This window comes from Rossellomorea sp. LJF3, from assembly GCF_037046045.1.
Taxonomy (GTDB): Bacteria; Bacillota; Bacilli; order Bacillales; family Bacillaceae_B; genus Rossellomorea.
In genome coordinates, this window is sequence record NZ_JBANLY010000027.1 from 1 (window position 1) to 41,785 (window position 41,785).

Here is a 41,785-nt window from a genome sequence, read left to right on the forward strand (position 1 = left end):
AGGGAGACCCTTCCAGTCTCTTAACGCAACGCGTAAGCATGAATTCCTTTATTTTGAACAAATAAGAAAAAAAGGGAATGCATTTGGCTAATATGATACTTAAAAAATTTTACCGGTTGTAAGCCCTGATATAATAACCTTTCCCGAGGGAGTCGAGCACCTTCCACTCCAATCAACTTATTTAGTTTCAATTTCCCTATCTAATTGGGGCTAATATTCCCATACTGTTTTATTTCACTATCAAATTTACAATATCTCTATCCTATTCAATTTAACAGCACAAATAATTATTATAACAAGGATGTGAGGTCTCATGGTTAAGGTTGATGGGCATGTGCATACGCCGTTTTGTCCGCATGGCAGTGGGGATTCTTTTGAGATGTATGTGGAGAGGGCGATTGGTCTTGATTATAGTGCTATAACGTTTACGGAGCATGCTCCGCTGCCGGCCGGGTTCAGGGATACGACGCCTGATCAGGATAGTGGGATGGATCCGTTACGTGTTCAGGATTATTTTGATGCCCTGGACATCTTGAAGGAGAAATATAGGGACAAGATTACCATCCGCTCCGGGCTCGAGGTGGATTATATTGAAGGGTTTGAGAAAGAGACGAAAGACTTTCTTTCGATCTATGGACCACGGATGGATGACAGCATTCTGTCTGTTCATTTCCTGCATCACCATGGGAAATGGGATTGTCTGGATTTCAGCCCGGATGTGTTCGAATCCATGATCGGTTATTATGGATCGGTTGATGAGATCTATAAGCGTTATTATAAGACGGTCCTTCAATCGATCCGGGCCGACCTGGGCACATACAAACCCAAACGTATCGGTCACATCACCCTCGTTAAGAAATTCCAGAAGCTGTTTCCTGCTTCGCGGTCGTTTTCCGATGAGATTTCCCTCATCCTTCAGGAAATGGCCGGAAAGGATTTGGAGCTTGATTATAACGGTGCGGGATTCGTGAAACCTCATTGCGGGGAATCCTATCCGCCTCAGGATGTCATCAGACAGGCCCGCGCCCTGGGGATCAAAATCGTCTATGGATCTGATGCCCACACGGCTTGCGGCCTTGATCAGGGAAGAGACTTGATGAAATAAAAGGAAAGAACTCTTCTTCAATCGGAGAAGAGTTCTTTCTTTCAAATGATCAGCTCTTTCTTCATGACCTCTTTCGCTTCAGAAACGAGTAAGAGGTCGATCCATTGATCAATGTTTTTATAATATTGATCAATGAAATAGTATTCCTGAGGGAACATCTGCCACACTTCCCTTAGCTGCTGGCTGTGAAGGAACGGCATCGTCAGCATGGACTTGAGCTGGATGACGAGGAAGCTGACGGGCTGCTTTTTCAAGGCATGGTCCTTCATTCCCTGTTCGAATAATCGTTTCATATAATGCCTTTCCTTCATTAAATACGAAGAAATGATTTCCCGGACCACCTGGGAATCGATGGATACTTCCCTCCAGATGAATCGGGATAGTTGATGATTCTCACTTTGGAATTTCAATATTTTATAGACGGCCCGCTTCAGGCACAGATCGGCACTAACATAATTCAGCGCCTCCACCTCTTCCTGAAGGAAACGCAGGTATGGTTCAAAGAAATGGGTGAAGCACGCTTCCAATACTCCCTGCTTGCCTTTGAAGTAATAGGAGATCGTAGCTGGATTCACGTCCGCCCTCTTTGCAATATCCCTTACGGACGTACCATCGAACCCATGATCATAAAACAGATAGACAGCCGCTTTAAAAATGGACTCTTTCGTCGACTTGGAGGTATCTAGTTTTTTCATATTTCCCCTTCTTTCATGTATATTAGGCGAATGAAAAAAACAGTGGCGAGAATCAATGTATAAAAACATTTCAGAAATAAACAAAATCATTGAAGACGATGAAGAAATATGCTAAAAATGGTTCAATAGATGTTTCTATTATAATTTGTTTACACTAAGAATTCGTGTTTTCGTATGGATTTCCTTTAAGTATTTCTCGACAGGATTTGTCGCTTGGAATTCCTGCGGTAACGCTCAGACATGAAATAGCGCAGAATATGTAGAATTGGGGGAGTTTATGATGTTTCAAGTAGAAAAATATCAAGGTACAAAGGAACAGGGCTTTGGTCTTGTCACGAAACAGTTGAAGGCTTTACTGGAAGGTGAACCGAATCAGATTGCGAATTTAAGCAATGCTTCCGCTTTACTTAACCAATTCATGGACCGCATCAACTGGGTTGGCTTTTATTTAGTTGAAGAAGAAAGCAATCAACTGGTACTCGGACCCTTCCAGGGACTGCCTGCGTGTGTAAGGATCCCTTTAGGAAGAGGCGTTTGCGGTACGGCTGCAAGTGAACAGAAGACCTTGCGGATCGAGGATGTCCATCAATTCCCAGGGCACATCGCATGCGACGCTGCCTCCCAATCAGAAATTGTCATCCCTCTCGTCAAAGATGGAAAACTGATCGGAGTCCTCGACATCGACAGCCCTGAAAAAGCACGATTTGACGAAGAAGATCAGAAGTATTTGGAAATCTTCACTGATGAACTTTTAAAACATTTATAATACGGATTGCTTGAATAAGCCCCTGCCGGGAATAGGTCACTTCCGGCAGGTTTTTTTTGTGTTGGAAGAAATTCGGCGACTTGTAAAAAAGTTCACGTTTTCATTTCCTCTTGATAGGGAAAAGAGTACCGAACATGAGAACTTTACATTGTGATATCCCATACAATATCCAGAATGGAGTAAAGCTAAAGAGGTGTAATATGCGAGCTAAGAAAAAAGACTTACCCTATTTATTATGTTTGCTGGTGATGCCGGCATTAGGTTTTATATACACGCTATTAAACACGGATACCCGTGAAGCAGTCATTTTATCTACCAAACTCGATGAATGGATCCCATTCGTTCCGGTTTTCATTGTGCCGTATATATTGTGGTACGCCTTTATTTTAGGATACCTTTTTTACTTCTGGTATAAAGATGTCCCTACATTCCTGAAAACCCTCGGCATCATTGTCATCGGTGAATTGGTTTGTTTTGTGATCTACTTTTACTTTCAAACGACCGTACCCCGTCCGGAACTTACGGGTGATGGATTGTTTATCGACCTGGTCGGGATGATCTACAGTCATGACCAGCCGTACAATGCTTTCCCAAGCATCCATGTTTTAACGACATTTGCCATCATTCTCGGAAATTTCAACATCAAGGATAAACATCTGTTCCACACGGTCTTTGTGCCGGTAATGGGGTCATTGATCATCCTTTCAACTCTTTTTGTAAAACAGCATTTCATCCTCGACATGACCAGCTCGATCTTTCTATCGGTCTTCCTTTATGGGATCATGTTTGAGCTTTATGGAGTCAGCACAAAGAAATCAAAGCAAGCCTATGTGGAAAAATAACAGACAAAAACAGGAAGGAACCGCTGGACGGCTCCTTCCTGTTTTTCTTATGCTTTATCCAATGCCTGAAGTAAATCATCCCAAATATCTTCCGGTGCTTCGAGTCCTACAGAGAGCCTGAGAAGTGAATCATTGATTCCCATGCTCTTTCTCGACTCTTCCGGCACGACGGCATGGGTCATGGTGGCGGGATGCTGGATCAATGTCTCGGCATCACCAAGGCTGACGGCGATTTTGATCATGTCGAGATCATCCATGAACTTCTGCGCTTCCTCCTTGGATCCTTTCAGAGTGAAGGAAATCATTCCACCCGGTTTCTTCATTTGTTTCTTCATGACCCCGTGCTGAGGGTGATTCTCATGACCGGGATAGATGACCGTTTCCACGGCGGGATGCCCGGCTAACAGATCGGCAATCTTTTCAGCACTGTCACAGTGACGGTCCATCCGTACAGCCAGTGTCTTCAACCCTCTCAGCAATAACCATGCATCGAATGGGGAGATGATTCCTCCGATATCCTTTTGGGTCGTCATGCGGATCTCGGCCATTTTCTCCTTTGTACCGACGACAAGGCCGGCAACGACGTCTCCATGTCCGCCAATATATTTCGTTGCACTGTGGATGACAATGTCACACCCAAGCTCAAGCGGACGCTGCAGATACGGTGAACAGAACGTATTATCCACCACGACAGGGATCCCTTTTTCCTGGGCAACCTTCACAACCAGTTCCAGGTCAATGAGCTGCATGGTCGGATTGATCGGGGTTTCCACATAAATGCAGCTGGTGTTTTCCGTGATTTTCCCGCGGATCTCCTCTTCAGAATCCATGGAGGAAAAATCATGTCCGATCGCAAATTTCTCCTGTAGGAGCTCAAGTAAACCGAACGTACAGCCATATACCCCTTGGGAGCATAGGATGTGATCGCCTGATTTTGTCAGGGAAAACAGCACCGCGCTTACGGCCGCCATTCCTGAACCGAAGGCAAGGGCAGCTTCTCCCCCTTCCAACGATGCCATCCGTTCTTCCAAGATCGCCACCGTCGGATTTCCCAGTCTTGAATATATATATCCTTCTTCTTCACCGGCGAATCGATTTTCGCCTTGTTTCGCATTTGCGAAGGTATAAGTAGAAGTTTGGTATAAAGGGGGTGCTAAACTATCAAAATGCTGAGACGATTGATACCCCTCGTGAATCACTCTTGTTTCAAAACGCTTCTCTTCTTTCATCCAGTATTCCTCCCAGTATTCCCTTTAATTCTAAGTAACTACTATTCTAGAATATGATAATTCAGGTGAAAAAGAAAGCGTTTACACTAAAGTGGTAAAGGAAGGGGTGCCTATTTGTGACGTTTTCCAACAAAAAACAGGAGGAACCACTGTCGGCTCTTCCTGTTGGTTTGATATTGTTTACTGACAATCTTTCACGACCTGGTTTTTTCCGTTGTTTTTGGCCAGGTAGAGTGCTTCGTCGGCTCTTTTGACTAGTTCTTTGACGGATTTGGGACAGTGGTCGTCATGTGCTTTCCAGATGGATAATCCGCATGATAGGGTGACGGAAGGTTCGGTTTTCAATGGGACGTCCTTGATGATGCGTTCCGCGATTTCCAGTCCTTCTTCACGACCTGAGGAAGGCAGGTAGACGGCCAGTTCTTCCCCTCCCCATCTTGCGACGAATCCATGATGGCTCACGATTCCCTTGATGAGATTCGACACTTCTATGATGACTTCATCCCCGATTTGATGACCGTAGTTGTCGTTGATGGATTTGAAGTCATCGATATCGATCAGGAGCAGCGTACCCAGATCATCCTTATTCATGGAGGATTCCATTTCATCATCCAAATAATTCCGTGCGAACAGCTTAGTCATGTGATCGGTGATGACCATATGCTCCAATTTTTCACGGAGGGTGGCATTGGTGATGGCCAGGGTGGAATGATGGATGAACGACTGCAGCAGCTTGTACATATCAAACGAAAACATATATGGTTCCTTATGTAACACCACACAGAATCCGATCAGTGCTTCATTTTGAACCATGGGAGCAGCCATGATCGAGGGAAAGGCGCCCGCCCCTTCAAATCGATCGCTGACATCCCCTAAAAAGATGGAGTCCTTCTCTTCTTCAATACGCTTCTTAACGTACGAAATATAACTCCTGCCGATCTCTTCAGAAAAGACAGGGGAGCTTTCCTCCAGAATGGTATACTCCCCTTTTTGAAGGAGGACGAACCCGATGGCCGATGCCTGAAAAGAGCGCTTGATCTGTTTCTTTAAAAACAGGACCGTTTCAGATAAACGCAAATTCAAGTTTAATTGATGGGACGTTTCATTGATGAGCTGAAGGTCGGTAATGAGCCTCTTCGACTGTTCATAAAGCTTGGCGTTCTCCAGGGCACTCCCCGCTGTATAGGCTAAGAGGCGGATGAACTCGATTTTCTGATCCGTAAAATCACGGGAAACTGATTTCACCTCAAGGACCCCGTAGATCCCCTGCTTCCCTTTTAAGGGGGCGTAGAGGATATCTTCTTCCCCGGACTCAATGCTTCCGTTCACAAATGCCTGCATGGCCGATTCATTGGCACGTTCAAAATCGAAATTCTTAATGGGCAGTTCGCCGAAGTCATACCGGTCATTGGACAATAACAAACGGAATTCATCAATCGGGAATACCTGCTTCAACGTCTCGATGATCTGTACGAGGAGTGTATGAACGTCCCTCGTTGAATGGAAGATCTCTGTCACTTTGAATAATTCCCTATATCTTCTCTCGTCTTCAAGGACGGTCTGGATGCTGCCTGTATGCTGTAAAAACTGATTGCTTGCCATCCAAAAGGAATGGAGCCAGCTTTCATCGGCCCAGCCTTTCGAATCCCCCGTCTTCACTTGGAGGATCGCCAAAGGACTTCCATCAGTCTTCGTAAAGTGAAACTTAATGGAAGAAAGGTCTTCTTTTTCTATTAAGATAGGACTGAGGATATACTCCTCTGTCGCTTCAGCAAGTGTGAGGGGAACACCACCATTATGATGGGGTTGATACAGGAAATAGGTAGAATCGGTATAAAAATATAAAAATGCCTGATCGATTTCCAGGCAATCCTTTACAACCGTCAGCCACTTTTGCAATTGAACAGAATGATCTGCCCCTGCTGACATTTCTTCATAGATTAAATCGAATAGCTTTGACTTATATTCATGCAAAGCATGTTGAATAACGTACATTTTTCTCACCCACACCTGAAAGGTTTGTGAAACGAATTACCTCACCGGCTCCTGGCCAGCACCATATCCTTTTGAAAGACAACCAGCCATACTGAATCGTCTCCGGATAAGGAATGGATTTCTTTCGGTTCCCCGCTTTTATCTGTAAGATCCAGCTGGACATCACGAGATCCCCGGGAAATGCTGATCAATCCGGTGTCTTTTTGAATTTGAAAGGCCTCTCCGCTTGACGTGACGGTAGAAGGATCACTTTCCCGCTCCTGCAATACCTCTAACCCTTCGGAAAACAGTATCCATTTCTTCTCTTCCATTTGGACCCAGATCCCATTATGTTCCTTTGTAACACGAAGCGTTTTCACTGGTTTGTGTAACGACACACTATGTAATACCTTAAAGTAATATTGGTTTTTTTGATCAATTTCATATATGACAAGGACCGGCTGCTCTTCTAGCATCTTTGCCACTGCGATGACCGGGTTGCGACTTTCGTCTCCCCTGGACAATACTTCGGCATGGATGGATGGTTTGATCTCCTCGACTTTATCCGATGAGGAGGAATAAAGGAAACCTCCCAATACGACCAGCAGACAGATACCGATCAATAGAAACCGAAGAAACTTCTCTCTCTTTGATTCCTGCAAATAGGCTCACCTTTTTAACATAATTTTCAACTTTTATTATATCACAACAAATGACTTATGAACTATTTTGTTTGTGCAATCCAAATCGCTCTTTTCATGAATCTATAAAATACTTCCTTGACTTCTAATCTCTCGCATCATATAATATTCTTTGTGTAAAATAATGCAGCTTCAGTGAAGTCCTTTATGCTCGTATTTTGTTCCTCTGTGTTGAGGTGTATCTTGTAACCCTCTGCTGCTAGGGCGAAGGTACATGAAAACAAAATGCACATAATTGTTTATTCACAGGTGTTTTTATTTTACAACAAAATAAAAACAATAAAGGAGGAGTCATTCATGGCTCGATATACTGGCCCAAGCTGGAAATTATCTCGTCGTCTTGGAATCTCTCTAAGCGGAACGGGTAAAGAATTAGAAAAGCGTCCTTACGCTCCTGGACAACATGGTCCTAACCAACGTAAAAAAATCTCTGAGTACGGTTTACAACTTCAAGAGAAGCAAAAACTTCGTCACATGTACGGAGTAACTGAGCGTCAATTCCGTAACCTATTTGACCAAGCTGGCAAATTACAAGGTAAACACGGTGAAAACTTCATGGCGCTACTTGAGTGCCGCCTGGATAACGTTGTTTATCGTTTAGGTCTTGCTCGTACTCGCCGTCAAGCACGTCAACTTGTTAACCACGGTCACGTTACAGTGAACGGATCTCGCGTAGACATCCCTTCATTCCGCGTTCTTCCTGGTCAAACAATCTCAGTTCGTGAAAAATCACGTAACCTTGACATCATCAAAGAAGCGATGGAAGTGAACAGCTTTGTTCCTGAATTCCTAACTTTCGATGCTGACAAATTAGAAGGTACATTCACACGCGTTCCTGAACGTTCTGAATTACCGGCTGAAATTAACGAAGCTCTTATCGTTGAGTTCTACTCTCGTTAATCTTTGTACGAAAACACTGTCCACTATGTGGGCAGTGTTTTTTTGTATGTTAAAAACTTGAGAGATATTCGTTTTCAACTAAAAAAGCACGGCACCCGCTCCAAAATAAGAGAAACGGATACCGCGCTGATAGATTCTATATTCTATTATACGTACTGAACTCTGAAATATTTCTTTTTTCCTCGGCGGATGATCGTAAATTGTCCTTCGATCTTGTCCCCTTCGCCCATCACATGCTGAAGATCCGTGATACGCTCACCGTTGATGTAGATCGCACCGTTTCCGACGTCTTCACGTGCCTGACGCTTGGAAGGTGAGATTTTCGCATTGACGAGGAGATCGATCAATCCGATTTCTTCTCCTTTTGCCTGTTCGAAAGAAGGAACATCTTTGAATCCTTCCAGTACTTCAGAAGCTGATAATGACTTGATGTCACCACTGAATAACGCTTGAGTGATACGGATCGCCTGATCAAGGGCTTCTTCTCCGTGGATCAGCTTCGTCATTTCTTCCGCAAGCGTCTTTTGTGCTTTGCGAAGATGAGGTTCTGTTTCAACGGAAGCAGCAAGAGCCTCGATTTCTTCATGAGAAAGGAAGGTGAAGTATTTCAAGTATTTCACGACATCCGCATCGGCTGCGTTGATCCAGAACTGGTAGAACTCGTAAGGAGACGTCTTCTTCGGATCGAGCCATACCGCCCCGCTTTCCGTTTTACCGAATTTCGTTCCGTCCGCTTTCGTGACAAGTGGAATCGTGAAACCGAATGCCTTCGTTTCCTCTTCATGCGTACGTCTGATCAATTCAAGGCCGGTCGTGATATTCCCCCACTGATCGCTTCCACCGATCTGCAGCTTACAATTGTAGTTGTCGTATAGATGATTGAAATCCATCGCCTGCAGTATCGTATACGTAAATTCAGTGAATGAAATACCCGATTCCAGACGGGACGAGATCGTATCTTTCGCCAGCATGTAATTCACACCAACATGCTTTCCGAAATCACGAAGGAATGTGACAACGTCCATCGCTCCGATCCAGTCATAGTTATTCACCATCACGGCCCCGTTTTCCCCGTCGAAGTCAAAAATGCTTTGAAGCTGTCCTTTAATGCTCTCTACATTTCCCTGGATCGCTTCAACCGTCTGCAGTTTACGCTCTTCGTTTTTACCGCTCGGGTCACCGATCAAACCTGTTGCCCCTCCAACCAGTACAAGTGGACGATGCCCTTGATTCTGGAATCTGCGAAGCGTCAGGAATGGAAGCAGATGCCCGATATGCATACTGTCCGCTGTCGGATCGATCCCGCAATATATGGAAATGCTTTCTTTATTCAATAAGTCCTTCAAGCCTTCAGCATCTGTTTGCTGATACGTGATCCCACGCCATTCCAAGTCTTTTAATAAATCCATCTCTCTTCCTCCTTTTAATTCAACGTGCAAACAACAAAAAAGTCCCTGCATATATGCAGGGACGCTGTCGCGCGGTACCACCCAAATTAAGGAATAACATCCTTCACTCATAGAGATAACGGCTCTCACCGTTTGCCGCTACTGAGGTTCACGGCAAAAGCTCCAGGATGTAATTCATCGGCCATTTGTGTCAGTTCACAGCACCCACTGACTCTCTTTTTTAACAGGGAAGGCAGACTACTTATTCCTCTCATTGCATGTCTATTTTTTACAGAAATCCATTCAAATGATGGTTTATCATTACGATCACTATATTAGGTTTTTACCACATTCCAAAATAATAGTCAACTAAAGGCATGATAATAGTCCATTTTATTTGACTTTTTACGACAGCCTTCCTGTAATTATGCTATAATGGGAATGTTCTGGGGGGAATGATATATGAAGGAAAAATGGAACATTTTACGTGAAAAATTAGACCCTGCAATCAGGTTCTTTTCAAATACTAGACTACAAAAACGAGCAAGAATTACATACGGTGTATTCTGGAACCTGTCTTTGATCCTGATCGTCCTCTTTGTATTGGGATTCGCATTTGCAGGAGGAGTCGGAGCGGGTTATTTCGCCTCACTCGTCAAGGAAGAACCGATCCGTCCTTATGACCAAATGAAAAAGGACATCTACAACTACGAAGAAACCTCTCGACTTTACTTCGCCGATGATGTCTATCTCGGGAAACTCCGGACCGACCTGGAACGGGAAGAAGTGGAGCTTAAAGATATTTCGAAAGATCTGCAGCATGCCGTCATTGCCACGGAAGATGAGTACTTCAACGAACATAACGGTGTCGTGCCGAAAGCCATCATGCGCGCCGTCCTGCAGGAGTTCACGAATTCCGCTACCCAATCGGGCGGGAGTACACTCACTCAACAGCTGATCAAAAATCAGATCCTCACGAATGAAGTGTCATTTGAAAGAAAAGCGAAAGAAATCCTTCTCGCTCTTCGCCTGGAAAGATTCTTTGATAAAGATGAGATATTGGAAGCGTATCTGAATGTAGCGACTCTTGGACGGAATTCTTCCGGTCAAAACATCGCGGGTGTCCAATCGGCGGCCAAAGGGATTTTCGGAGTGGATGCAAAGGATTTGTCCCTGCCACAGTCAGCCTTCATCGCAGGACTTCCACAGGCTCCCTTCTCTTACACGCCATTCAAGAATAATGGGGAAATCAAAGAGAATCTTGATGCGGGGATGAGCCGGAAAAACACGGTCCTCTACCGGATGCACCGGGAAGGATACATCACGAAAAAGCAATATGACGATGCCGTTGCCTATGACATCTCAAAGGATTTCGTGAAACCAAAGCCATCACCTCGGGAGCAATACCCATGGCTCACTGCCGAACTTGAGAGCAGGGCAGTGGAAATCATGAAAAATGTGCTTGCCAAGAAAGACGGATATTCTGAACAGGATCTCGAAAATAATGATGAACTTGAAGACAAGTACCAGACGCTTGCTGACCGCAATGTACGTCAAAGCGGGTATGAAATTCATTCGACCATCAACAAGAAGATCTATGATCAAATGCAAAAAACAAAGGATGCGTATGAGATGTACGGTCCTACCAAAACCAGAACGGTAAAAGACCCTGACACAGGGAAAGAAGTAGAAATCGAAGAGCCGGTTCAGGTCGGCGCCGTTATGATCGAGAACAAAACGGGCCGCATCATCAGCTTCATCGGCGGCCGGGATTTCAAATTGGAACAAATCAACCATGCCACTCAATCACACAGATCAAACGGATCTACCATGAAGCCTTTGCTCGCTTACGCACCTGCCCTGGAATACGGGTACATCTCACCGGGATCACCGATTCCTGATGTAGGCGTCAACATCAATGGCTGGGAACCGGAAAACTATTCGTTCAGGGAGCGCGGGCTTTTCCCTGCAAGGTTCGCCCTGGCAGAATCATTGAATCTTCCAGCGGTCAGAACGTATGCGAATATTTACAACCGGAATCCATTTAAAGAGTTTCTGTTGAAAATGGGCTTCGACTCCCTTTCAAGCAGATATGACAACAACCTGTCCCTTACTCTGGGGGCAACGACTACGGGTGTCACGGTCGAAGAAAACGTAAATGCCTACACCACCTTTGCCAATGGAGGAAAATTCATCGATGCCTTCATGATTGACAAGATCGTCGACAAGGATGGTACGGTCGTCTTTGAACATAAGACAGACCCTGTGGATGTCTTCAGTCCGCAAACAGCCTATTTAACGATTGATATGATGAGAGATACCCTGGATCATAACCTCGGTACCGGGCGCTATGCGAAGACCTTCCTGAACTTTGCTTCAGACTGGGCCGGGAAATCCGGAACGAGTCAGGATTACAAAGATCACTGGTTTGTGGCAACGAATCCGAGCATCACCTTCGGAACCTGGTTCGGTTATGATACCCCATCTTCATTGAATACAGCTGCATCCCAGGCAAGATACGGACATTACGGCTTGCGTAACATCCGCTTATGGTCGTATCTACTGAATGATGTCAGGGACCTTGCTCCCGATCTGATCGACCCTGATGCATCGTTCCAACAGCCGGAAGGGATCGTCAGAAGATCCTTCTGCTCCATCTCGGGACTGCTTCCATCCGAAGCATGCAGCCAGGCGGGACTTGTTAAAAGTGATTTATTCAATGCAAAATACGTTCCTACCAAAACGGATGACAGCTTGCTTATGAGCCGTTACGTCATGGTGAACGGAAAGAAATACCTGGCATTGCCGAATACTCCGGCAGAGTTTTCACAGCCTGGTGTCATCCTGAACCCTGACTTTGTGAAAAACATCTTCGGTGCAGTGCCTGGAGATCCGGACAAACTGATTCCGGATGGGGACGAACGATTTAAAAATGTCCTCATCGCGGAGAACAAGATTTCCGATGACGGGTCAGCTCCCGGAACGGTCAAAGCAAGTGGAAACGGGAACAAAATCACTTGGACACCATCCGCAAGCGGCGACGTCGTCGGATACAGAGTATACCGGACATCCGGCGGAAAAGTCGGAAGCGTCAAGTCCGGATCAAGTTTAGCAGTATCCGTTGGAAACGGTGATTTCTACGTGGTTGCCGTCGATGTAGCCGGCAAAGAATCTGCCCGTTCCAACACGGTCCAGATCGGACAACCGGCACCAAAACCGGATCCCAAACCTGAAAAACCGGGTACAGATCCGAAACCACCTGGTGATAAACCAGCCGATCCACCGCCAAAACCCGATAAACCGGACAAGCCTGAGCCACCGCCTCCTGCAGATGACGGCGGCGGCAATGGAGACGGCGGTGGTGACGGAGGCGGAACCGAACCACCTACAGAACCGGATCCACCACCAGCAGAGAACTGATGATTGATTGAAAAGAGGGAAACGTCGTTGTGACGTCTCCCTCTTTTTTGTTTCGTGATGAAGGGCAGATGTCTTGATTCGTGCCATTTTGGGGAAATATCTGCCGGATTATTGGGTTATCTGCCATATTTCAAGTTTATCTGCCATTCTGCATAAAACGACAAATTCCGCCACATCTGTTGACTACGCCACACCTAAATACTTCACCACACCTAAATACTCCCCCCACAAAAAAATCCCCACTCATTAAGAGCGGGGGTCCATCCAACACATCTATCAGTCTTCCATTGTACTTAAATCACCTGTCGGCAAGTCTAATTCCCATGCCTTCAATACGCGGCGCATGATTTTTCCGCTTCGCGTCTTCGGTAGCTTGTCGCGGAATTCGATTTCCCTCGGTGCCGCGTGGGCAGCGAGTCCTTTTTTCACGAACTGGCGGATCTCTTCCTTCAACTCGTCTGTCACTTCGTATCCGTCACGAAGGGCGATGAATGCTTTGATGACTTCACCGCGGACAGGATCGGGCTTCCCGATCACCCCTGCTTCTGCGACAGCCGGATGTTCAACGAGCTTGCTTTCCACCTCGAAAGGACCTACCCTTTCTCCTGAAGTCATGATGACATCATCGATCCGGCCCTGGAACCAGAAATATCCGTCTTCATCCATATAAGCAGAATCCCCTGATACATACCAATCGCCAGGCATGAAATAAGATTCATACTTCTGCGGGTTGTTCCAGATCTGATTCATCATGGATGGCCAGCCTTTTTTGATGGCCAGGTTCCCCATCCGGTAAGGTGGTACTTCATTTCCTTGATCATCGACGATCGCGGCTTGGATACCAGGGAATGGTTTTCCCATGGAGCCCGGTTTGATTTCAAGGCTTGGGTAGTTACAGATCAGCTGAGCACCTGTTTCCGTCATCCACCACGTATCATGGATGCGCAGGTTGAATACTTTCATTCCCCAACGGACAACCTCGGGATTTAACGGTTCCCCGACGCTCAGGATATGACGAAGGGAGCTCAGGTCGAATTGCTTCACGACTTCATCCCCTGCACCCATCAGCATCCGGAAGGCAGTCGGTGCACTGTACCAGACCGTCACACCGTAATCTTCAATCGTTTTATACCAGTTCTCCGGCTTGAATCGTCCCCCGACAATGACATTGGAGGCGCCCGTCAGCCACGGACCGAAGATTCCATATGAAGTTCCTGTGACCCAGCCCGGATCCGCTGTGCACCAATACACATCTTCCTCTTGAAGGTCCAACACCCATTTGGATGTTTGATAATGCTGGATCATTGCGTTATGGACGTGAAGGACCCCTTTAGGTTTCCCGGTGGAACCTGACGTATAGTGAAGGATCAGCCCATCGTTCCGGTCCACCCATTCCACTTCAAGCTTATCGCTCGCTTCAGCGAATTTCGCCATGAAGTCCACATGCACATCATCTTCCTCCACACCGTCCCCAACCAGGAAGACATGCTTCAGATTCGGCAGTTCACTTACAGGAACCCTTTTCAAGAGCTCGGGAGTGGTGATGAGAACCTTTGCTTCACTATCCTCCAGGCGATCCCGGACAGCTCCCTCCATGAATGCTTCAAACAGCGGTCCCACGATGGCTCCGAGTTTGATCGCACCGAGGACGGAGAAATACAATTCCGGTGATCTTGGCATGAAGATGAAGACACGGTCTCCTTTTTCAACATCCCCAAACCGCTTCAATACATTTCCTGCTTTGTTCGACATCTTCTTCATATCAGAGTACGTATATTTTTCATCACGTTCTGCATCTCGGTAATAAAGAGCAACCTTATTCTTCCTGAATGACACTGCATGCCGGTCAATCGCTTCGTGCGCAAGATTGACGCGACCTGTTTCCGCCCATGAAAATTCCTTTTCGACCTCTTTCCAATCGAATGAATCATACGTATTTTCATAGTTTTCAAGATTATAGTTTCCCTTCGTCACTGGTAGCGCTTCCACTTTCATATACCGTATCCCCCTTATGTAAGAAATTACAATCTTATTATAGTATAAAACGAATATTTTCTCAATTTTTTAAAAAATCTGCCATGGAGTATCTCTATTGGATTCTGATACAATACCCTCCCAAAACCTTGTCATTAATAGGTATTTCAGAATAACAATCCTATTCTAAACGTCTGAATTTTTTGTGAAAGCGCTCTCTCATTTTTAATTTCATGTATAATGGAAGGGAGGAATATCTTTAGGTGGTGTCCAGATGAAATTGAAAAAAACCTATAATGCAACAGAGTTAAAGACAACCAAAGGAAATATCATTATTGAAGGTCCGATTTCGGCAGAGGAGTTATCACGCCTTGATTTCCATGAGGACCTGGTCGCTTTCAGACCCCCGGCCCAGCAGCATAAAGCCCTTATCGGGATCGCCGGTTTACCGGAAGGGCGCATCTTGATTGCAAGGGATAATCATACCATTGTCGGGTACGTTACATACTTATACCCTGATCCCCTTGAACGGTGGTCACAGGGGAAGATGAAGAATCTGATCGAGCTTGGGGCCATCGAGGTCATCCCGAAATTCCGCGGGGCGGCCGTCGGGAAGAATTTATTGAAAGTATCCATGATGGATGATCATATGGAAGACTACATCGTCATTACGACAGAATACTATTGGCATTGGGACCTTAAAGGGACGGGCCTTAATGTATGGGAATACCGGAAAGTGATGGAGAAAATGATGAACGCCGGCGGATTGGAATATTACGCAACGGATGATCCTGAAATCAGTTCCCATCCGGCCAACTGCTTAATGGCGAGAATCGGTAAACGGGTGGATTCAGATTCCATTCAGCAATTTGACCAGCTTCGATTCATGAATCGTTTTATGTATTAGCGTTGTTTCTAAAAGGGGTGGAGAGCGTGATTGTAGAAGAGATAATGAAAACGAAAATCGAAACATTGAAAGCCGACGATACGATTGAATCGGCCATAAACTTAATGAGGGAAAAGAAAATCAAACATATCCCGATCACGAATGACGAAATGGAAGTCGTCGGCATCGTAAGCGACCGGGACGTGAAGGATGGTACACCTTCCATCTTCCATGATGGATCCGTTACGTCCGAGCTGCAGAAGCCTCTTAAATACATCATGAAGACCGACGTGATCACGGGGCATCCACTGGATTTCGTGGAGGAAGTCGCTGCCCTCTTTTATGAGCATCATATCAGCTGCCTTCCAATCCTAAAGGAAAAGAAAATCGTGGGGATCATTACAGAAACCGATCTGCTGTATACCCTCATTCAATTGACCGGTGCACATCAGCCCGGATCTCAGATCGAAGTGAAGGTCCCTCATAAAGCAGGTATCCTCTATGAAGTGGCCGGCATCATCAGACGGCATAATTCCAATATCCATAGTGTCCTTGTCTATCCGGATAAAAAGGACGAATCCTTTAAAATCCTTGTATTCCGGGTACGGACGATGAACCCGATGAACGTGATCAGCGATCTTAAGAAAGAAGGATATGACGTGTTATGGCCAAACATGCCGGGAATCTCATCATGACAAAGGATGCTGTCTTCATTTATTCAGATGAACTGCTGGGGTACCGGTTCTCTGATGAGCATCCCTTCAATCAGACCCGGATCACCCTGACGATGGACCTCTTAAAGGAAGTAAAGGCTCTTCAACCGGATGACATAGTCCCTCCGCGGATGGCTACTGATGAAGAGTTGTTCCTTAATCATGATCCCAACTATGTAAACGCTGTCAGACAAGCGAGTAATGGCCAGCTTTCTCAAGATCAGGCAGAAGGGTTCGGAATCGGTACAGAAGATACTCCAATGTTTCAAGGTATGCATGAAGCAAGTGCGTATTTAGTGGGCGGCACGCTGACGGCCGTTGACTATGTCATGACCGGTAAAGCGAAGCATGCCCTTCACTTGGGGGGCGGATTGCATCACGGGTTCAAGGGTAAGGCTTCTGGATTCTGCATTTATAATGACAGTTCCGTGGCGATCCGTTATTTACAGGAAAAATACGGGGCAAGGGTCTTGTACGTCGATACCGACGCCCATCATGGGGATGGGGTCCAGTGGTCATTTTACGATGATCCGGATGTTTGCACCCTGTCGATTCACGAGACAGGCCGGTATCTCTTCCCGGGAACGGGCAATATCAATGAGCGCGGTCACGGAAAAGGATATGGATATTCATTCAATATCCCCCTCGATGCCTTCACGGAAGATGAATCATGGCTCGAGGCCTATGAGACGTCCTTCCGGGAAGTCATTGAATTCTTCAAACCGGACGTGATTCTCACCCAAAACGGGGCGGATGCCCATTACTATGATCCCCTCACCCATCTTTCGGCAACCATGAACATCTATCGGGAAATCCCCCGCATCGCCCATGATCTTGCCCACGAGTATTGCGATGGGAAATGGATTGCCGTCGGCGGCGGCGGCTATGATATTTGGAGGGTCGTACCCCGTGCCTGGAGCATGATCTGGATGGAGATGACGGGGCAGATGGATCTTGCCTCCTCTTTTCCATCCAAATGGGTCGAACGCTGGAAAGGCAAAGCAGGCGTCACGTTACCGACAGAATGGACAGATGCACCCGATATTTATAAGCCGATACCGAGAAAAGGGGAAATCACGGAGAAGAACAAACAAACCGTTGAAAAAGCCCTTTATTCCATACGGCAGCAACTGAAACAGAAACCATCGATATAATGCAAGACTAACAAATATACAGTTGAGATGATAGAATGATAGAATGATAGAACAAGTGCCGAGCCCCAAATCATTTGCCAGGGTTTGGCGCTTTTCTTATTAAATGTTTCTATCAATTTGTTTACATAGCTTTCTTGTAAAGGAAAATGTGTTAAACTCCTCCATAATCTTCTAAGAAAAAGGATGTGTGAGGCAATGAATAAATATTTGCCGCTAATGTTAACCGTAACACTTGCACTGGGAGCCTGTTCCTCCCCCACTGCAACAAAAGAAAATGAAAAGAAAGAAGCCACTTCGGAACAGGATAAATCCAAGGCAGAAAAGAAACCGAAAGATGACAAGGTGGCAGAAAAGAAGGAAGAGAGTCAGCCACCTTTCAAACCGCTGGAACCGGCTAAGGATGCAGTGTCCCTGAAAGAAAGCCTCGCTGAAGAAACACCGGCCGAAGAAACAGAGACCGATCAGGAGGGGAAAAAGGAAAAACCTCAGCGTACGGTGCCTTTAGGTGAGACCCTTGCAAACGGGGTGGAAGACCCATCGGACGGACCGTTGAAGAACCATCGTCTCGTGACCTACTATGGAACGCCTGCATCCAAACACATGGGGATCCTCGGAAAATACGAACCAGAAGAATACATAAAGAAACTGAAAGAACAAACCCAGGTCTATTCCAATCTCGACCCGGATCGTCCCGCGGTCCCGACGATTGAATTGATTACCACCATGGCCCAGAGTGCTCCCGGTCCAGACGGGGATTATGTGCAGATGACGTCTGAGGAAAATATCGAAACGTATGTAAAGCTCGCCGAGAAGCATGATGCTCTCGTATTGCTTGATATTCAACTCGGAACGGATACGGTGATGAATCAGGTGAAGATGGTTGAAAAGTGGCTTAAGCGCCCGAACGTCCACCTCGCCATCGATACGGAATTCCATGTAGCCGAAGGGGAAAAGCCCGGAGAGGATCTCGGTGAAGTCGATGGCCGCGAAATCCAGGAGGCCATCGAGTATATATCAGCGATGGCGGAAAAGAATAATCTGCCGGATAAACTGGTCCTTATCCACCAATTCACAGGTCCCGTACTGACGAATAAAGATGCGATCAAACCGACTGAAAACGTCGAAGTCGCCATCAACTTCGATGGCTGGGGAGCAGCGGCGGATAAGAAGGCCTTGTATGGCAGATACGTCCGGAATGAACCAATCCAGTATGGCGCCTTCAAAGTCTTCTATGAGAAGGATTTCCCTGTCCTGACACCCGAAGAGGTGCTGAAGATGGATCCGAGCCCGGCAGTCGTCAACTATCAGTAATCACGTCGCTCCGAACAAAAAGCAAGGATTTCTCTTTGATGAGCAATCCTTGCTTTTTCATTTATCCTCCAATATAGGACATCTCAATTTTCCGGGATGCCTGGCTTTCTTCCGTTCTTATTTCAGAATAACGATCATCACGTTTTTCCCATACGCTTCTAATCGCTTCCTTCAGTTCATCATCAGAGGCATTGCCCCGTATCATGGCCTTCAAGTCGAATCCACTTTGGGCAAATAGACAAGTGAACAGCTTTCCATCTGTAGATACCCGTGCCCGATTGCAGCTGGTACAAAAACTTTCCGTCACGGAGGAAATGAATCCTACCTCCGTATTGGTCCCGCTGAACCGATACCTTTTAGCCACCTCTCCAACGTAACCGGGCTCGACGGGTTCCAACGGATAATGACTGTTTATGATATCATGGATTTCCTTCTTGCTGATGACATCTTTATAATTCCAGCCATTTGTAGTTCCGACATCCATAAACTCGATGAACCTGAGAGTGATCCCCTCTTGTTTGAAATAGTGGACCATCGGCATGATCTCATTGTCGCTAAGACCTTTTTTCACTACCATATTCACTTTCACTTCAAGGCCTTCCCCTTGTGCGGCGCGAATTCCATCTAATACAGGCTTCACTCCCCTGCCCACATCATTGATCTTCATAAATACCTCATCATTCAAGGAATCCAGACTTACGTTCACTCTTGTAAGGCCTGCTTGTTTCAATGCCTTTGCATACTTCGGCAGGAATACTCCGTTTGTCGTTAAGGCAATATCCTTAATCCCAGACACTTTATATAAGCTTTCAATCAGGACCGGCAGATTTCTTCTAAGCAGGGGTTCTCCCCCCGTGAGCCTGATTTTTTCCACACCGAACTCAGAAAAAATGGCGGCTAAACGAGTGATTTCCTCAAATGAAAGAATCTCTTCTCTTTCTAAAAAGGGATAATCTGCACCAAAAATTTCTTTCGGCATGCAATACCTGCACCGGAAATTACATCGATCCGTTACAGAAATCCTCAAATCACGAAGGGTTCGGGTTCTCTTGTCTATGATATGCTCCATGCAGGGCTCACTCCAGTTACATATTTCATACATTCATTTAATATGAGTATCGTAATCTTGCTTCGTATTGATATTATGAAAGGCTTCCCTTTCTCCTATTTCCTTTTCTGTCAGATATAGGACAGAGAGGCCTCTAAGTATATTACCCATTTTGTAATCTTCACTAACGAGGTGGTCATAGATTCTTTCCCTGACGGTATTCCGGTAGAGGGCCAATAAAGGTTGGAGCTTACCGCCGATGACCGGAACAATCGCATCATACCTTTCATCCACTTTATTTACCAGCCGGTCCATTAAGCTGCTCGTCACCAGCGGTACATCGACAGGAAGTACGGCATACCATTCCGCTTGACATTCCCTCATGGCCGTATAGATTCCAGCGAGAGGTCCACAGCCTTTGAATTCTTCTATATCCTCCACTACCTGTACATTCGGCCCGGCATCGAATCGGGGGAATAACACTCTGCTCGTTACAATGATCACCTCATCGACCAATGAAGAAACGGCCTGAAGAGAGTGCTGAAAGAACGGCTTTCCTTTATAGAGAGAGAAAGCTTTGTCGCTTCCGAACCGCCTGGATTGTCCACCTGCCACAATGATTCCGGCTATTTTGATATCACGCATCCTCAAGCACCCCTTTCCTTTTTCTTTTCAGAGATGCCTGAACCCATGAAAGATACCATTCTTTAAATTCCTTCATTTCGTCACGTGAAAAATAAGCGACCTTCTCTTTCTGCTCTTCAATCGGGAAAGGGGCAATCACCGCCATCACATTCTCGATTTCCTGAAGAAGTCGATGATCACTCTGATTCCGCAGAAGGACGATCTTTGGATATCGTTCCCTTTTGTAACCTTCTACTATGATCAGTTCCGTTTTCATATGAGAATAGATCGAGAGAATGTCATCAAGCTGCCATTCCGGTTTTGAAATGGACAGCTGAAGCATGCCATCTCCTTCTACACCTGATATCTTCGCTCCTGCCTTCTGATGAAAATAACTATCTGTATTTTTAACCCCATCTGGAGTTCCACCGTGACCATGATGCTTACATGAAGAGACCGAAATCCCTGATCGAGTCGCCCATTCGATCATCTTACAAACCAGGGAAGTCTTCCCGCTATTCTTAAACCCTACAACTTGTAGGACCGGAATATCATTGAACACATCCCATCACCTCTCTTCCATTTACTAAATCCCAATGGCACCTGTTCCAAGAGTGGGCAATTTACTTTCCTCCAAATTACGATTACACTAAAAACAGAGGTGAACATTATGTCTAATTTTACTCATTTTAACGAAGAGGGCAGAGCGAAGATGGTTGATATATCCGGTAAAGAGGAAACCGTCCGGAATGCCATTGCTCACTCTTCGATTCAAGTCAATCAGGAAATTCATCAAAAAATTGTCGATCATGATTTTAAAAAAGGCGATGTCCTTGGTGTGGCCCAGGTTGCCGGTATCATGGCGGCAAAACAAACATCTGCCATTATCCCGATGTGCCATCCCATTCCCATTAGCAGTGTCAATATCTCTTTTAATTGGAAAGAGATGAATGATGCCGCTTATGAGTTACATATTACGGCAGAAGTCAAAACGAAAGGAAGCACCGGGGTGGAGATGGAAGCCTTGACTGCCGCTACGGCAACAGCCCTTTGTGTGTATGATATGTGTAAGTCTGTAGATAAAGGGATGATCATCGGACAAACCTACTTATTGCATAAATCGGGCGGGAAAAATGGTGATTTCCACCGGGATCATCTGTGACACGCCATCCCAATGAATCTTCCGGCCTTTGATTTTCAAGGCCGGTCGTTGATTCGGTTCACCAAAAGCAGGAAGAGGAAGGAAAGGGCAATGCTTATCCCGACATACTTCCACGCAAGCCCGTCTTCCCCGGATTCAATGGCTACGTAAATGGCCGTTGAGATGGTCTGGGTTTTTCCAGGGATGTTCCCTGCAAACAGTAAAGTGGCGCCGAATTCCCCCAATGCCCTTGTGAAACTGAGTACCGACCCGGTCAGCAGGGATCTGCTGGCAAGCGGGATCGAAACGTACAGGAGTGTCTTCCTCTCTGAAGCCCCATCCACCCTTGATGCATCCTCGATATCTTCATCTATGCTCAGAAATCCTGCTTTCGCTGATTGATACATCAATGGGAACGCCACCACGACTGCGGCCACGATGGCGGCATATGGTGTAAACAAAATCGTTTCTCCCATTACTTTTTCTATAGCTCTCCCTATTGGACTATTGATCCCAAACACTATGAGAAGGATAAACCCAACGACCGACGGGGGTAATACAAGCGGCAGCATGAACAGGGTTTCCAAAACGGTCTTGCCCCGAAAATGGATCCGGGAGAACGTATGTGAAAGTGCTACAGAAACAATGAACGTAAAAATGGTTGCTGACGCTGCGACCAAAAGGGAAAGCTTGATAGGGAACCAAAATGATTCCATCTGAATGTCCACCTACTTTTATTCACAAATTACCCTTTCGAAAATCCAAATCTTTCAAACGTCGTTTTTCTTTTATCACTGATGATAAATTTATAGAAAGCGGTTGCTTCTTTAGGATGCTTGCTGCTTTGCAATACTCCGGCGTAGTAACCGATCTTTGAATGATAGGAAGGGTCGATCTCCTGAATGGATTTCACCTTTTCGCTTGCGGTCAAATCACTGGCATAGACAATCCCGAATGAAACAGACTGATTCTCTACCAGTGTAAGCACCCCTCTAACATCTTTGGCCAATACCAGCTGATCCTTGACCATATTCCACTTATCCATTCCCATCAGTGCCTGTTTCGCATAGTATCCCGCCGGTACGAATGCCGGGTTCCCTATGGCAAGCTTATCCTTTGAGCGGGAAAGGTCATCAAGACTCCGATCCCTGCTGGAAAGGGATGCGATGATCACTAACCGGTTTGTTAAGAACGACCCTCCAAGGCTTGAGTCAATCAATCCCCGGTCTACCAATCTCTCGTAATCCTTTTTTGATGCAGAAAGGAACACATCACTCGGTGCCCCCTGTTCCACCTGTTTTCTTAATGACCCGGTCCCTCCAAAGTTAAAGACGACCTGAATGGTGGGATGCTGTTTTTCAAAATCCTTTTTCACTTCCATCATACTATCCTTCAGACTGGCCGCTGCCGAAATGGTCAGGGTGACCTTGTCCCGGTCTTCAGGAGAACAGCCGGTTACGAAGAGTATCATGGTGATGATGATCCATATCCCTTTTCTCATCATGTTTTCCTTTTACCTCGAATCCTTTGTCAATTCATTTGCTATATGACCTATTTCGGGAATGATCAATTGTTCCATCGCAAGCTTCACTGCCCCCGACGATCCGGGCATGGAAAAGATGACCGTGTCACCCGACACCCCTGCAATCGCCCTTGATAGGATGGCGGCAGACCCTATATCGTCCCGGTAGCTCAAGAAACGGAACAGTTCACCAAAGCCCACCAATTCTTTATCCAATAAAGATTTTACCGCTTCTATCGTTACATCCCTTTTGCTTATGCCGGTTCCACCATTTAATAGAACCGCCTGTATTTCTTGATTATGTATCGCTTTTTCCAGTGCGGCCGTGATGAGGCTGATATCATCTTTTACGATTTCATATTCAGCGACTGCATGGCCTGATTGTTGGAGAAGTTCCATCAGCAGCTTTCCGCTTTTATCTGTTTCTTTTGTTCTTGTATCGCTTACTGTCAACACTTTACATGAGACAACTTTAGCCGATGACTTCCGATGTTCTGCTAGCAATGGATCGTCCCCTTTCATATCTTTATCGTTCGTTGTCCATTATCCCCCGCTGACTGGGGGAATGAGGGCAACGACGTCCCCTGATGAAATCACTTCATCTTCAAGGGAATATTGTTCATTGACGGCAACCATGACGCCATCCAGGGGAAGGTGATACTCGTCCATCAGCCGTTCTTTTAACTCTTTCACGGTGAGTTCCCCCTTATCAATCGTCACCTCTTGTTGACCTGCCCTTTCCTGCAGATGGGCAAAAAGGAATACCTTAATCATCCGTTCCACTTCCTTTCATCGGTTGCCCGTCAGGATATTCCACCTGCCCGAGTTGATCTCCTATCCATTGTTCCCCATCTTCCCAGTGCTCTTTCTTCCAGATCGGGACGACTTTCTTTATCTGTTCGATCACATATTCATTTGCTTCATAGGCCGCTTTCCTGTGGGGGGATGATACGGCAATGACCACTGCGAGATCAGATATTTCGAGCCTTCCCACCCGGTGTGTGATCGCTACCTTGGCAGCCGGCCATTTGTCTTGGACCTGCCCCCCAATTTCTGCAAGTTTCTTCACAGCCATAGATTCATAGGCCTGGTACTCCAAATAGAGGGTTCTTCTTCCTTTCGTCCATTCCCTGACGGTGCCGCAAAAAATGGTCACGGCTCCGGCGTCCCGGCTTTCTACTTTCGCAGAAACTTCTTCTGGATGAATGGGAACATCAGTTATCACAAATAAATCATCATTCACGGAGCTGCATCCTTTCTTCATTTGATTCTTTCTGAAAATGATCGCCGAACTGTTCACTGCCCTGCTGATCGTCCAGCAGCAGGACGTGAACCCGCATCCCCTGCTTATATCCCCTTGTTCCACCCGGAAGGACAATCAGGACATTGGCAGATGCCAGGGAGGAAACGACCCCTGATTTATCCAGACCTGTAGGCGAGGCATACACGCTGCCGCCTGAATACGTCATTTCCCCCCTGACAAACCGGGTAAAGGGATTCGGCTTAGGAAAATCTTTACCGAGAAGGGCTTCTTCACTTCTGACAAAGAGATGGGGACACTGTAAATAAAATCGAATGACGGGTCTGACGAACAATTCAAAACCTACATAACAGGCAGATGGATTGCCGGATAATCCGAATAGGAGCTTTCCATCCTTCTCAGCAACCGTTGTGACACTGCCAGGCCGCATTCCCACTTTATTGAACAACACATTGGCTCCAAGCTTACGATAAATATCCGGAAGGTAATCATAATCGCCTACGGATACACCACCTGTCGTGATCAGGAAATCCACCTGTTGAAGGGCATTTTCCACGTGCCCGAAGCACAGGTCAAAGTCATCGCTCAATTGCCCCAGGAAGATTCCTTCGCCCCCTGCCCGTTCAATCTGGGATAGTACCATATAGGAATTACTGTTCCGGATCTTGCCGGGTACGAGTGGTTCATCTATTTCAAGCAATTCACTTCCAGTCGCCAGGACCCCTACTTTCGGTTTCCTGCTGACGGGTACTTCCTTATAGCCGAATGTGGCCAGGAGCGCCACGATCCCAGGATTGATATACGTTCCTTTTTCAGCAAGGATCGTCCCCTTTTTCGTATCCTCCCCGCGGAAGGAAATGTTGTCTCCCTGCTTATACGGCCGGTTTATGGTAAGGTATGCTTTTCCGTTTTCCTCCAGATTCTTCACCAATTCAAGCATGACCACTGCGCTCGCTCCCTCGGGAATCGGTGCGCCCGTCATGATCCTGACGGCCTGGTTTTCTTTTAGTGGTTGATTGTATACACTCCCTGCCCCTATTTCAGAGACCACTTTCATCCTAACAGGGTTTTCCCTCGACGCATCTGCCGTATCTTCGGCTCTTATCGCAAACCCGTCATATGGGGAGCGGTCAAATAGAGGGACATCATGATCGGCAAATAGATTTTCCCCAAGGATTCTGCCGGATGCCTTTTCGATTTCCACGCTTTCGATTGTGCCTCTCTTTTTATACTTCAGGAGACATTCTATGGCTTCTTCTACCTTAATGGGCGTTCGACGTTCCAACATCTGCTCCCTCCTATCCGATTAAACGATGATAAACCTTTTTAGCTTCGTTCATATCATTGGTACCATGGATGAATGTCCGGCCATCATGAAAGAACACGATCCTGTAAGGCTCATAATGAAATGAAAGCAAATAGGGATTCCGCTTCATTTCCCCTAACCCCTCTAAGTTTCGTTCCAGTTCATGTAATGAGTGTGGATGATGCGGCGACCTGATCTGCACTGTGTCCCTTCCGCAAAGGACCGTTGTCTTTATCCGGTTTTCGAACTGTAAATATGGATAAACAGGATTTTCACCACAGGAAGGGCAGTCCTCTCTTTTGGCCTTTGATACATTCATCGTAAAGGATTGATTGCCCCACAGATCGAAGGTGATCAGCCCGCTTCTCAATGAGTCGTGATCTTCCACTAAAAGCTTCAGTGCTTCCGTCGTTTGATAGGCCGCTACCATTTGCACCGCAGGAGCGATGATACCGGAAGAGTCACACGTCCCCCCCGGCATCGGAACGGATCCCGTGAGACAATTCAAGCAAGGCGTCTTTCCCGGAAGGATCGTATAGCTCATCCCTGTGCTCCCGACGCAGGACCCATATATCCACGGGACGTGATATTTATGAGAGATGTCATTTATGATAAAACGAATATCAAAGTTATCCGTACAATCCAACAACAGATCCGCATCCCTGGCGATTTCCGACAGCCACTCTGCGTCAGCTTCTGCCACGCATGCGGTGATATGTACTCCTGAATGGATCTTTTCCAGTCGGTTTTTGGCGGCGACCGCTTTAGGTAAGCCCTCCACGGCATCGCTCTCTGTATATAACTGCTGACGATGAAGGTTGCTCATCTCCACATAATCGCGGTCAATGATTGTCAATCTGCCAACACCCGCCCTGACAAGGGATTCTGCATTGGCAGATCCCAACGCCCCCGCCCCGATCACGACGACATGCTTTTCAGCTATCTTCCCCTGCCCGGCTTCCCCGATCGGCTTGAACAACATTTGACGGGAATATCTGTCACTCATCCTGCTTCCGCCCCTTTTAGGCTCTGTTCGGTTCAAGTGAAGGATTGGTATCCCTTCCCCGCACTCTATTTTTCAGAGCATTCTCAAAAATTATAGAAACATTATCTTTTACCCTAAAGAGTCCATTTATATTCCTATATATGATTATAAGTTTCTATCAACCTCCCTTTTTACCGTCCATCAGCAAACAGATACCCGACATCAAGCCGTTTATACGGTTTATAACAGATTAAGGACCTATTTTTTTCATTTTTTTAAACATTTCATGTTTTCCTTTCTTACTTAATAGGGAAAACACGATATGATGATAGTTTCAAAAAGGGGAGGATATGCTGTTGGAGGATAAAAGTATTCTAACCCGTACTGTCCGCAAATATGGAAATGGAGCCTTTTTTGATGAAGTGGATGAAGTGGCGGCTGAGTTCCCGCTTACCGTTCATTTAAATGGGGAGGAATGGGCGACGATGGTCTGTTCTCCTTCCAACCTGGAGGAATTGGTGGTTGGCTTTCTGGCTTCAGAGGGGATCATTCGACGCTTCAGTGAAATCACCCGTTTCTCCATCGATCAGGATAAAGGGTTCGCCTATGTACAAATCGATAAGCTGCCTGAAGACAGGGCCAGGAATACCTCGAAACGATTTATCGGTTCCTGCTGCGGGAAAAGCAGACAATTTTATTTCACGAATGATATGCTCACAGCCAAAACGGTTACGGCCAAAACGGAACTTACCGCTCTCATGGCCATCCACCACATGCAAGAGCTGCAGGAGCATTCCCGGGATTTTCACAGGACAGGGGGAATGCACAATGCAGCGATTTGCAGCACAACTGGCATCATCCAATGCTACCAGGATATCGGAAGACATAACGCACTCGATAAGCTCTATGGATATTGCCTTATGAATCACATTCCGGTCAAGGATAAGGTCATTGCGTTCAGCGGGAGGATCTCTTCTGAGGTGCTGTTGAAGATTTCCAAGATGGGGATTGCCATCCTGCTATCCAAGTCGGCCCCGACCAATCTTGCATTGGAACTCGCAGATGACCTGGGGATCACGGCCGTCGGATTTATCAGGGGTGACAGAATGAATATCTATACACACCCTGATAGGATCACCGGTACAGAGCTACATATTTAGGAAAGCACGTAAATCGATCAAGAGGGGGAGTTTTTTTAATGGAAGGAAAGGTAACCGTTTTCATCAATGGCATTCAATATGAGGCAGAACCAGGTATGTCTGTCCTGGAATTTCTTAATTTGAGGAAGGTGGAAATTCCACAGGTTTGTTATCAGGAAAGTCTCGGTAGCATCGAAACCTGTGATACATGCATTGTCTCCATTAATGGGGAATTGAGGAGAGCCTGTGGGACACCGCTTCAGGAAGCAATGGATATTCAGACGGAGCTTTCCCATGTGAAAGAGGCCAGATTCAAAGCGATGGACACCATTTTAGAGAACCACGAACTATACTGTACGGTCTGCGAGAAGAACAATGGTGACTGCACCCTTCATAATACAGTGGCCATGATGGGGCTCGAGCATCAGATGAAACCGTTCGAACCGAAGCCATACGAGAAAGATTTTTCCGGACAATTCTATCGATACGATCCGGATCAATGCATCCTTTGCGGAAAATGCGTGGAAGCATGCCAGGATATCCAGGTCAACGAAACGCTCTCCATTGACTGGGAACGTAAAAATCCCCGTGTCATCTGGGATCAGGATGTCCCGATCGATCAGTCCTCCTGTGTCAGCTGTGGTCAATGCGTGACGGTATGTCCATGCAACGCCCTCATGGAAAACGATATGCTCGGAAAAGCGGGGTATATGACAGGATATAATACGAGCCTGCTGCGATCGATGATTGATATCACGAAAAATGTGGAAACAGGCTACGGTCCCCTATTCGCCGTTTCCGATTCAGAAGCCCAGATGAGGGATGATCAAATCAAGAAAACCAAAACCGTATGTACGTATTGCGGAGTGGGCTGCAGCTTCAATGTGTGGACAAAAGGAAGGGATATCTTAAAGATGTCACCTACAGAAGAAGCCCCGGCTAACGGGATCGCGTCCTGTGTGAAAGGGAAATTCGGCTACGGCCATGTGAACAGCGACAAACGCCTCACACGTCCGTTGATCCGCGAGGGAGATCATTTCAAAGAAGTCGAGTGGGAAGAAGCCCTCCATTATGTGGCAGAAAAATTCAAGGAAATCAAAGAAAAGAATGGACCGGACGCACTCGGATTCATCGCCTCATCCAAGGCCACCAATGAAGAGTCCTATCTCCTGCAAAAGCTGGCCAGGCAGGTCATAGGAACGAATAACGTGGATAATTGTTCCCGCTATTGCCAGTCTCCCGCAACCAAGGGGTTATTCAGGACAGTCGGATACGGAGGAGATGCCGGTTCCATGAAGGATATCGAGCATGCCGACCTGGTCATGCTGGTCGGGACAAACACAGCGGATGCCCATCCTGTGCTCGCTTCCAAAATCAAACGGTCCCACAAACTCTTCGGACAAAAATTGATTGTGGCTGACTTAAGAAAGCATGAAATGGCCCAGAGAGCCGATCTTTTCCTACATCCGAATCCAGGGACCGATCTCGTATGGCTATCCGCCCTATCCAAATTCATCATTGATCAGGGTTGGCATGATAAAGAGTTCATCGATGAAAAAGTGAATGACTTCGATGAATATTATCAAAGCCTTGCTCCTTTCACAATGGAATATGCCGAGGAAAAAACGGGTATTTCTGGGGAACATCTAAAATCCGTAGCAGAGAATATCCACCGGGCGGGTTCAACGGCCATTTGCTGGGCAATGGGTGTTACCCAGCACCAAATCGGGTCTGATACGTCCACTGCCATCTCGAACCTCCTGCTGGTTACAGGAAACTACGGAAAACCCGGTGCAGGCGCTTACCCTCTCCGTGGTCATAATAACGTCCAGGGAGCAAGCGACTTCGGTAGCATGCCGAATACCTTCCCCGGCTACCAGAGTGTTGAAGATGAAGAAATCCGTGCAAAATTCGAAAATGCCTGGAATGCAGAACTTCCTAAAGATATCGGTATGAACAACCATGAAATGGTGGAGGAAATCCACGAAGGAAATCTGAAAGGATTGTATGTCACCGGTGAGGATATGGGAATCGTCGATTCGAACATCAACTATGTGACAGACGCATTTGAGAAGCTTGAGTTCTTCGTCGTCCAGGATCTGTTCCTTACAAAGACCGCCGAATATGCCGATGTGGTTCTTCCTGCCGTACCAAGTGTCGAAAAGGAAGGAACCTTCACGAATACAGAGCGACGCATTCAGCGTATTTATCAAGCCCTTGAGCCCTTGGGGGAAGCAAGACCCGACTGGGAGATTTATTCAGGTATAGCTGAAAAACTCGGGTTCAACTGGGATTATCAGTCTCCGGCAGACATCATGGATGAAGCCGCTTCACTCACTCCATTGATTGCCGGGGTTTCCTACGACCGGCTGGAAGGGTTCAACAGTCTGCAATGGCCTGTAGAGGAGGACGGAACGGATACACCTCTCCTTTACACGGACGGTTTCCACTTCGATGACGGAAAAGCCCGATTCTATCCACTCCAATATGAATACAACTATCCTGCACAAAAAGGATACGATTATCATGTGAATAACGGACGGGTTCTTGAACATTTCCATGAAGGAAATATGACCTCCCATACGAAAGGAATCCGAAACAAAATCCCGGAGCCATTCTTTGAAGTGTCCGAGAAAATGGCTAAGGAACTTGAAATTGAAGAAGGTGCCCTCATCAAGCTTTCCAACGATAATGGTGAAAGCACCGGCAGGGTACATGTGACGAAGGAAGTGTTCGAGAAGGAATTGTTTATTACCTTAAACAGTGACGGTAAAAATGCAGTGAACTATTTGACGAGCAGCAATGTAGATAAAGATACGGATACACCTGCTTATAAAGAGGTTCCTGCCCAAGTGGAAGTTCTCGAGAAAAAAGGGAAATCGCCCATTCCCCATAACAATCACCGCTGGGCAACACGCAATCCGCAAATGGGCCCTGAAGTAGAAAGAAAATGGGATCGAGAAGATTACGTCTTCCCTGGAAGTGAGGTGGATACGAATGGCTAAATCCATTGATAAGATTATTCCTCTCGAGATTCCGAAAGAAAAAATTCAGGAGCAGAACTTGAATGAACTGATAGAAGCCCTGGCTGATAATAAAGATTCCCTTTTAAAGGTCATCGGCATCATTAAGCACATGGATGAAAATCGAAACCTGGATACAATCAGCGCCATGGTAAACCATCAGGAGGACATCCTGTATAACTTCTCGAAGGAAGCCAATAAAGATCAGAACGCGGCCATCCTTAATAATCTGGCCCGTATGACTGAATTACTCGGGAGTTTGAATCTGGAAGGGATTGAAACACTGAGTGTCAGGAATACTCGAAATCTGAATATCGGAAAAGAAAGGCCACCTACCAAGAGAACCGGTATTTTCGGACTGTTTCGCGCCCTTGGGGACCCAGCCGTTCAGCGAACGATTACGATCATCATCTATATTTTAAGAGGGATCGGAAAAAACCGGGTGAAAAACGACAAGAAATAATACAAAAAAAGCAGGCTGCCGACCTCTAAGGTTGGCAGCCTGCTTTCTATTTCCCCAGAAATTCTTTACGGTTGTTCTTCATATGCGGGATCGGTGATGATCACTTCGACCCGCCTGTTTTTCTGGAGATTCTCCACTTTATCATTAGGAGCCACCGGACGCGTATCCCCGTATCCGACGGCGATGAACCGCTTCGGATCGAGATCTTCCGTTGTGATCAAGTAACGCACCACACTGCTCGCCCTTGCCGACGAGAGCTCCCAGTTTGACGGGAAGCGATATGTATTGATCGGGCGGTTATCTGTATGTCCCTCCACTTTTACAAAGTTCGGGATTTCGGATAATAGTACGCCGACCTTGTCCAAAAACGGATAAGCATCCGGAAGGACCGTTGCTTCACCTGAAGCAAACAGTGCTTGCTCCTGAAGGACCAGGACGACTCCCCGCTCGGATCTGGTCGCCACCACGACGTCAGTCAATTCGTTTTCTTTCAAATAGCTCTGAATATTTGAAAGTAATGAGTTCAGGTCCTGTTCCGCTTCTCTGCCTTCACCAGACTCCACTTCAGGTTCTGCCGACGGGTTATCAAAAGGGATGACAGAAGGATAGAACTCGAGAATCTGCCGCTGCTGAAAGGAATCAGCGATGGTCCTGAATTTCACGATATCGATCTGTGACATCGAGAATAATAGAATAAAGAATACGAGAATAAGAGTAATGAGATCAGAAAACGTAACCATCCATTTAGGAGCTCCCGGAGGCTGAGATGACGGTCTTCGTCTACGCTTCATCTGGTACTGCCCCTTCTTGTTTCCTCTCTGAATACATCTGTAATTCCTCGTTGGATAAGAACACACTTAATTTTTCTTCCAATATTTTCGGATTTTGACCGGATTGTACCCCGATGACCCCTTCGATCACGATTTGTTTCATAAACACTTCTTTCTCTGTTTTCATCGCAAGCTTGGATGCCATTGGCAGGAAGACGAGATTCGCAAGCAGGGATCCATACAAGGTCGTCAGTAAGGCGATTGCCATATTGGGACCAAGTGAAGCAGGATCATTTAAATTCTTTAACATGAGAACGAGACCGATCAGCGTACCGATCATCCCCCAGGCAGGGGCATATTCCCCTGCCTTATCCAATAAACTCTTATTTTTACGATGCCGCTCTTCTAACGCAATGATTTCAGCATTCATGATATCGACGATCACATCCTGCTCGACTCCATCGACTGCGAGAAGGACCCCTTTTCGGATAAAGGGATCCTCGACCGCTTCCACTTCTGCCTCAAGTGAGAGGAGACCTTCACGTCTCGCTTTTTCTGACAGGGTCACGAACGTCCGGATCAAGTCATGAAGATCATATTCCACATCCCGGAAGGATTCTCTCATCACTTTCCCCAGCTGCTTCAATTCCCTGATCGAGAAGCTGACCAGCATGGCTGCGATCAATCCGCCGATGACCACGAAGATGGACGGTAGATCGATGAAGGAACTGAACCCGCTCACTCCCGCATTCGAAATAATCGCGAATGCAACGAATAGAAACCCTACTACAACCCCTATTGGTGTAAGAACATCAAGCTTTTTCATTTTGACTCTCCCTACAAAATAAGTTCTGTTTGTCTTTAATCTTTATATCGACAAACTTCTTACTTTGTTGAGTTACGGTGTTCAAGTCGATGCGGAAGAACAACCGTCGATTCTTCAACCGTTTCCTTGTTCATATATTTCGTCAATAACCTCATGGCCACTGCTCCGATATCATATAAAGGTTGAACAACGGACGTAAGTTGAGGTCTGACCATCAGGGCAAGTCTTGTGTTATCAAAGCTGATGACTTCCACTTCTTCCGGGATGGACACGTTCTGATCCTGAGCACCGTGGACGACACCAAGGGCCGTTTCATCATTCCCGACGAAGATGGCTGTCGGCTTGTCGGATAGCTCTGAGAACTTCTGCCATGCTTCAAGTCCTGAATCATACGTGTATTCACCTTCTACAACGAGGTCATCACTGTATTCAACGCCTGCCTTGGCAAGTGCCTCCCTGTATCCTTCCAGTTTGAACTTCATGTTGATCGTATCGTGGAAAGGACCGCTCACAAAGCCGATGCGCTTGTGTCCCTTCTCAAGGAGTTCGGAAACCGCGTCAAAGGACGCCGCCTTATAATCGATGTTCACGGAAGGAATCTTGTTTGTTTCTTCAACGGCACCCGCCAATACGATCGGAACCGGAGAACGTTCGAATTCCTGCACATGCTCTTCTGAAATATGGCCGCCCAGGAACAGGATGCCATCCACTTGCTTCCCAAGCATCGTATTCAATAGATGAAGTTCCTTCTCGGTATTCTGATCCGAGTTACTTAAAATGATATTGTATTTATACATCGTGGCGATGTCTTCAATCCCACGAGCGAGTTCTGCATAGAAAATATTTGAGATATCAGGGATGATGACCCCGACCGTCGTCGTTTTCTTGCTGGCAAGCCCCCTTGCTACAGCATTCGGACGGTAGCCGAGTCGATCGATGACCTCTAATACCTTCTTCCTTGTTGCGGGTTTAACATTCGGATTTCCGTTTACCACCCGGGAAACCGTCGCCATACTTACATTGGCTTCTCTTGCTACATCATATATTGTCACGTTCATAGCTTACACTCCTTTACTCTTCTACTCATTTACCTTATTCTACACCAAATAAACCTAAAGAAAAAAGCGATTACAATAGTTTGTTAAAAAATGCACATATTTATGTTCACATTAGTGTTATATAAGTTATTTATCTGCAATTATGTAGATAATCATACGATAGTCTTGATATTACTTCAATGACCACATTTGATTTATGCAAAAAGATTATTATAGCATATGGAGGGGGTGAGCGGTCGGATTATTTTTTATATGGTGAAATAGGTAAAAATGGTGTTTCGCTGATATCCGTACCGTCCTCCCAGACCATGCTCTTCTTTCCCACAATAAAAAAGGGCTGAAACCCCGTTAAAAAGGATTCAGCCCTCCATTCATTATACTTCTATCGTTCTGCCCTTCAATACTTCCTTGTAGAAATGATCGAATTGGTCAAGATCCATTTGCTGAGCGGAGTCGGATAAGGCAACGGCAGGATCCGGATGAACCTCAGCCATGACGCCATCTGCGCCGATGGCAAGTGCCGCTTTCGCTGTTGGAAGCAGCAGATCTCTGCGTCCGGTTGAGTGCGTTACATCCACGAATACCGGTAGATGCGTCTCCTGCTTAAGAATTGGTACAGCTGAAATATCAAGTGTGTTTCTAGTTGCTTTCTCGTACGTACGGATTCCACGCTCACAAAGGATGATGTCACCGTTCCCTTGAGAGATGATGTATTCAGCAGCATTGATGAATTCATCGATCGTTGCGGCTAAACCACGTTTAAGCAATACCGGCTTTTTAACGGCCCCGGCTGCTTTTAATAATTCGAAGTTTTGCATATTTCTTGCACCGATCTGGATCACATCAATGTATTCCACCGCATGTTCGATATCAGCAGGATTCACGATTTCACTGACGACAGCCAAATCATATTCATCCGCCACTTTTTTAAGGATTTTCAAGCCTTCAATGCCAAGACCCTGGAAGTCATACGGGGACGTTCTTGGTTTGAACGCTCCGCCACGAAGCATTTTCAATCCTTTTGCCTTAACGGCTTTCGCGACTTCAGCCACTTGCTCGTATGATTCAACGGCACATGGACCGAAGACGAAATGAGGCTTTCCATCTCCAATGGCTTCTCCATTGATATTGACGATTGTGTCTTCCGGTTTCTTTTTACGGGAAACCAGCAGGGCTTTCCGGTGATCGTCCTTCTGAAGTTCCAGACCGGCTTTGAAGATTTCTTTAAAAATATGTTCAATGGTCGAATGTTCGAATGGACCATCATTATTTTCTTTAATCAGATCAAGCATTCCTCGTTCACGAACAGGATCATAGCGGTATACTCCTTGAGTCTCCTTGACACGACCGATTTCCTGAACTAGTTTAGCACGTTCATTAATGGTGTCTAATAGTTTTAAGTTCATCTCGTCTACTTGTTTACGTAATTGATCGAGCTCTTGATTACTCACAATACAGCACCCTTTCTTTTTTTATCCTGTTCATACGTAAAAACTGTTATAGTTTTAAGAAAGTATGATACATTTTTGATATTGAAACTTATTATAATAGAACACATCGAAAATGTCACGATAATATTCTTTATTAATTAGACGCTTTTAAGCGCTAAAGTATTTTAGTATTGTATGAGACTAGGCTAAAGTGGGTGAACACGAATTGAAAAAAAAGCAAAAAATCTTTGCATTGGATATCGGAACACGATCGGTTGTCGGGATCATTCTGGAAGAAATAGACGGAATATTTCAAGTTTCCGATATATTAATAGATGAACATAAGAAAAGGGCCATGCTCGATGGACAGATCCATGATGTACCCGCTGTTTCGGAGGTCATCTCCTCCATCAAAGGACAATTGGAAAAGAAACACGGCCCCCTTTATAAAGTATGTGTCGCAGCTGCAGGACGCGCCCTGAAAACAGAAACGGCCCTATCAACGTCAACGATCAAGGGAAAACCCCTTCTTCAGAAAAACGATGTCCTTCATCTGGAACTGAGCGCCGTTCAACAGGCACAGGCAGCAGCTGCAGAAAACGAGAACGATTCGAAGGGCTATCATTATTATTGTGTTGGGTACTCCGTCCTTTTTTATCGGTTGGATGGCGAGGAGATCGGCAGCCTGATCGACCAGCAGGGAGATGAAGCAAGCGTCGAAATCATCGCGACCTTCCTGCCCCGTGTCGTCGTGGACTCACTGATTGCGGCACTGACTCGGTCAGGACTTGAGATGGAAGCCCTGACACTGGAGCCAATCGCTGCCATCAACGTCCTCATCCCTGAATCCATGCGCCGACTGAATGTTGCCCTGGTTGATATCGGGGCGGGAACATCGGATATCGCCATCACCAATATGGGGACGGTCATAGCCTATGGGATGGTGCCGACAGCAGGTGATGAAATAACTGAAGCAATCAGTAATGAATTATTGCTTGATTTCCCTTTGGCCGAACAGGCGAAGCGGAATCTTCAGTCTTCAGAGGAAATTACGGTGACCGATATTCTCGGGTTTGAAACGAATTTCCCGTCACATGAAGTGATAGAGAAAATCTCTCCTTCTGTGAACCGGCTGGCCGGCGAGATTTCAAATGAAATCCTGCGCCTGAACAATGGAAAACCGCCACAGGCCGTCATGCTCGTAGGGGGAGGCAGCCTGACACCCAGCCTACCGGTACAACTCGCTTCATCCCTGGAGCTGCCTGCCAATCGGGTGGCCGTAAGAGGCGTGGACGCGATTCAGAACGTGACTGTATCGGATGAAGTGACAAAGGGACCTGAACTTGTCACGCCGATCGGGATCGCCATTGCAGCGAAGCAGGCCCCGGTCCAATATGTCACGGCGTATGTAAATGACCAGCCTGTCCGCTTATTCGAAGTCAAGGATCTGACAGTGGGCGACTGCCTCCTTGCTGCCGGATTAAAATTAACCAAGTGGCATGGTACACCCGGGAATGGTTTCTTTGTGAATGTGAACGGACAGGACATCACGTTACCCGGTGGTCACGGCGAGCCGCCCCTCATCGAAAAAAACGGCCTCCAGTGTGCACTGGACGAAAAAATTCAGAATCATGACCGGATCTCGGTTCAAAAAGGGAAAGACGGCGCTTCCCCTCATGTGACGATCGGAGACCTGGTGGATTCCTCTTCTTCAAAACAGTTGGTCATAGACGGGAACCCGCATCTTCTCTCCCCACTTGTCTTCAGGAATAATCAAGTGGCACGTTTGGAAGACATCATTTGTGACCGTGATTCGATCCGGATTGAATTGATCGATATCCTACAGGATCTGTTGACCCATTTTGGCTACAACGAATGGATGGAGGGTACCAAGCCTTATCGAATCTCCATCAACGGGGTGGATACATTCTTCCCCACCTATTCCGGAAAATTATTGATAAATGGGATCGAGGCGAAACACTCATCTAAAGTAAAGGATGGGGATGTCATCTCATACAAACCCGGTGTCACTCCAACGGTGAATGAACTTCTTGCCAAGAAACAGTTTACAGTGGCCAAAGCCATCACGATAACGTTTAACGGCCAGGAATTGCATCTTCAGAAAGAAAGCAGCATCATCACCCGGAATGGCATCAAGCTCGCCATGGAAGATCGTTTATTCTCCGGCGATTCCATCCTGATTGAAGAACAGCACGCGGGTTCATTTATCTTTCAGGACTTATTTAATGCAGTGGAAATCAACATGCCCCCACATTCGAACGGAAGCTTTGTCCTTTTGAAAAATGGAGTGGAAACCACTTTTTACGAAGAAATCGAGCAGGGTGACCACCTGGAAATCATCTGGCCCCAAGCCTCCCGCAGATAAATTTCAGACAACAAAAAAACTGGCAATTACGCCAGTTTTTTTGTTTATTATGATCCAACTTGACCCGGAATGCTGCTTGTACGGTTCGTTGGATGAATGGACTGATCTTCAGATGTGGAAGTAGAGCTTGCCGCAGGCTGTGATGGAGTGGATTCGCCAGTCACTTCTTCTCCCGCTTCTTTCACCTTACTGCCGATATCCTTTAATTCTTCTGCCGCTTCTTTCGTCGTGGCAATCATTTCAGTTGAATCATCTTTGATTTGATTGACTTGACCCACCACATCGTCATTCACCTTTTCGTACAGGTGCTGCGCATCGTTGATGGCTTCCTTCAACACATTGGACGCTGTTTTCAGGCGGTCCTGCCAGTCATTCACCACTCCTGAAGGGTTCTCTCTTACCTTGGCAACCATCCCCATTGTAGAGTCCTTCATGTCAGATGTTCTCGATGTCACATTTTTCCTCGTTGTTTTATCCAGCATGGCAAGGGCTCCACCTACGACGGCTCCCATCACCATTCCTTTTACTAATTTGCCGCTCCTTTTTCCGTTCACTTTCGCATTATTTCTTGTCCCAGTTTCATAAGGTACAGGCTGTGTCATAAATCGTTCCTCCATTTATCTATTTTTTATTCTTATAAGTTACCTTCCCTGTGAGAAGATAAATAAACGTATAGGAGGGAATTACCAAATATTTTCAAAAAAAAGACCCTGATTAAATCAGAGTCTCCTTTGTCTTATAGTTTGTCCAATTCGCTTTCGGTGATTTTCCAGTGGGAGGCATTCCAGCCGGGTTTTCCTTCTATGAAGAGGAAGGCCTGGGGTGATTCGTGGCGGATGCCGTATTTTTCAGCGATATGCTGTGACAGTTCCCTGGATTCCTGGACAGCCAGATAGTAGCCATCTTCCTCTTCATGCTTGTTCAAAAATGCCTGGTATTCGGTAAAGGCATTCGAGCTTACAGGGCAAGTGAGACTGTGTTTCATAAAGAAGAAACGCGGGTTTGTCTCGGAAAGTTGTTCAAATTCCTGAACGGTATCGATCTTTTTCATATGTTTCATACTTCCTTTCACAATTGTAATGGTTCCTTCGCCAAAGCGATTTATAAACCTTTTCATTTCAACAAAAAAACGGTGAAGTCATCATATCACTTCACCGCCCTTTGAATCAATGATTATTGATTGTATGTTTTTTCAGTTTCGTCAAAAGCTTTCTTCGTTTCTTCAAGCTTCTGGTTCACATCTTCTGTTTCATCAGCAGGTGTCGTTCCCACTGCTGAAACAGCTTGAAGCTCTTCATTGTTTTCTTGCAGTTCGCTATTATTGGAGCGGTATGTTTTCAGCTTCCCAACCACATTGTTGGACTGTTCTTGTACGGATTTTGTCAGGGCAGAAGATTTTTCTTTCGCCACTGCTGCAAGCTCATTGCTCTTCTCTACAGCCGAGTCTTTCCACTGACCTGTCTTTTCCTTCAGGACGACGGTTTTCTCATTGATATCATGACGAAGGTCCTTACCGGATTTAGGGGCCATTAAAAGGGCTGCTGCCGCTCCCACGATTCCCCCGATCAGTGTCCCGATCATGAAATCCTTGGAGTTGATGTTGTTGCTGTCATTTGTCTGGTTTTGGTTCTGGTTTTGATTGTACTGTTGAGTCATGTTTAAAATTCCCCTCTCTAATTGTTATAAGATCTTGCTCTTTTAACTAATTTCTCTCGAGATCGAACTTCCTTGGATGCCTGGTTTGGAACAACTACATCAGCAACATCAGGTTGTGTTGGCTGTTTTTCCTGTTTTTGTTTCCATTTGTCCTTTAACTCAATAAATGCATTACCCCATTGAACCACCTGTGAAATCTTACCCTGATTGCGTTCCAGTTCAGTCGAAATGGAAGTACTTACCTTCTTCACCGAGTTATTAAGGTTCTGGATGGAATGACCTACATCTCTTACCGCATAAACAACCGTGTTCAGATCCTCAGACTTCTTCTGGATATCCTCAGCCAATAAATTTGTTTTATGTAGTAATTCTGTAGACTCTCTTGTTACTCCTTGAAGCTGGCTCTCAAGTCCGGTCATTGTTGTTGAGACACTGTCCAATGTAGAGCCGAGGGACTTCAAAGTCTTCATTAAACTCATAACCAAAATAAAAAATGCAACTGCTATGACAGCTACGCTTAGATAAAGAATGATTTCCATATGCCACACCTCCATGTATAGAAATTCTTTACCCTTATGATGAACAATTAAACATTATACTAGTATTTCTTCCTTCCCAAACCATTTTCCTGCATGAAAAATAAATATTTTTTCATGTTTTAGCATTTCACATTTTGGTTAAGTCATGCCTTCCCTTTTTAGGGTACAATAAAAAAGATTACATATAAGGGGGAAAAAGAAATGAAAGATCCACGCATTGAAAAGCTGGCAAAAAATTTAATTCAATATTCTGTGCAATTACAGCCTGGAGAAAAAGTGCTGATCGAAAACTTCGGATTGCAGCGTGAACTGGTGACGGCTCTCGTGAAAGAAGCGTATGCAGCCGGAGGACATCCTTTCGTATCCATCAAAGATCACGCAGTCGACCGTGCATTATTAATGGGTGCACAGGAAGAGCAGTATGATATGATCGCGAGCTTCGAAGCGAATGTCATGGAGCAGATGGATGCGTATATCGGTTTACGTGCAGGCGATAACATCAGCGAACAGTCCGATGTGCCGGACGAAAAAATGAAAATCCATGGTAATACAATCGGGAAAAAAGTACATAGAGAAATCCGCGTCCCTAAGAAGAAGTGGGTCGTGCTCCGCTACCCGACGGCATCCATGGCACAGCTCGCCAACATGAGCACAGAAGGCTTCGAAGACTTCTACTTCGACGTCTGCAACCTGGACTACAGCAAAATGGACAAAGCGATGGATAACCTCGTTGAACTCATGAACAACACAGATAAAGTCCGCCTTGTCGGTGAAGGGACGGACCTCTCTTTCTCCATCAAGGACATTCCTGCCGTGAAGTGTGCAGGACGCCTGAACATTCCTGATGGTGAGGTGTACAGTGCACCAGTGAAGGATTCGGTGAACGGCGTGATTTCCTACAATACGCCATCTCCATATAACGGATTTACGTTTGAAAACGTCAAATTGACTTTCAAAGAAGGAAAGATTGTCGAAGCCACTGCGAATGATACAGACCGGATTAACAAAATCTTTGATACGGATGAAGGGGCACGATATGTAGGGGAATTCGCCATCGGCGTGAATCCATTCATCCAGCATCCGATGCAGGACATCCTCTTTGACGAGAAGATCGACGGCAGCTTCCACTTCACACCGGGGGAATGCTATGAAGAGGCATATAACGGAAACCACTCGAACATCCACTGGGATATGGTGATGATCCAGCGTCCTGAATATGGTGGCGGCGAAATCTATTTCGATGATGTATTGATTCGAAAAGATGGAAGATTTGTCATCGAGGAGCTTGAAGTGTTGAATCCGGAGAATTTGAAGTAATAGGATTGAAGCCACCGTCAGGGTAATGACGGTGGCTTTTTTTAGGTTCAACGTCAAATGTTGGGGTGAAGTGAATGTTGCTTCACCCTTATCCAATATGTGAACCCAATCTTTTATACTTTTGTGTTAATAGTATTTTAGCTCGAAAACGCGTAAAGCTTCGAAATCCAAATGCGTTTCGCTTCATCACTTTTGTTAAGTTATTGATTCCCTCCAAAAAGCCATTGGAATAG

40 protein-coding genes and 1 other annotated feature are annotated in these 41,785 nt (G+C 46.0%); of the genes, 15 read left to right on the forward strand and 25 right to left on the reverse strand.

Going from position 1 to position 41,785, the window contains the following annotated elements:
• The first annotated feature begins 313 nt into the window (after positions 1-313).
• Positions 314-1,105, forward strand: a complete 792-nt coding sequence (hisJ, locus tag V8G47_RS18495) for a histidinol-phosphatase HisJ (protein ID WP_336201370.1) — start codon at positions 314-316, stop codon at positions 1,103-1,105.
• A 41-nt stretch (positions 1,106-1,146) separates the two neighbouring features.
• On the opposite strand, the gene refZ is transcribed toward hisJ, so the two are convergent.
• Complete coding sequence (gene refZ, locus V8G47_RS18500) at positions 1,147-1,800, reverse strand: forespore capture DNA-binding protein RefZ (protein WP_061811109.1); 654 nt, start codon at positions 1,798-1,800, stop codon at positions 1,147-1,149.
• 280 nt (positions 1,801-2,080) lie between these two features.
• Between refZ and V8G47_RS18505 the strand changes: the two genes are divergently transcribed.
• Both V8G47_RS18505 and V8G47_RS18510 read left to right on the forward strand, forming a co-directional pair.
• Complete coding sequence (locus tag V8G47_RS18505; protein ID WP_336201371.1) at positions 2,081-2,566, forward strand: GAF domain-containing protein; 486 nt, start codon at positions 2,081-2,083, stop codon at positions 2,564-2,566.
• A 200-nt stretch (positions 2,567-2,766) separates the two neighbouring features.
• A complete protein-coding gene (locus V8G47_RS18510) occupies positions 2,767-3,408 on the forward strand; it encodes a phosphatase PAP2 family protein (RefSeq protein ID WP_336201372.1) in 642 nt (213 codons plus the stop codon).
• A gap of 47 nt (positions 3,409-3,455) precedes the next feature.
• Here V8G47_RS18510 and megL read toward each other — a convergent pair whose 3' ends face one another.
• The 3 genes from megL to V8G47_RS18525 form a co-directional block, all read right to left on the reverse strand.
• Entirely contained in the window at positions 3,456-4,637 is a 1,182-nt protein-coding gene (gene megL, locus V8G47_RS18515) for a methionine gamma-lyase (RefSeq protein ID WP_336201373.1), read from the reverse strand.
• Positions 4,638-4,817: 180 nt separating this feature from the next.
• Complete coding sequence (locus tag V8G47_RS18520; protein WP_336201374.1) at positions 4,818-6,611, reverse strand: sensor domain-containing diguanylate cyclase; 1,794 nt, start codon at positions 6,609-6,611, stop codon at positions 4,818-4,820.
• A 62-nt stretch (positions 6,612-6,673) separates the two neighbouring features.
• Positions 6,674-7,273 carry a hypothetical protein gene (locus tag V8G47_RS18525; RefSeq protein WP_336201375.1) on the reverse strand — a complete coding sequence of 200 codons (600 nt, stop codon included), beginning with the start codon at positions 7,271-7,273 and terminating at the stop codon, positions 6,674-6,676.
• A gap of 336 nt (positions 7,274-7,609) precedes the next feature.
• On the opposite strand from V8G47_RS18525, the gene rpsD reads away from it, so the two are divergent.
• Positions 7,610-8,212: a 30S ribosomal protein S4 gene (gene rpsD, locus V8G47_RS18530; protein ID WP_034765742.1), complete on the forward strand. Its 603-nt coding sequence runs from the start codon at positions 7,610-7,612 to the stop codon at positions 8,210-8,212.
• A 146-nt stretch (positions 8,213-8,358) separates the two neighbouring features.
• Here rpsD and tyrS read toward each other — a convergent pair whose 3' ends face one another.
• On the reverse strand, positions 8,359-9,621 hold the full coding sequence (gene tyrS / locus V8G47_RS18535) for a tyrosine--tRNA ligase (RefSeq protein ID WP_336201377.1): 1,263 nt from the start codon (positions 9,619-9,621) through the stop codon (positions 8,359-8,361).
• A gap of 54 nt (positions 9,622-9,675) precedes the next feature.
• Positions 9,676-9,884 (reverse strand) — a binding site (T-box leader).
• Positions 9,885-10,062: 178 nt separating this feature from the next.
• Between tyrS and V8G47_RS18540 the strand changes: the two genes are divergently transcribed.
• Positions 10,063-13,020 carry a transglycosylase domain-containing protein gene (locus V8G47_RS18540; protein WP_336201378.1) on the forward strand — a complete coding sequence of 986 codons (2,958 nt, stop codon included), beginning with the start codon at positions 10,063-10,065 and terminating at the stop codon, positions 13,018-13,020.
• A 276-nt stretch (positions 13,021-13,296) separates the two neighbouring features.
• Here V8G47_RS18540 and acsA read toward each other — a convergent pair whose 3' ends face one another.
• Positions 13,297-15,015 (reverse strand): acetate--CoA ligase, encoded by a 1,719-nt coding sequence (acsA, locus tag V8G47_RS18545; RefSeq protein ID WP_336201379.1) that lies wholly within the window; start codon positions 15,013-15,015, stop codon positions 13,297-13,299.
• Positions 15,016-15,268: 253 nt separating this feature from the next.
• Between acsA and V8G47_RS18550 the strand changes: the two genes are divergently transcribed.
• From V8G47_RS18550 to V8G47_RS18565, 4 genes are all read left to right on the forward strand, one after another.
• Positions 15,269-15,901 carry a GNAT family N-acetyltransferase gene (locus V8G47_RS18550; protein WP_336201380.1) on the forward strand — a complete coding sequence of 211 codons (633 nt, stop codon included), beginning with the start codon at positions 15,269-15,271 and terminating at the stop codon, positions 15,899-15,901.
• 26 nt (positions 15,902-15,927) lie between these two features.
• Positions 15,928-16,575: an acetoin utilization AcuB family protein gene (locus V8G47_RS18555; RefSeq protein WP_336201381.1), complete on the forward strand. Its 648-nt coding sequence runs from the start codon at positions 15,928-15,930 to the stop codon at positions 16,573-16,575.
• Positions 16,572-17,747, forward strand: coding sequence for an acetoin utilization protein AcuC (locus V8G47_RS18560; protein ID WP_336201405.1), 1,176 nt, complete (start codon positions 16,572-16,574; stop codon positions 17,745-17,747). The genes V8G47_RS18555 and V8G47_RS18560 overlap by 4 nt, the downstream gene beginning before the upstream one ends.
• Positions 17,748-17,942: 195 nt before the next feature.
• A complete protein-coding gene (locus V8G47_RS18565; RefSeq protein ID WP_336201383.1) occupies positions 17,943-19,058 on the forward strand; it encodes a hypothetical protein in 1,116 nt (371 codons plus the stop codon).
• Positions 19,059-19,119: 61 nt separating this feature from the next.
• Here V8G47_RS18565 and moaA read toward each other — a convergent pair whose 3' ends face one another.
• The 3 genes from moaA to mobB are packed head-to-tail and all read right to left on the reverse strand — an operon-like array spanning position 19,120 to position 21,292.
• The gene (gene moaA, locus V8G47_RS18570) at positions 19,120-20,127 is read right to left on the reverse strand and encodes a GTP 3',8-cyclase MoaA (RefSeq protein ID WP_336201384.1); all 1,008 of its coding nucleotides are present in this window, start codon (positions 20,125-20,127) and stop codon (positions 19,120-19,122) included.
• A 33-nt stretch (positions 20,128-20,160) separates the two neighbouring features.
• Positions 20,161-20,751: a molybdenum cofactor guanylyltransferase gene (locus V8G47_RS18575; RefSeq protein ID WP_336201385.1), complete on the reverse strand. Its 591-nt coding sequence runs from the start codon at positions 20,749-20,751 to the stop codon at positions 20,161-20,163.
• Positions 20,744-21,292 (reverse strand): molybdopterin-guanine dinucleotide biosynthesis protein B, encoded by a 549-nt coding sequence (mobB, locus tag V8G47_RS18580; protein WP_336201386.1) that lies wholly within the window; start codon positions 21,290-21,292, stop codon positions 20,744-20,746. The genes V8G47_RS18575 and mobB overlap by 8 nt, the downstream gene beginning before the upstream one ends.
• A gap of 108 nt (positions 21,293-21,400) precedes the next feature.
• Between mobB and moaC the strand changes: the two genes are divergently transcribed.
• Complete coding sequence (moaC, locus tag V8G47_RS18585; RefSeq protein WP_336201387.1) at positions 21,401-21,892, forward strand: cyclic pyranopterin monophosphate synthase MoaC; 492 nt, start codon at positions 21,401-21,403, stop codon at positions 21,890-21,892.
• A gap of 35 nt (positions 21,893-21,927) precedes the next feature.
• Here the strand turns inward: moaC and modB are convergent, their stop codons facing one another.
• From modB to V8G47_RS18620, 7 genes are read right to left on the reverse strand one after another with little or no spacing between them, the layout of a single operon-like run.
• The gene (gene modB, locus V8G47_RS18590) at positions 21,928-22,587 is read right to left on the reverse strand and encodes a molybdate ABC transporter permease subunit (RefSeq protein WP_336201388.1); all 660 of its coding nucleotides are present in this window, start codon (positions 22,585-22,587) and stop codon (positions 21,928-21,930) included.
• Between the two features lie 29 nt (positions 22,588-22,616).
• Positions 22,617-23,372, reverse strand: coding sequence for a molybdate ABC transporter substrate-binding protein (gene modA / locus V8G47_RS18595; RefSeq protein WP_336201390.1), 756 nt, complete (start codon positions 23,370-23,372; stop codon positions 22,617-22,619).
• A 12-nt stretch (positions 23,373-23,384) separates the two neighbouring features.
• Positions 23,385-23,915 carry a MogA/MoaB family molybdenum cofactor biosynthesis protein gene (locus tag V8G47_RS18600; protein WP_336201391.1) on the reverse strand — a complete coding sequence of 177 codons (531 nt, stop codon included), beginning with the start codon at positions 23,913-23,915 and terminating at the stop codon, positions 23,385-23,387.
• Between the two features lie 21 nt (positions 23,916-23,936).
• Positions 23,937-24,167: a molybdopterin converting factor subunit 1 gene (gene moaD, locus V8G47_RS18605; RefSeq protein ID WP_336201392.1), complete on the reverse strand. Its 231-nt coding sequence runs from the start codon at positions 24,165-24,167 to the stop codon at positions 23,937-23,939.
• On the reverse strand, positions 24,160-24,636 hold the full coding sequence (locus V8G47_RS18610) for a molybdenum cofactor biosynthesis protein MoaE (protein ID WP_336201393.1): 477 nt from the start codon (positions 24,634-24,636) through the stop codon (positions 24,160-24,162). Before V8G47_RS18610 ends, moaD begins: the two co-directional genes overlap by 8 nt.
• Positions 24,629-25,942, reverse strand: a complete 1,314-nt coding sequence (locus V8G47_RS18615) for a molybdopterin molybdotransferase MoeA (protein WP_336201394.1) — start codon at positions 25,940-25,942, stop codon at positions 24,629-24,631. Before V8G47_RS18615 ends, V8G47_RS18610 begins: the two co-directional genes overlap by 8 nt.
• A gap of 10 nt (positions 25,943-25,952) precedes the next feature.
• Complete coding sequence (locus tag V8G47_RS18620) at positions 25,953-26,966, reverse strand: MoeB/ThiF family adenylyltransferase (protein ID WP_336201395.1); 1,014 nt, start codon at positions 26,964-26,966, stop codon at positions 25,953-25,955.
• Between the two features lie 329 nt (positions 26,967-27,295).
• Here V8G47_RS18620 and fdhD point away from each other — a divergent pair, with 329 nt between their 5' ends.
• The 3 genes from fdhD to V8G47_RS18635 are packed head-to-tail and all read left to right on the forward strand — an operon-like array spanning position 27,296 to position 31,570.
• The gene (gene fdhD / locus V8G47_RS18625) at positions 27,296-28,105 is read left to right on the forward strand and encodes a formate dehydrogenase accessory sulfurtransferase FdhD (protein WP_442970876.1); all 810 of its coding nucleotides are present in this window, start codon (positions 27,296-27,298) and stop codon (positions 28,103-28,105) included.
• Between the two features lie 38 nt (positions 28,106-28,143).
• Positions 28,144-31,089: a formate dehydrogenase subunit alpha gene (gene fdhF / locus V8G47_RS18630; RefSeq protein WP_336201397.1), complete on the forward strand. Its 2,946-nt coding sequence runs from the start codon at positions 28,144-28,146 to the stop codon at positions 31,087-31,089.
• Positions 31,082-31,570, forward strand: coding sequence for a DUF1641 domain-containing protein (locus tag V8G47_RS18635; RefSeq protein ID WP_034765705.1), 489 nt, complete (start codon positions 31,082-31,084; stop codon positions 31,568-31,570). Before fdhF ends, V8G47_RS18635 begins: the two co-directional genes overlap by 8 nt.
• 65 nt (positions 31,571-31,635) lie before the next feature.
• On the opposite strand, the gene motS is transcribed toward V8G47_RS18635, so the two are convergent.
• The 4 genes from motS to V8G47_RS18655 form a co-directional block, all read right to left on the reverse strand.
• Entirely contained in the window at positions 31,636-32,361 is a 726-nt protein-coding gene (gene motS / locus V8G47_RS18640; protein ID WP_336201398.1) for a flagellar motor protein MotS, read from the reverse strand.
• Entirely contained in the window at positions 32,351-33,166 is an 816-nt protein-coding gene (motP, locus tag V8G47_RS18645; RefSeq protein WP_336201399.1) for a flagellar motor protein MotP, read from the reverse strand. The genes motS and motP overlap by 11 nt, the downstream gene beginning before the upstream one ends.
• A 59-nt stretch (positions 33,167-33,225) precedes the next feature.
• A complete protein-coding gene (ccpA, locus tag V8G47_RS18650) occupies positions 33,226-34,224 on the reverse strand; it encodes a catabolite control protein A (protein WP_336201400.1) in 999 nt (332 codons plus the stop codon).
• 374 nt (positions 34,225-34,598) lie between these two features.
• Entirely contained in the window at positions 34,599-35,675 is a 1,077-nt protein-coding gene (locus tag V8G47_RS18655; protein WP_034765697.1) for a bifunctional 3-deoxy-7-phosphoheptulonate synthase/chorismate mutase, read from the reverse strand.
• Positions 35,676-35,880: 205 nt separating this feature from the next.
• Between V8G47_RS18655 and V8G47_RS18660 the strand changes: the two genes are divergently transcribed.
• Positions 35,881-38,040 (forward strand): cell division FtsA domain-containing protein, encoded by a 2,160-nt coding sequence (locus tag V8G47_RS18660; protein ID WP_336201401.1) that lies wholly within the window; start codon positions 35,881-35,883, stop codon positions 38,038-38,040.
• A gap of 47 nt (positions 38,041-38,087) precedes the next feature.
• On the opposite strand, the gene V8G47_RS18665 is transcribed toward V8G47_RS18660, so the two are convergent.
• From V8G47_RS18665 to V8G47_RS18680, 4 genes are all read right to left on the reverse strand, one after another.
• The gene (locus V8G47_RS18665) at positions 38,088-38,642 is read right to left on the reverse strand and encodes a YtxH domain-containing protein (RefSeq protein WP_336201402.1); all 555 of its coding nucleotides are present in this window, start codon (positions 38,640-38,642) and stop codon (positions 38,088-38,090) included.
• A gap of 134 nt (positions 38,643-38,776) precedes the next feature.
• Positions 38,777-39,091, reverse strand: coding sequence for a bacillithiol system redox-active protein YtxJ (ytxJ, locus tag V8G47_RS18670; protein ID WP_034765690.1), 315 nt, complete (start codon positions 39,089-39,091; stop codon positions 38,777-38,779).
• Between the two features lie 122 nt (positions 39,092-39,213).
• The gene (locus V8G47_RS18675; protein ID WP_336201403.1) at positions 39,214-39,696 is read right to left on the reverse strand and encodes a YtxH domain-containing protein; all 483 of its coding nucleotides are present in this window, start codon (positions 39,694-39,696) and stop codon (positions 39,214-39,216) included.
• A gap of 17 nt (positions 39,697-39,713) precedes the next feature.
• A complete protein-coding gene (locus V8G47_RS18680; protein WP_336201404.1) occupies positions 39,714-40,235 on the reverse strand; it encodes a DUF948 domain-containing protein in 522 nt (173 codons plus the stop codon).
• A 201-nt stretch (positions 40,236-40,436) separates the two neighbouring features.
• Between V8G47_RS18680 and V8G47_RS18685 the strand changes: the two genes are divergently transcribed.
• Positions 40,437-41,552 carry an aminopeptidase gene (locus tag V8G47_RS18685; RefSeq protein WP_061811459.1) on the forward strand — a complete coding sequence of 372 codons (1,116 nt, stop codon included), beginning with the start codon at positions 40,437-40,439 and terminating at the stop codon, positions 41,550-41,552.
• An 88-nt stretch (positions 41,553-41,640) separates the two neighbouring features.
• On the opposite strand, the gene V8G47_RS18690 is transcribed toward V8G47_RS18685, so the two are convergent.
• The coding region (locus V8G47_RS18690; protein ID WP_336201406.1) for a transposase at positions 41,641-41,785 on the reverse strand (145 nt) is incomplete at its 5' end.

What these genes read in the sequence shown, in the direction of transcription:
- hisJ (WP_336201370.1), top strand. Translation starts at nt 314, where the DNA reads ATGGTTAAGGTTGATGGGCATGTGCATACGCCGTTTTGTCCGCATGGC.
- refZ (WP_061811109.1), bottom strand. Translation starts at nt 1,800, where the DNA reads ATGAAAAAACTAGATACCTCCAAGTCGACGAAAGAGTCCATTTTTAAA.
- V8G47_RS18505 (WP_336201371.1), top strand. Translation starts at nt 2,081, where the DNA reads ATGTTTCAAGTAGAAAAATATCAAGGTACAAAGGAACAGGGCTTTGGT.
- V8G47_RS18510 (WP_336201372.1), top strand. Translation starts at nt 2,767, where the DNA reads ATGCGAGCTAAGAAAAAAGACTTACCCTATTTATTATGTTTGCTGGTG.
- megL (WP_336201373.1), bottom strand. Translation starts at nt 4,637, where the DNA reads ATGAAAGAAGAGAAGCGTTTTGAAACAAGAGTGATTCACGAGGGGTAT.
- rpsD (WP_034765742.1), top strand. Translation starts at nt 7,610, where the DNA reads ATGGCTCGATATACTGGCCCAAGCTGGAAATTATCTCGTCGTCTTGGA.
- tyrS (WP_336201377.1), bottom strand. Translation starts at nt 9,621, where the DNA reads ATGGATTTATTAAAAGACTTGGAATGGCGTGGGATCACGTATCAGCAA.
- V8G47_RS18540 (WP_336201378.1), top strand. Translation starts at nt 10,063, where the DNA reads ATGAAGGAAAAATGGAACATTTTACGTGAAAAATTAGACCCTGCAATC.
- acsA (WP_336201379.1), bottom strand. Translation starts at nt 15,015, where the DNA reads ATGAAAGTGGAAGCGCTACCAGTGACGAAGGGAAACTATAATCTTGAA.
- V8G47_RS18550 (WP_336201380.1), top strand. Translation starts at nt 15,269, where the DNA reads ATGAAATTGAAAAAAACCTATAATGCAACAGAGTTAAAGACAACCAAA.
- V8G47_RS18560 (WP_336201405.1), top strand. Translation starts at nt 16,572, where the DNA reads ATGACAAAGGATGCTGTCTTCATTTATTCAGATGAACTGCTGGGGTAC.
- V8G47_RS18565 (WP_336201383.1), top strand. Translation starts at nt 17,943, where the DNA reads ATGAATAAATATTTGCCGCTAATGTTAACCGTAACACTTGCACTGGGA.
- moaA (WP_336201384.1), bottom strand. Translation starts at nt 20,127, where the DNA reads ATGGAGCATATCATAGACAAGAGAACCCGAACCCTTCGTGATTTGAGG.
- V8G47_RS18575 (WP_336201385.1), bottom strand. Translation starts at nt 20,751, where the DNA reads ATGCGTGATATCAAAATAGCCGGAATCATTGTGGCAGGTGGACAATCC.
- moaC (WP_336201387.1), top strand. Translation starts at nt 21,401, where the DNA reads ATGTCTAATTTTACTCATTTTAACGAAGAGGGCAGAGCGAAGATGGTT.
- modB (WP_336201388.1), bottom strand. Translation starts at nt 22,587, where the DNA reads ATGGAATCATTTTGGTTCCCTATCAAGCTTTCCCTTTTGGTCGCAGCG.
- modA (WP_336201390.1), bottom strand. Translation starts at nt 23,372, where the DNA reads ATGAGAAAAGGGATATGGATCATCATCACCATGATACTCTTCGTAACC.
- V8G47_RS18600 (WP_336201391.1), bottom strand. Translation starts at nt 23,915, where the DNA reads ATGAAAGGGGACGATCCATTGCTAGCAGAACATCGGAAGTCATCGGCT.
- moaD (WP_336201392.1), bottom strand. Translation starts at nt 24,167, where the DNA reads ATGATTAAGGTATTCCTTTTTGCCCATCTGCAGGAAAGGGCAGGTCAA.
- V8G47_RS18615 (WP_336201394.1), bottom strand. Translation starts at nt 25,942, where the DNA reads ATGTTGGAACGTCGAACGCCCATTAAGGTAGAAGAAGCCATAGAATGT.
- V8G47_RS18620 (WP_336201395.1), bottom strand. Translation starts at nt 26,966, where the DNA reads ATGAGTGACAGATATTCCCGTCAAATGTTGTTCAAGCCGATCGGGGAA.
- fdhD (WP_442970876.1), top strand. Translation starts at nt 27,296, where the DNA reads ATGCTGTTGGAGGATAAAAGTATTCTAACCCGTACTGTCCGCAAATAT.
- fdhF (WP_336201397.1), top strand. Translation starts at nt 28,144, where the DNA reads ATGGAAGGAAAGGTAACCGTTTTCATCAATGGCATTCAATATGAGGCA.
- V8G47_RS18635 (WP_034765705.1), top strand. Translation starts at nt 31,082, where the DNA reads ATGGCTAAATCCATTGATAAGATTATTCCTCTCGAGATTCCGAAAGAA.
- motS (WP_336201398.1), bottom strand. Translation starts at nt 32,361, where the DNA reads ATGAAGCGTAGACGAAGACCGTCATCTCAGCCTCCGGGAGCTCCTAAA.
- motP (WP_336201399.1), bottom strand. Translation starts at nt 33,166, where the DNA reads ATGAAAAAGCTTGATGTTCTTACACCAATAGGGGTTGTAGTAGGGTTT.
- ccpA (WP_336201400.1), bottom strand. Translation starts at nt 34,224, where the DNA reads ATGAACGTGACAATATATGATGTAGCAAGAGAAGCCAATGTAAGTATG.
- V8G47_RS18665 (WP_336201402.1), bottom strand. Translation starts at nt 38,642, where the DNA reads ATGACACAGCCTGTACCTTATGAAACTGGGACAAGAAATAATGCGAAA.
- ytxJ (WP_034765690.1), bottom strand. Translation starts at nt 39,091, where the DNA reads ATGAAAAAGATCGATACCGTTCAGGAATTTGAACAACTTTCCGAGACA.
- V8G47_RS18675 (WP_336201403.1), bottom strand. Translation starts at nt 39,696, where the DNA reads ATGACTCAACAGTACAATCAAAACCAGAACCAAAACCAGACAAATGAC.
- V8G47_RS18680 (WP_336201404.1), bottom strand. Translation starts at nt 40,235, where the DNA reads ATGGAAATCATTCTTTATCTAAGCGTAGCTGTCATAGCAGTTGCATTT.
- V8G47_RS18685 (WP_061811459.1), top strand. Translation starts at nt 40,437, where the DNA reads ATGAAAGATCCACGCATTGAAAAGCTGGCAAAAAATTTAATTCAATAT.